Below are 57671 nucleotides of genomic sequence, written 5' to 3'. Positions count from 1 at the left end.
ACGCGACAGCCGTCGTGGTCCACTTTCTGGAAGCCGGTGCTGTACTCGACGGTGTAGCCGTCCAGTGAGGTGTGGCCCTCCATCTTCGACAGCATGAGGTCCAGCTCGACGATGTGGCGCAACAGGTGGTTACGGAAAGGGGAGAGCAGCTGCCACAGGAAACCATGGATGGTTTCGGCGAACACGTACGGGCTGCGGTCGGTACGGCTGATGATCTCGTCGCGGGCCACATTGGTGTAGGTGACGCAGGCGATGCGCTGGTGGCGCCGCGGGAGGTAGCGGGGGCGGTCAGCCAGGATGCTCTGGAGCGCCTCGATCAGTGAGCTGGTCTTGCCCGCACCGGCACCGGCCTCCACCTTGAAGTGACGGCCCGCCTGGAGAGCCGTCAGGATCGTGTGCGTGACGTCTTCCGCCTCGGTCGTCACTGGACGTCCGCCTTCGTCGCCGTCCCGTCCTGTGCCATGAGCCACTCGAGGCCGCGCCTGATGTACTTCGGGACCTGCCAGTCGTGGTCTCCGAGGACGTGGTCGAGGGCGAAGTCGACCTTGCTGCGCCTGGTCTCCACGCTGCTACGGGCCTGTTGTTCCAGCTCCTCGGCGGGAGCGGCACCCGTGGGGATACCGAACAGGGCCCGGTTGGCCAGCGCGAAGGCGTCCTCGAAAGTGCGGCCGCACGGACCGCCGGGCTCCTCCGGCACCTGGTAGGCGAGGCACATGCTGCCGCCGGCGATCGGCGGGTCCGTCTCGGCCCGCTGCAGCAGCTCGGCCACCGTGATGTCGGCCATCTCGGGGGACCACGCCCTGATGGACTGGTTGGACGTGCGTCCGGATTCGGACACCAGGCATTTGCGGATCTTGGGCTCCCTGTCGTCGACGGGATCAAGATCCGTGATGATCAGGGCTGGGATCCCGAGAACCTTCAGCAGCGGATAGAACCTGTGGGCATGCGCCCCGCCGACCTCCATCAAGGTCACGTACTGGTGCTGGGGGGACTCTCCGGGCCTCCTCGCCGCCAGCTTCTCCTCCGCAGCCGGGACGAAGATGCGCTCGCTGGCGCCCTCGACGAGGATGGCCTTGTCCGCGAAGTAAAGGTCGGCCCGGGTGAGGGTCAGGTACTTGCGGAGGAACCTCTCGTCGCCGGTCACCCGGGACAGGTCCTTGATGACAGTGCGGGCCGGCCCCGGCTCGCTTCCGCTCTCCACGGTGTCCTCCTCCTTCCGGAAGTACCGGATGTCGGAGAAGTGTCCTTGGTTGGCCACGTGTGCCGAGTGGGTGGTCACCACGAACTGAGCGTTCCACCGGGGGCTGCTGTCGATTGCGGTGCTGCTCTCCTCGACCGCTCCCTTTTGCCCGGGCATCGTCGCTCTCATCTGCGCGTCGATCCGGGGGAACAGATTGACGGAGTACGTGAGTCGCTGGATGAATGCCTCCTGCATCTGCGGATGCAGATGGGCCTCCGGTTCCTCCAGGAAGACGAGATGGATCCCCGACTCCGGAGAGGTCGCCGTGTGGTCGCGGTAGCAGGTGAAGAGCCTGAGCAGAATCATCACCAAGTTCCGCGTACCGAGGCCGTTGTACGACTCCGGGAACCGCACACCGGCCACTCCCGGATAGTGAATGCGCGCGAAGTTCCTGAGCAGCCTCTTGGAGTCCAGCCGGGCGGCCGTGACGAACTCCTGGTTGGCCAGACCCGGATAGCCGAATGCCTTCAACGTCGGCGCCACCCGTTCGCGGACCTTCTGGAGGCTGCTGTCGAGTCTGCCGGAGGTGTCCACGAGTGTCCTGTCGATGTTCGCGGCGAGCTCCTCCAGCCACGTCGCGTTCTGGCTCTTCTCCGCCGCGGTCAGCAGTTGCTCGAAGACCGCTCCGATTGGTGCGGCATGCCCGTCGCTCTCGTCGTCCAGCCCTCGCTGCGCCTCGACGAAGTCCACCCTCACCAGGGTGCGCACGTCCGCGAGGTCGACCGGTCGGACGTTCGCCTCATCGGTCGGGTCGACCGCCATCACCGACATCTCGAAGTGCTTCGGGATGCCTCTGCCCAGCTGCTCAAGCGTGGCCGTGGCATCCGGCCCCACCGGCACGCCGCCGAAGAACTCCTTCAGGGCACCGTCCCCCAACGCGAAGGCGAACCTGATCACCACCTCGGAGCAGTCGGGGTCGAGGTCCACCACGAAGGGGGCCAGGGGTCCGTACTGGCCGCAGTCCTTGTCGTAGGAGATGTGGAGGGTGAGGGTGACTGCCGGAACCGTGTCGCGCGCCTGCTCCGCCTCACCCGAGGCGAAGAGGCGATGGGCGGCGAGGAACTCCTCGTAGCAGTCGGCGGAAAAGTCTTCGATGCGCAGCGCGGCCTTCTTCCTCGCCACGAAGAATTCGAACAGTTTCGCCAGCGAGGTCTTTCCCGTGTTGTTGCGGCCGACGCACAGTGTCACCTTGTCCGTGAAGGAAAGCTCGGTTCTGCGGAGCAGCCGGAAGTTGCGGATGACCGCCTTGGTGAGCCGGGGCGGCACCGGGACTACGGTCCCGTATGGTTCGGCGGAGCCGTCTCGCGGGCCTGGGATGGCACACGGATCACTGGGCTGGGTCATCGCGGCTCCTTGCTGCGCTCGTACACACCCTGGGACGTCCGGCGGGAACACACAGCAAAGGGAGCCACAAGCCCCATGAGATGCCGTCGCCCCCTCAGGGTCTGGGGCCGCATCTTGTCACCATAATTCTCTAAATGCACAGCGGTCGCATTTGATTCAGTTTCGGTCGCCTATCGATCTGAATCAACTCCCAAATGTTCGAGATACGGCACCCATGCGGCCACCACCTCATAGGCCGACGGACCGGGTGAGGGATGGCCATGTACGAGGCGCACAGCGTGACCGGTGCTCAGCAAAGACGTTGCGCCAGGAGCGGTGAATGGGTCCGCATCAGGCCCGATGCCAGCCCATGTCCAGTCCCGTCGAGTTCTTGAGGACCTGGTTCAGCGCTTCGACCTGTCCGACGTCGTCGAAGAGGCTGCGGGGAAGGTGGTCGTGAGCGAGAGGGCCGACGCCGTGCAGGATGTCGTCGTACGCCGACGCCACGGCGGCACCTATCAGCAGGTCCGTCGCCTCATCGAGGCCCACGTGCTCCGCCGGCCATCGGTACTCGCCCTGACTCACCTTGAACACCGGGAACAGCCACTGCATGTCCCGGTCGGGCTTGATGAACCTAGTCGCTCTCTCGCCCAGGAAATTGACGCCGTAGTGCGAGATCGAACAGACGTCTCTTTCCCGCAGGGCAAGCAGACGTGAAGCGCACATGAGGGACACGGCAGGCGTACGCGCGGACAGGTGCATGGGGGTCGTGGCGGCTTCCCGGAGGGTCGAGAGGTCGGACAGACGGGAAGCCACGCTTCCCATCCGGAGCCCACTGCGCTTGGCCAGCATGTGCTGGAAGTGGACCGTCACCTCGTGGCTCGGATACTGGAACTCCAGGCCCGTCTCCCAGCCCGTCATCGCCTTGGCTGCCGTCACGAACCGGTAGGGAGGGTAGAGCTCTCTCCAGTCGACGGACGAGTCGTCGGAGTTCAAGCCCGGCACTACAGGGTTCAGCGCGAAGTCGATGAGAGCCAGGACGGTACTTCCGCCGAGGGTGCGCCCTGCGAGAGCACGTGCCAGGCGACACGGCATCCCATACTCGCCGTTCAGCACCTCGAGCAAGAACTCGCGCAGCGCCGGGTCAACTTTCCGTATGAAGGCGCCCTCGAACTGGAAGAGTTCGTCGAGCACCGCCGCGCACTCGAAGAGGACGCGAGTGGTGAGCGGGCCCTCGGAGGTGTGCATGAGCTTCAGGGGCCCGTCGATGCCGACGCGTACGTCATCGGGACACTCGACCATCTCCATGCCCGCACCCTGGCGCCACATGTCTTCGAGGGAGTGCTCCATGGCCGCCCGCATGTCCCAGGTGGCGGTGTCGAACTCCGTCAGACCCTCCGGGTCCAAGAGGAGGTAGTAGGCGAAGTAGAGGTTGAGCCAATCCAATTCGCTGTATTTCAGTTCCCCCTGGGCGTGCTTGGGGTAGCGCTCGAAGGAGAAAAAGGGGAGTCCTCTGCTCCGGTCCTCGTGGAGATGCTCCACGTCTTGCCGGGGCAGGTGAGAGATCGTGTACGCGGCCAACTGGTCCCTCGTGCGCCGCAGCAGGCTCAGAAGAATGCCGACAGTTGATCCGTGATATCGAGCCCAGTGGCTACTCTCGTGGACGTAGGTCTTGTGCCAGGAGCCGACCGCCGTCACAAGATCGCTGGTGCGCGTGCGGGTCTGATCCTGAAAGAGGATCTGGCTGCGCAGATTCAACTCGGCGCCACTCGAGTTCCGTAGACGTGGAGAGTGGACGGTCACCGGTTCACCCCTTCCGAGCCGTCCGCACCCTGGTCGTCGTCTTCCAGTCGAGGAGGCGCCTCCTCCACGGGCCCCCGGTCACGCGCCCGCTCGACCAATGCCTTCAAGGCGTCATACAGGGTGTTCGTGGCCAGGCCGGCGGCGACGGAGATGGAGATCTCCGCCCAGTGGGCGTGGCGTAAGGAGTCGCGCCTGTTCTGCTGCAGGGGCGTGAGGGCGAGGGAGCACTTTCCGGCGAGGTGCTGATCCGCCTCTACTTCCCGTGCTAGCACCTTCAAGTTCGCGGCTTCGCCCCGGTATTCAAAGATCGGCATGACGGGAGCCTACAACTGGCCTCCGGTTCCCGGACCGGGACTCGGACACCGCCGTCATCGCTGGAGGAGCGCGGTAGCGCAACGTCGGGTGAGTTTCGCCCCGGGTGGTCGTTTGACGGCGGCGACGTGGGGGGGGCGGCGCCGGCTACGCCTCCGCCTACAATCTCACATTCGCTCCCGGCCGGAGCCTGGCGGACTTCTTCGGAGAGCGGACCGTCGGCGGTTATGTCGTCGCGGAAGCCAAGGGCCGCTCAGGCCCGCTGACGAAGGAACTGCGCGAAGCCATGGAGGAACAGAAGAGGACAGTCAAGACCATCAAGGGCGAAGTGCCGAAGATCGCATACGCGAGCGCGGTGCACTTCTCCTCCCCCCATAGCCCCATGCGTCTGACGGCGATCGACCCGGACACAGCCCACCCTCGCGCCGTAGACCTTCCCGTCGACCCGGACCTACATGTGCTGGCCTACTACACGCCGTTCCTGGACGCCTTCGCCGATCAGGAACCACTCATCCTGGGCGACTACATCGTGGCTGGCTTCGCGGCGCTCGGCGTGACGCTCGGGGTCTTGGCGCCGGTGCTGCACCGTGTGGAACGGGCGGCTCGGCGCAACGAAATCGCGGGCCTTCGCGACGACATCCTGGGCCTGCTCGCCCGCCACCGGCCTCGCCAGGAGCGCACGCTCTACATCGACGGCACTCTTTTCGCGGCAGACTGGACGGTTCCTGAGGACCGGCGCCGCCCGGGCCGTCGGGACAGCGAGGTGCTCCCCGACTTCCTGCACGAGGCGTTCCGCAGCATGGACGAGGAGGACGACTGGCGAGTGGTGTCCGTGGAGGAGGGGGACCTCGACTGGCGGGATCTGTCCCCTGCCAGGGCCTACATGCCGCGAATCCTCCCCCAGGGTGATCTCCTCGAGGGCTGAGGCATGGACGGCCGCCAGGCACCCTACGGCCGCTGCAGATTCACCGCCGCGGTGTGGATGCCGCCGAGGGCCTATCGGGAGCTGTCCCAGTCCACGCGCTGTGCAGATCGGCTTGTCTTCGTCGGCCCAGCGACACGAGTTTCGCCGGGCAGCCCAACGTGGCAACTCCACCAGGTCGATGCGAATGTCGACGATGGTGGTGTGGCCTGTCCAGAGCGACGGTGGAGCCTCCCCGGTTGCACCGAGGGCGCCGAGAGCGGTGCCGATTTCCCATAGGATCCCCAACCGACGTCACCGCTCACCAGCGAGGCCAAGATCTCCCTTGCTCGTCTCGGCCGCACCCTCAGTACTCCGGTCACGCCGCCAAGGGTGCGCGATCGGCTGCGACACCGCCCGCCACCACGCTTCCACCGGCAGCTTCCCCGCTGGCTCGAACGGCTCACCCGGCCACGAGCGCACCACCGCCTGGCCGGCCTCCTCGGCCGCATCCTTCATCCACTCCCCCGGCTCCGCTCACGCATGCAGCGCCAGGTTGAACGTCCCCCAGTGGATCGGCAACAGCACCTCACCGGACCAACATCCTGCTTCGAGAATTGAGACAGTGAGGGCCATCGAGGTCCCTACCGTGAAAGTCCCTTACCGGATGAATCGCACCCCATACGGAAAAACTCAACCTGCCGCTACTTGGCGAAAGCCCCCACTGCAGAACCAGTCGTTGGCAGCGAGCGCTTCATATAGGGCCACCATCCAGGAATTCTTGTGCAGGCGTGCACGTGAGCGTGCGAGTCCCTCCAAGTGCGCACGGACGTCTGATGCTCCGCCGGCCTGAAAGGCTTCTTCGATCGACAGCTCGATGCCGGGCAGGTCGTCGGCGGCCTGGTCCTCATACAGCGGGGCCAGCTTGAAGGTCTCGAAGTGGTATCTGACGCGCTCTACAAGCTTCGCATTCCACGACGACGGCGGATCCACGTAGAACTCGATCCGCCAGCTATCCGGGCTATCCAGGGGCCTCGCCTGGAAGGACCGGCCATCGGCCGAGCAGGTTATGAGCCGCGCCCCCAGCCATCGGTCGTCGTCGACGTCATCGAAATAGGGGTGGAGGGTCTGCTCCGCGTAGCAGGTCGGGGCACGGTCCTTTTTCTCGAAGTTGCAGTCCGAGCAGATGGGTAGCAGGTTGATCGGTACGGCGGCAAGGTAGGGGTAGATCGACTTGGGCATGTGATGATCGACTTGGCGCACTGCACCGACACCGCACATGGGGCACTTGGTCTTTCGATTGCGGGCCTCTTCGTACACGGGACGGCCGGGATGATGCGGCCCCATCCGCCGTTCGTACATGGCGATCAGCGCGTCCCTATCGCGCTTCTTATGCGGGAGGGGAGCGAACTCGGCAGGCTGCAGATGATGAAGCGTGGAAGTGCGGCACGCCTGTTCATACGCACCGGCAGCGATCAATACTCTTAGCTCATAACTGCTGAGCAGAGTCCGCATCGTCAGGCTGATCTTCGTCCTGATGCACATGCGGAACGCTTCTTGCGTTCCGATCTGGGGAGGATCAAGTCGGCGCATCAGCGCCCGCCTTCGCGGCGGCGGGTCGCGGAGCGGGCCAGTGCTCGCCCTTCGGCACCAAGTTGGTCATCGAATTCGTCGAGAATCTCGTCGAACGACATGCCGTCATCGGCGAGCGACTGGATCAGCCGGTTGAACCCTGTGCGGCGCACCTCCAATCCGAAGATCTCCCGGGTGATCACTCCGACGTTCTCGCCGAACGTTTCGATCTCGGGGTGATCGACACGTATATCATCGCCCGCTCTGCGTAGGGCCCAAACGGCCTCACGGGGCGTCTCCTGGAGCACTACGGGCGAGTGCGTGGCAATGATCGCGATGCCGTTGCGGTCTCTCAGCAGCTCGGACAGGGTTCGGACGAACGTAGACAGCAACGGAGGGTGGAGATGGCCCTCCGGTTCGTCGATCAGGACGAGAGTGCGTTCCGTGGTGTGCTGTACCAGACGGGCCAGGGTCAGCAGGACGATCTTGTGTCCCGAGCTGAGTCCGTCGAAGATCTGCTCGGGGTCCGGCCGGTCCTGGTCGCGCGCGAGCCGCGTGATCTCCAGGTCCTCGAAGAGGGGGTCCGTCTCTTCGAGCGTGGCCAGGACATCGCTCCAACGACGAGCCTTCGCGGGGTGATCCTCCGAGCATCTTTCTACACATTCAGCAAACTCGGCGCCCAGAGCCGTGTAGCTCTTCACTCCCGCACCATCGGCCGTTTTCAGGCCAACGTACTGGTAGTCGACGCGGTCACCGACCCGACTGACCGCTTTGCTGACCTGATGCGGACCCCGAGGGTCGAAAGCACTGAACGACACGTACACGACATTGGTACAGGGATGCTGGCGGTGGTCGAGCCTGTCCTCCAGCGAGCTATGGCGCAACCTGCTGCGTGCGGCGAGTGTGGTCTGGGCGATGTTGTGCAGCAGGCGTGTCTTGCCTACGCCGTTGCTTCCGATGACCGCATGGATGTTACTAGGAGGGTTCTTGTCTGGGTCTACCTTCAGTTCGATGGTGAGTGTCGGGGTGCTCTCGGACAGCGCCTCCTGCCGGTAGCGGACGTGGAAGCGTGAGAGCGTGGGCCCGCCCTGGACGATCCTGCGGTACTGCGTACGGACCGTATCGGCATCGGTGCCACGCAGCAGCGAGTCCCTCATGACTGGTTCGTTGCGTGCTTGTTCGAAGAGCTCGGCGTCGTAGGCGACATCGCGCAGACCGGAGAAAATGGCCAGGCGCGTTTCGTCATCGAACTCGTCACGGAGCGTTGCGTAGTAGCTCTCATCCGTCCCCAGGGAGAAGAATCCTGGCTCGAGGGTCTCGAAGCGCCTGGGCAGGGAAGTCCGGCCAGCCTCCATGCCGAACGAGCCGATCTTCACTGCGCCTACGTTGACGGCGCGGCTCCCGTTGTGGCACCGCAAATGGAAGACCGTCTTGAACCCGTAGTCATCCCAGCTATCGTCTCCGAGCCACGCTACGCCTGGACGAGTACGCGCTGATTCCCGCGCGTTGGGCACCGTAGTGAAGTACACCGCGTCACATTACCGAACATGCTCCTGCCGAACGGGCAACTGCCGCCGATCGCACGGAAACGCTGATCAGCGGACTGGGCAGACCGAGCTGCGCAGTGGCACCGCTCCTTGGCCTGTCGAGTCTCACGGATGCAGGCGTCGAGGATGTCGATAGCAGTATCGACTTCATCGTCACCGTGGCTTCGCCATGACCTGCAGACGGAAAGCGGACCGCGTCGGAGGCGACCGCAGGCTGCTACACGAGATGCGCGACGAGACCGGCACGGGCGATAAGACCGGAGTCCGTACGGCCGGTAGCGGTGTCGTCGATGAGGACCAGTACGACAGAGCAGACCACGGCTCAGCGCAGAGGTCCCCTCAGGGTGGTTCCTGGCGGGGCTTCGCCTTATCACCCGCTCTCACTCAGGTATCACGAACTGGGCAGACCCTCCCGGACTGGGAGGCCCTGACCTCCGGTTTCGTGCCCGCACTGGAGTGGCTGAACGCCCGTGGACGGTCTCTACAACCTGTGCCATGTGGTGCCGTGTTACAGCCTGAACCGGAGAACAGCCCCGACAGGCTTCGCCTCGGCCTCAGGCCGCGCCCCGCAGTCCAGCGTCCAACACGCGCGCGGCCTTCGTGATGCTCCCCGGCATCAGGTGCCGGTAGGTGCGGTACGTCTCCTCGATCGACTTGTGCCCCATCCACTCGGCCACGTCGGTGATCGGGATGCCACTGCCCAGCGCGTTGGAGGCGAAGTAGTGCCGGAAGCCGTACATCCCCATCCCGTCCATGACGGGCAGCTTCTCGAAGAGCGTGCGGACGCGCCGGCGTTCCATCGGCTCGGTGTAGTACCCGCTCGGCCCGCGCAGCAGATACCCCTCCTTCGTCGTGCCGTGTTTCTCCTCATAGCGTTCGATCGCCTCCCGGACCGAGCGGGGCAGCGGCACCTCGCGGAACTCCCCCACCTTGCGGTGTTTCAGCTTCGCCGGCCGGTGCGTGTTGGAGTGGATCTGCTCGTGCACCCGGTACACGTCAGCCGCCACGACGTTGTTGACGTGCACTGCCCGGGCTTCGCCGTTTCGTAGTCCGCATCCCGCCATCATCACAATCTCCAGAGCAAGGTCGTCCCCCGCGACAGCCAGAGCCTGCTTCAGATAGGCCAAGTCCGGAATGACCACCCTCTGGCGGACGTACTCCGGCTCCTGCACCCCCTTGACCGGGTCATCCGCCATCGCCCCCTTGTCGTAGGCGTCCCGCAGAATCGCCTTGAGCGTGCGCAGGATGTTGACCTGATTACCCCGGCCGACACCGTCGGCCTCCACCTCGTCCAGGAAACGCTCCACCACGATCGGCGTGACGGATATCAGCTTCCGCGATCCCAGGCGCGGAACGATGTGGACATTGATAGAGCTGCTGACGTGCTCGCCCGTGGAGTATTCGGTCATCCGGCGCTGACGGGGCAGCCACTGCTTCGCGTATTCCGCGACCGTCTTCTGCCCCAGCTCCCGGCGCGCTTCCGCGACAGACGGCGCCGTGCGCTTCTTCTCCGCGTAGATCTGCGTCAAGCGCTCGATCGCATCGTCCTGCGTGTCGAAACCGCCCTCCTCGACCTGCTTCCCCAGACCGTTGCGGAAACGGATCGTGTACGGGTGCGGGCACCGCGTCGGCCTGGCACAGCCGCAGTCCTTGAAGAACGACCCCATACCGCGAGCCAGCTGACGAGCTACGAAGCACACCCTCCGAACGGGAGCCAGGCATCTGCGCCCAGGCCCCCGCCGCGGCGGTCACCAGGTCAGCAAGCCAGGACGCTTGCGCGCCCAATGCTGACCATTTGCTGACCTGAGCGGCCCTACTACGCCTCTGACGTGCGCAAACGCCCAGATGCTAGATCTTGGACTTGAACATCGTACGCAACATGGAGAAACTCCCGTTTTGTCAGCTCCCTGCTTGCTCATTGCAAGTCAAGGGCGGTTTCCGGAGAGTACAACGATCCGCATGTCCGGTCAGCTGTCGCCCGGTGTTTCAGTACTCACACCGACCCGTGGCTGACCTTCCCCAGGATTGACCAGGTCCACCTCCTGCCGGAGCCCTCCGTCAGTTCTCGGCGACGACGACCACCGCGTCCTGGACCGACCAGCGGCGCCGCTCGGCTTTGGGCGGGTTGATCCGCACGCCGTAGCCGGGACTCGTCGACGAGTCGTCGTGGCTTCGGTAACCGATGGCGCATTCGCCGCGCTGACGTGCCGCGGCCACGACCGTGGCGAAGGAGGTCTCGCTCCCTGGCAGCACGTAGTCGGTGGCGGGCCGCAGGTGCACCCCGGTGCCGTCGGCGGAGAACAGTTCCTCGAACACCGCTGCCAAGTGCCGGTTCTGGGAGATCTGTGCCATGAGCAGGCCGATGAGCTTGCCACTGATGATCACGTCGGCTCCGGGGCTGATGGGGGCCAGCGCCCGGTTGCGGTCGTCGATCAGTTCGGTGACGACCGGCAGTTCGCGCCCGGTGGCTTCCTCCAGTTGGCGCAGGAGCAGCAGGGTGACGAGCGTGCGGTTGTCGGGGTCGTCCTGCGGCTGTCCGGGAGCGGGGTCCTGGCCGAGCACGATCACACTGTCGTAGGAGTGCACGTCCAGACGCTGCAGGGTCTCGGGACGGGTGATGTCGCCGTGGTGCAGCGTCAAGGTCAGGTCGGTGCCGCTGTGCGTGTCCGCCTCGCTCACCTGCCGGGCTGTCACTTCACGACCGTCCGCCACCACGTCGACGGCTGACCCGGGCAGGGCGCGGCGGCGCAACTGGTCGACTATGAGCGGCGCCCGGCGATTCCAGCCCAGCAGGAGAACCCGCTCCGGTCGCGGCGCGGGCGCCGAAGGGCCGGATGCCATCGCCGCCTTCTCGACCAACTCCGCGCAGTCGTCCGGCCAGGCCGTGTCGTCGTCACGGGAGATGACGATGAGCGAGTCGTCGGGGGCTATCGGCGTCTGCGGTGGCGGGTTGAGCAGGGGGGTGCCTTCTCGCATCATCCCGACGACGCTCGACGTCGGGTAGGACAGCAGCGTGTCGCCGAACGGCCGGCCTGCCAGGGCCGGCTCGGTGATCAGGTAGAACTCGTCGCCGGCGAAGTCCAGCAGTTCCTGGTGGACGAGGGAGAGCCCGGGCCGGCGGGCGGCTTGGACGATCAGCCGGGCCGTGACGGTGTCGCTCTCCAGGACGATGCCGTCCGGTCCGGCGGCGAGACAGGCGGCCAGGCGGTAGCGGTCGTCCCGGACGGCGGCCACGACGGGCGGATGGGTCCCCTCCCCGGCCAGGGCTGCCCGGAGCGCCAGCAGCGTCTTGACCACCTCGGCATCGGCGTCCGGCTCGTCCTGGGGCAGGACCAGCACGACACCGGCCGTGGCCGGGCTGGTCAGGGTGAGCACGGCCGGGTCGGTGGTGGGACCGCTGCGGCAGATCAGCCGCGTACCGCCGACGGGACCGACCTTCGTGCTCAGGGCCTCCTCCATGGCGGTCTTGTCCCGGTCGGCCAGGACGGCCACCGCCGCGCGCCGCTGGTTGGCGTTGGCGGCCACCAGCTCGCTCACCACGGTGAAGACCTGCTCCGACCACCCCAGGACCACCGCGTGCCCTTGTTCGAGCACGGTGGAACGGCCCCGTCGCAACTCGGTGAGCCGCTCCGTGAGCGCCGTCGTGATCAGGCCGACGAGCGTCGAGACGTACAGCAGGGCGACCAGTGCGAGCAGCACCGACATCGTCACTCGCAACGGCGCCCCCGTGGCACCGCCCAGCCGCAGTGTCTCCCCGGTGAGGCGCCATACCTCCGCCAGCCGGTCCGCCAGGGGCGCCGGCGCGTCGGGATCGGTCCACACCAGCACCGCACTGGCCGGGACGACGATGGTCAGACACAGCAGCGCCATCCAGCCGACGAGAGCGGGAGCACCGCGGGCCAGCGTGCTGTCGAACCAGTAACGGGCTCTGTCACCGAACGGAGTGCGCCGCTGCGCCACCCTTCCCCCTCCACCGACCCGCACTCTCGTGGGGCCTGCGCGGCACGTCGCCTTCCTGACGCGACCGCAGGCCCGCCGAAGAGCACGGATGCGAATACGCATGTGGCAGTGTGGGGGGCCGATCGTGGCGGCAGACGGGGTTTGCTCCGCATTCATCCCTTCGGGGTTCCCGAGCCGTTCACGCCAACGGACCTGCTCGACGTCAGGGTTTGTCCCCGTCTTCGCTCCTTCGAGTCAACGCCGGGACGGAGGGCGGGCGCCCGGTCACGGCCGCCGGTACAAAGGCCGCCATGACTGAAGATCACGCGGTGGTGCACTCAGGCAGCGGCTTCTCCCGGCGTGGCTTCGCGGCGGTGGCCGGCACGGCCACGTTGGCGACGGCCCTGACCGGCGGTGTCTCCGCGGCCCTGCCCGCGCCGACCGCCCCGAGCGCCGGCCGAGGCGCCGACTTCGACCGGTGCCTGGCCGTCGCTCGCGCACTGCTCGTACTGGACTCCGACAACCGCCCCCTCGTCCCGCGCTACCAGCGCATCCTCGAGCAAGGCCTGCCGGCTCAGCGGCGGACACGTACGAAGGACGTTCTGGTCATCGGAGCCGGTCCGGCCGGGCTGGTGAGTGCCTGGCTGCTGAAGAAGGCAGGACACCGTGTGACCGTGCTGGAGGCCAACGGCAACCGCGCAGGCGGACGCATCAAGACCTTCCGCACCGGCGGCCACGAACAAGCGAAGCAGCCCTTCGCCGATCCGCGGCAGTACGCCGAAGCGGGCGCGATGCGCATCCCCGGCAGCCATCCGCTGGTGATGGAACTGATCGACCAGTTCGGCCTGAAGAAGCGGCGTTTCCACTATGTGGACGTCGACAACGAGGGACGTCCCGCCAACCGCACCTGGATCCACGTGAACGGGATCCGCATGCGGCGCGCCGACTACGCCCGCGCGCCCCGGCGCATCAACCGGTCCTTCGGCGTCCCCCGGGCCCACTGGGACACCCCTGCCGCCGCCATCCTGCGCTCCGTCCTGGACCCGGTGCGCGACGAGTTCAGTTATGTCAACGGCGACGGCAAGCGGGTCGGCAAGCCGCTCCCCGAGCGGGTGCGGGGCTGGGCCCGCGTCGTGCAGCGGTTCGGTGACTGGTCGATGTTCCGCTTCCTGACCGAGCACGCCGGCCTCGACGAGCGGACCATCGATCTGATCGGCACCCTGGAGAACCTCACCTCACGCCTCCCGCTGTCCTTCATCCACAGCTTCACCGGCTCCTCCCTCATCAGCCCGGACACGCCGTTCTACGAGCTGGAGGGCGGCACGGCCGTGCTGCCGGACGCCCTCCTGGAACGCGTGCGGGGGGACGTGCGGTTCGACCGCCGTGTCACGCGCATCGAGTACCACCACCCCGACCGCCCTTCGCCGGACACCGAGCACGTCCGGAGCAAGGGCCCGCACGTATGGGTGGACACCGTGTCCGAGGGGCGCGACGGTCCCGTCGTACGCGAGCAGTTCACCGCGGACGTCGCCGTGGTCACGGTTCCGTTCTCCGGACTGCGCCACGTACAGATCGCCCCGCCCATGTCGTACGGCAAGCGCCGCGCGGTCTGCGAACTGCACTACGACAGCGCGACCAAGGTGCTGCTGGAGTTCAGCCGGCGCTGGTGGGAGTTCGACGAGGCCGACTGGAAGCGCGAGCTGAACGCCGTCGACCCCGGCCTGTACGACGCCTACCGCACCGGCCGCGCCGCCACGGACGGCAGCCTGCTCGCCGCCCATCCCTCCGTGCCCGCCGGGCACGTCACAGCGGGTCAGCGCACCCACTACGCCGCCAACCGCGCGATCGCGCGCGACCAGCCGGAGGCGGTCGACGTCGTGGGGGGCGGCTCGGTGTCGGACAACGCCAACCGGTTCATGTTCCACCCCTCCCATCCGGTGCCGGGCAGCGCAGGGGGTGTGGTCCTGGCCTCCTACAGCTGGGCGGACGACGCGCTGCGCTGGGACTCCCTGGACGACGAGGCACGCTACCCGCACGCTCTGTGCGGCCTCCAGCAGGTGTACGGCCAGCGCATCGAGGTCTTCTACACCGGCGCGGGCCGCACGCAGAGCTGGCTTCGCGACCCCTACGCCTACGGGGAGGCGTCCGTGCTCCTGCCCGGGCAGCACACGGAGTTGCTGCCCGCCATCCCCGTGCGCGAAGGGCCGTTGCACTTCGCCGGGGACCACACGTCCGTCAAGCCGGCGTGGATCGAGGGAGCCGTGGAGTCCGCCGTGCGTGCCGCCTTGGAGATCCACACCGTGTGAGCCGCGCGGTCCGCTGAGCCACGACGCACACGCAGGCCCCGGCGCACCCGCGCCGGGGCCATCGGTTCTCGCGGGGCGACTTCGTTGCCGTCCGGCGTCTGCACACCCCAGCCGTCAACAGGAACTGCCACAGGACGACGAACTGCCGCAGGACGAGGAGCTGCTGCAGGACGACGAACTGCCGCCGGAGCAGGAGGAGGAACCGCTGCAGGAAGAACCGGACGGCGAGCCGTCGCAGGCGTCACCCGCGGCGTACCAGGACGCATCGCCGGCCGCCATGCCAACGCCTCCCGCAGCTGATGCCGCACCCGTACCGCTGCGCGTCGGCCACGCCCCGTACCCCTGCCCACTCCCCAGGCCGTACCCGGACGCCTGCCGGCCCAGATCGTCCCAGGCACGCCGCCAAGCCCGACGCACGAGCCAGGCACACAGCACAGCCATCACCAGCACGGCAACAACCACCACGACCAAAGCAGTCACGATCACTTCCCCCGTCCACCGGGCCAGGCGCACCGGCTGTCCGGACCATGCCCCCTGCCGTGGCGACCTCAATCTCCTCTTGAGCAAGCCAAGAGGTTCTCTCATCAGAGCCAGGTACGAGCACTACCGCCTGCAGTGCCGGGCACGACCCGGATTCATAGGTGGATCACCAGGGCATCTCTCCGTGACGGTCACGGAAGGTTCCGGTCGGTCCGTCCGCCCCGATGGTGGCGAGTTCGACGATCGCGTCGGTTCCCTCGGTCACTGTCTGCGGGCCGCTGTGCCCGTTGAAGTCGGTCGCGGTGTAACCAGGGTCGGCCGCGTTCACCTTCACGTCCGGCCAGGACTTTGCGTACTGCGTGGTCAGCATGGTCACGGCAGCCTTCGACGCCGTGTAGAGCGGCGCGACGGCCCGGCCCTCGGCGCGCCCGGCGTCGTGGGTGGCCGCGAAGGACCCCATGCCGCTGGACACGTTGACGATGACGGGGCTCGCGGACTTGCGCAGCAGGGGCAGGAACGCGTGCGTCACCCGGACGATCCCCACGACATTGACCTCGAACACCTCGCTGGCGTCGGCGGCCGTGATCTGGTCGGCGGCGTTGTGCGACCCGAAAATGCCCGCGTTGTTGATCAGGACGTCGATGGTCCCCTCGCGAGCCTCGACATCGGCGGCGGCCGCAGCCACCGACGCGTCATCCGTCACATCGATCTGGACGAAACGGGCACCGAGGGCGTCGGCGGCCGCCTGGCCGCGCTCCGGATCACGAGCGCCGATGAGCACGGTGTGGCCGGCCTCGATCAAGCGGCGGGCGGTCTCGTACCCGAGGGACTTGTTGGCTCCTGTGATGAATGTTGTCGTCATGCGTTCACCCTCGGCCCGTGGCGAGAGGAGAACCAGAGCCCTCTGCGACGGTAGGACCGTCAGTACCAGGCCCAACGGCTGTCCGGCGGACACAATGGTCGAGTGGACGAGACTCTGGGCACGGCATTGCGCCGCTGGCGCGACCGGCTTTCCCCCCTCGACGTCGGGCGGACCTCGCGTACCGGACGACGTGCGGTGGGGTTGCGACGCGAGGAACTGGCCGAGCTCGCAGGGCTCTCGGTCGACTATGTGGTGCGGCTGGAGCAGGGCCGCGCCACGAGCCCTTCGGCGCAGGTCGTCGCGAGCCTGGCCAGGGCACTGCAGCTGCAACCCGTGGAGCGTGATTACGCCTACCGGCTGGCCGGCCTCCTCCCTCCGCAAGAGGGGACGGTCTCCACGCATGTGCCGGCGGGGGTCCAGCGGATGCTGGCTCGCCTCGGGGAGTTCCCCGTGGGTGTGTTCAGTGCCGACTGGACCTTGTTGTCCTGGACTCCCGCATGGGCGGTGCTGCTGGGCGACCCCAGTGCACGGACACGCGTCGAGCGGAACCTGGTGCGGGCGGTCTTCGCCGCGGGGCCCTCAGGGCTCGCGGCCTGGCCCGTGATCCAGGACGGCGAGGCCCTTGGCCCGGCCCTCGTCGCCGATCTGCGCACGGCTCTCGTCAACTACCCCCGTGACCGTGGGCTGATCGACCTTGTCGAGGAACTGCGGTCCACCAGTGCGGAGTTCACCCGGTTGTGGGACCAGGGTGCGGTCGGGCCCCACGTCTCGGCCCGCAAGACCATCGTGCACCCCCAGGTCGGCGAGGTGACGTGCGACTGCGATGTGCTCACGGTCCCGGGCTGCGACGTCCGCCTCGTCGTCTACACGGTGGCGGCGGGTTCCGCCGATGCGGAAAAGCTGGAGTTCCTGCGGGTCACGAACGGCGTCCGCACCGACGGCCCCTCGCCTCCGGGGCCCGGCCTGTTCTCCACGCCGTAACAGCAGGGACCGGACCGTCCTGCCTCGCGGGAAGGCGGCCACTCGCGGTGCGGTGTACGTGCAGGGGTCGCGCTCGGCGGTGAGCTGGTGGAGCAGGATGACGTCGGCCTGCTTGCCGGGGCGCAGCGAGCCGATACGGTCGGCCAGTCCCAGCGCGTCGGCACCGTCCAGGGTGGCCATCCGCAGGACGTCCTTGTGGGAGGCGGGCGTCGTCGGCAGCCTGGAGGTATCGCGCAAGGCGATCGAAGCTGGAGTTGCCGGCGGTGATCGGTACGCAGAGCCTGGCTGCCGAGTAGGACCTGGAAGAAGTACGTCACCGAGACCTGGCCGCAGCGGATGTCGCCTCCGTCAGGGCGCGGGTGTATTCGAGATCCCAGACCAGGCTGAAGGCCGCCAGCGACGGTCGATCGGCGTGTACGGCGTGGAGGAGGCAGCCCGCTGCGATCGCGCCGGTGACGGCGCACCGGTGGGCCGCCGGCGGCCGGCAGACGCGGCGGGCGAGGCGCAGCAGCCGGTGCCGGTGACGCAGGTCCTCGCGCACCGACGGCAGTCGCCCCGAATCGGGCACGAGTTGGTCGATGAGCACGTCGAACTGTGCGCTGAGGGCTGGGATGCGGGTCCAGGTCCGCAGGGTGCGGTCGCTGTCGTGCCAGACGACGGCGACGGGATCGAACGCGAACCGGCAGCCCAGTCGGGCGAGCCGGAAGCCGAGTTCGACGTCCTCCTGTCTGGCAAGACGCTCGTCGAATCCGCCGACGGCACGGAAGTCGGCGCGACGGACCGCGAGGTTGCCGGTGTAGCAGTGGGTCCACGTCGGGGCGGTCTGGCATCGGCCCAGCCGGGCGTATTCCCGCCCCAGGCGGTCGGCGTCCCAGTGCGTCCAGGGCGGCAGGCGCCGCCCTGGCGGGGAGAGGATCGGGCCGAGGGACACCACGGGTCCGGCGGCACTGCTCAGTGCGGCGTGGTGCCGGGCGACCAGCTCGGGTCGGGAGATGCAGTCGTCGTCGATGAACAGCACGTACGGTGCGTCCGACAGGGCCACACCCCGGTTGCGGCTCGCGGCGGGCCCCACCGATCGCGCATTGCGGACTACGCGGATCGGGCGGGTGGGGTGGGACGCCTCGACGCGCCCCGCCACCGGGTCCCGGCCGCCGTCGTCGACCACGATCACACCGAAGTGCTCGAAACTCTGGCGCCAGAGCGCGCCGAGACAGGCCGCCAGCTTCTGGGCCGGGCGGTCACGGGTCGCGATGACGACGTCCAGCTCGGTGTCCCGTCCTGATCCCTGCATGTCCGCCATCACGTCGCCTTCCCGGTGTGTGTCGTGCTCACGGTGATGCTGTGAGGCCCGCGCCGGGCCCGCTCGGGCGCGCCGCCGCGGGGCGGCGGCAGCGGTCTCGCCCGGGCTGCAGCGTCACCACCGCAGAAGCACACGGCGACCAGCAAGCCCATCACCGCGGTGATGCCCAGAGCGTCGAAGGCCGGAAAGGTCACGCCGGTGAGGAGAAGGGCGAGCAGGGCCGCTCGGCTGCCGGTCCGGAGGGTGTGCCGCCGCCAGTCCTCCCCGGGTGGGCCGCGGCGCACGACCGCCGCTGCGATCACGAGCACGAGGAAGGCCGCCGCCGGTATCCCGATCTTCCATGCCAGCCAGAGGTAGCCGTTGTGGGCGAAGGGGGTCGTCAGGGTGTCGAACGTGTTGTCCTTGCTCCAGGTGATCGTGGCGCCGAAGCCCGATCCGGTCAGGGGCCGGCTTCTGATCTCGTCCAGGACGACCTGCGACTCGATCACCCGGTACTCGTAGGACTTGTCGACCTCGAGTCGAGTGACCGAGACCAGGCGTTCCACGGCCGTACGGATCTCGCCGGGTGCGAGCGCGGCGAGGCACACGAGCAGTGACACAGCACCGAGCGGCGCCCACTTCGCCGCGATCCGGCGCGCGTGGGCCCCCGACATCATCACCACGACGGCGCAGGCCACCACCGTGGCCACCCAGAACGTCCGCTCGTACGTGAGCCAGAGGCAGACCGCGTTCAGGCACACGATCGCCGCCAGCAGCCATCGGAGCGGGACCGACCGCACGCGACCGGACACGAGCGCGGCCCACGCCAGCGTCACGGCGACCGGGTACGCGTACAGCCCGCCCTGCAGCGAGCCGCGCTCCGACGAGGTGAGGTCCACGCCCTTGCGCACGCCGACATCGGCCGAGCTCGTGTAGTCGATGGAGAACCCCCACTGGATCAGCCCCCAGGCCCCCAGAGCCAGCCCGAGGGCGATCAGCGCCCCGTCGAGACGTCGGCGGGCAGCCCTGTCACGGACCACCGGCCACGCCAGCACGAACGCGCCCACCCCGAGCATCACACGGCGGGCTTCGTGGCCCGCCTCGCTCACGGCGGCTCCGTGCGTGATTCCCCACGCCAGGGCCCCGGTGACCACCAGGGCGACGCCCGCGGCGGCGAGAAGCGGTATGCCGGTCTCCAGCCTGCGCGTGAGGATCAGCCATCCGACCCGGCACAGTCCGAGGACGAGGAGGACGTCGACGAGCAGCAGCCCCGGTCGGCCGGATCCGCCGACGGCGGAGAACTGGTCCTGCACCTCGAAGGGCACCAACACCGTGACGGCGAGCAGCACGGACAGGGCGGCGACCGGTGCCCCGAGCGCCAGCGGGATCACCACGATCGCGGCGACGGCCATGAGCGGCGCACCGGGCAGGAGGGCCCCGAACGCAAGAGCTGCCAGCACGGCGACACACGTCGTGCCCAGGGCGCGACGGCCCGCTCCGGACGCGAGCGGCGGCGATGGCGCCCGCTTCCGTCCGGCCACTGCCCAGGTCACCGGGACCGCCTCCCGACGAAGGTCCGGAGCAGCAACAACCCGGACGCCGCCAGCCCGGCAGCGCCCGCGGCGCAGACGGCGACGCTGTCGGACGTCCCCGCGGCCCTCAGGGAGACGAGCAGGGCGAAGGTCACCGCCACCTGCCAGGCCACCGCGGCCACGATCGGGCGCACAGCATGCCAGAGGTCCCCGGGTGTGGTTCCGGCGAGCCGTGCACCGACGGTGGCGTACACCGCCACGTACGGCAGGAAGACCACGACGTGCGCCAGTGCGGCCCCACGGATCCCGTCGATCGACACGAGGACCCACAGGGCGACGGCGGTGGCGACACAACGGGCGGCCATGACTTTCGCGCGGAAGTCGATGTGTCCGGTCCCGGAGAGCGCCTCACCTATGCAGTTGTCGATGGCGTAGCCGATGCCGGCCACCCACAGCACCTGGAAGGCGGTCACCATGCCCGCCCATTCGGGTCCCAGGACGGCCGGAAGCACCACCGGTGCGAGCAGGATGCCGGCCGGCAGCAGCGGCAGCAGGAGTGCCGACATCAGGCGCACGGACTGCACCGTCCGCTCCCCGCTGGTCTCAGGGCTGGACGCGGCGGCGGCGAAGAGCACCTTTCCGACCTGCTCGGAGAATTGGGTCGAGGGAGCCATGGCGATGGTGAAGGCCAGGGCGTAGAGACCGACGAGACTCGCGTCGCTGGAGAGGCCGACCACCAGGTAGTCGATGTTGGCGGCCAGCATCATGGTGACGCCGAACAGGAAGAACCACCGGTTGGCGGTGCGCGCGTGGTCGGCGGCGCCGGAGGCGTCCGGCGCGCCCGACGGATGGCGGAGACCGGGCAGGCACAGCGCGGTGGTGAGCACCGCCAGCAGACCGAACAGCACCACTTGGCGCGCCACCAGCGACCACACGCCGGCACCGGCCAGGACAGCGGCCACGGCCACCGCCGCGGACACGAAGTTGGCGACGGCCGTGGCCCAGGCGAGCCGGCGGAACCGCATCGACTTGTGCAGCAGCGCCGTGGGGACGACGGCGATCGCGTGCAGCGGCAGGCAGACCGCGAGCAGCGCGACGGCGGGTGCGTCTCCGCCTCCCGCGAAGGTGCCCACCAGGGGCCCCGCGGACGCCGCCATCGCTGCGGCGAGTACTGCGGCGATGAGGAAGCAGCGCCAGAAGGCGCCGGTGAGGTAGGCCCGGGTGAGGCGCGGGTGCACCATGATGCCGCCGTAGGTGCCGCGTTCCACCAGCAGGGTCGCGATGTAGACGACGGCTGTTCCGACCGCCACGGTCCCGAAGCTGGCCGGTGGCAGGCGTCGTGCGAGGAAGATGAGGGATCCGTAGGCGAAGGCCTGGGCGACCAGATGGCTTCCGGTCATCCACGAAGCGGAGGCGATCAGACTGCGCCCGGTCAGCTCGCGCGGCCTGGGGACGCCCTTGGCGCTGACGCTCACGGCAGTGCCCGGCTGCCGGTCGGCGTCGCGGAGTACCCGTCGTGCCGCCACCGCAGGCGCAGGGCGTCGACGGCCAGGCGAGCGGCGGAAGGAACCCCCTGGAGCAGGTAGCGGCGCCAGAGCCAGGGCTGTCTCGTGAGCCGCCAGGCCCACTCCAGGCAGAGCCGCCGCACGAGGTCCGGGGGACGGGTGCGATCGCCGTTGATGAAATCGAAACTCGAGCCCACGCCCACGAACCAGGTGCCCGGCAGGGCGGGGCGCAGTTCGGTCATGACCGACACCTGGCTCGCGAAGGGCAGACCGAGGAACACGATGTCCGGGGACGAGGCGACCAGTGTGCGCGAGAGGGCCGCCAGCTCTCCGGCCATGGTGTCGGGCCGGACGTAGCACGGGCGGGTTTCGGCCCGCAGCCCCGGGTTCACCTGCGTGAGACGGTCGGCGGCCCGCCGTGCCTCGCCGGGACGACCCCCTGCGAGCAGGACCGAGCGCCCGTGCGCACCTGCTCCCGCGGCCAGGGCCCGGAGCATGTCGGTGCCCGTGATCTGCTGGGGCGCCGGGGTTCGCTGGATGCGCAGCGCGACCACCAGCGGCATGCCGTCGGTGACGACGAGTTCGGTGTGTTCGAACACCCGCCGCAGGTCCGGCGAGCGCCGGTACTGCCGCAGGATGTCGATGTTCGGCGTCAGCACTGTCCCGCCCCGGCCCTCCGCCAGGCTGTCGAGCACCTGGCCGACCGCCTCGTCCAGCGTCACCGCATGGATGGGCATGCCCATGAGACGCCGGGTCCGCCGGGGCGGAGGCGACCCGTGAGCGGGGAACGACATCGGACTCACTTCCCGATGGTTTCCGGTGCGGACCCATCCGGTTCCCGTCCGGCGGGCGCGACATCGTCGTTCTGGGCGCGGCGCCTGACTCGCTCGATCCCGACGGCCCCGAGAACGCCGAGGAACATCCCGCCGACCGCCGCCATGCCGATCATCACGGCTGCGGGCATCTCCTTGACGCGGACCGCCGGACCGATCGAGTCGATACTCAGGGTGGGGTCCGCGCCGCTCTCACGGACGAAGGTCAGAAGTTGCAGCCTCCGGGACTCTTCCCCGGCGTTCGGATCGGCCGCGGTGTTCCTGGTCGCGAAGGCGATGCGGCGATCCAGTTGCGCGGAGATCGTCTGCCACCGATCGTTCAGAGCGGTCTGTGCGAACGTCCTCGCCAGGCGGACCGCCTGGTCCGGGTCGGCCGCTCGGGCGGTGATCTCGATCATGTTCGTTTCGCCGACCGTGACATCGACGGCGGAGCGGACGGATCCGGGAGTCCAGTTGCCGCCGAGGGACTGGGCGGTCTCGAGCGCGACACGGTGGGAGTCCAGCAGTCGCGCCAGCGTGGAGGAGGTGCGGTTGGCGTCGCCCGCATCGCGAACGAGGCTGGTTCCGAGGAATGTCTCGTCCGATTGCGCGAGCGGCGTGACCGGCATTCTCGCGGTCGAACTGTAGGAAGGGGCCCGTGGACCCAAGGCCACCACGCTCGCCACGACTGCGGCGAGCGTGGTGAGGACCACGAGGGGCCACCAGCGCACGACGTCGCGGATACCGACAGCGCCCGAACGGGCGCCGCCGTCGTGTGGCGCTTCGGGCCGCTTGCCGTCCGATGCCGCGGACGTCCCCAGGGGACGCCGATGCAGGTCCGTGGTCATGCCGGCTGCCCGTAGGCGAGAAGGTGCATGGTGACCGCCAGGTCCTCGTCGGGGGACGGGTCGGGTGCCTCGGCGCAGGCCAGTTGCGCGTCGACGGCACGGTTGAGATCGTGCGGATCACCCGCCCGGAAGGTCCGCGAGGCAAGTTCCCGCAGGCCACCCACGTCCGCAGCGACGGCCGGGGTGCGCAGCTGACGGGCAACCGCGAGCACCCCGCTCTGACTCGCCTTGTCGTAGGGCAGGACGACGAGATCCGCCGCCGAGATCGCCGCCGCGAACTCTTCGAGTGGGAGGAACCCCACGCGTGCGACGACGTCGACGCCGTGGGCATGTGCGAGTTCTGCGCAGTGAGCCCACCCGCCACGGTCTTCGCCCACGACGGCCAGACGCCGGTTCGGGGGCCACCGGCGAGCACTCTCGACAAGCACGTCGAGCCGCTTCTCGGGTCGGATGCATCCGGCGAAGAGGACGACGGACACGTCCGGGCCGGCCCGCCACTCGTCGCGCCACGCGAGCCGCTCGTCGTCCGTGGCCTCGGGCACGAGCTGGACGAGCGGAGAACAGCGCCCCGCCAGACCGCGGCGGCGGAGAACCTCGACGTCCGCATGGGAGTAGACGATGATCTCGTGCGGGACTCGAAGGGCGAGCCGCAGCAACGCGCCGTCCACACGCCCCCGTCGCGAGAACGTGTCGTGCGGTGAGTAGACCACCAGGCGATCCCTGAACCGCCCGACGCTCAGTGCGAGAAGTGTCAGCGCCCCAGCCGCGGCGATCCCCTGCACATGGAGGACCGCGCCGGGCGGTACCGCGGCGTGAAGGTGCGGCAGCGTATGGCGGACGAACCTGCGGGCGATGGCGCCGGGGCGGTGAGCGCCGCCGCGACGATCACGTGGCCACCAGGAGCACGGGCACAGGTCGACGCCGTCGATGCGCACCTTCTCGTGCTCGTGCCCGGTGTGGAGCACCACGTGCCGGCCGGACTCGCCGAGGAGCTGACCGAGGCGGCAGGCATGCTGGAAGACTCCGGCGTATCCCGACGGTTCGAACAAGTGGATCTCGCGGCGGGCGGACCGGGAGATGCCCGCGCGGTCAGGGACGTGCTCCGGCATCCGGGACGGACCCTCTGGGCTGGTTCGGACGGGTTCGGGGCACATGCAAGCAGTCTGCGGTGGCGCCGAGGCGGGTTCATCGGTAACCGGACCCAACTTTTCGCTGCGGGCTACCCAGATACGCCGAGCGACGAGCCCCTACTCGGGGTGCCGGCCTCCGCCTGCCTGAAGCGGGCGCGTGAAGGCGTGCAGGCCCGAAGATCCTTAGACTGAAGGTGTTCGGACACACGACGCTTCCATGCTGGGGACAGCCGTGACCGATCTTCTCGAACGCGGCGCCGTACTGCGGGATCTCGCAGACTGCCTGGATCAGGCCGGGCTCGGCCACGGACAGCTGGTTCTGTTGCGCGGTGAGGCCGGTATCGGCAAGACCGCGGTGGTGCGACGCTTCGCGGAGGAGACGGGCGGTGCGGGGCGCGCCCGGGTTCTGCTCGGGGCCTGCGATCCGCTCTCCGCGCCTCGTCCTCTGGGCCCCTTGATGGACGTCGCCACGCTGCTCGGCCCGCCGGTGACCCAGGCCCTGGAGGCGGGCCTGCGCCGGCGTACCGACCCGGGCGGCATCTTCAGCGGAGTGCTCACCGCGCTCGGCGGCCAGGCGGGAGGGCAGCCGACGCTGCTGGTGATCGAGGACCTGAACTGGGCGGATCAGGCCACTTTGGACCTGGTGCGCTTCCTGGCCCGGCGGATCGACCGGATCCCCCTCCTGCTCCTGGCCACCTATCGCGACGATGAGATCGGCTCCACACACCCACTGGCGGCGGTACTGGGCGACCTCGCCGCCCTGGCCGCGGTCCACCGGTGCACCCTGGAGCCGCTGAGCCGCCGGGCGGTCGCCGAGCTGACGGCCGCGGCCGGGCACCCGGTGGACGCCCACGAGTTGTTCAGCAACACGCATGGAAACCCGTTCTACGTCACGGAAGTCCTGGCGGCCCGCGCTCCCGGCGTTCCCGCCACCGTGCGTGAAGCAGTACTGGGCCGCATCGCCAGGCTCCCGGACCGGGCCCGGGAAGCGGCGGAGACGGTGGCCGTCATCGGACCCCGCGCCACCGAACCGTTGATCGCCGCCGTGTCACGGGACGCCGCCACGGGGCTGGAGGACTGCCTGGCATCGGGTGTGCTGCGCCCGGACGGCCCGGTGCTGTGCTTCCGCAACGAGCTGGCGCGCCGTGCCGTCTGGGAGTCGCTCCCGGTCTACCGGCGCGCCAGGTTGCACGGCCGCGTCCTGGCGGCCCTGCGCTCCAAACCGGTCGACCCGGCCGATCTCGCGCAGCTCGCCTTCCACGCCGAGCAGGCCGGGGACGAAGGGGCCGTGGCCGAGTACGCCCCGCGGGCCGCCTCCTACGCCGCGGCGCTCGGCTCGCACCGGGAGGCCGCCGAGCTGTACGGCCGCGCCGTGCGCAACCCGGCCGTCGCGCCGCCCGCACAGCGTGTCGAACTGCTCGAAGCCCAGGCGTACGAGAACTACGTGACCGGGAACGTCACGGAGGCGATCGACGCCTGGGACGAAGCGGTCCTGCTGCGCCACGAGCAGGGCGACCGGCGACGCGAGGCACAGGACCTGCGCCGGCTCTCCCGGATGCACTGGCTGGCGGTCCACCCGGCAGACGCCTGGCGAGCGGGCCTGGACGCCGTTCGCGTACTGGAAGGCGAGGACGCGCCCCGGGAACTCGCCTGGTCCTACTCCCACCTCGCCCAACTGGCCTGCCTCGGCTACGACCCCGCGACGACGGCCGATTACGCGGGCAAGGCCGCCGGACTGGGGCTCGGTCTGGGCGAGCCCGCGCTGCAGACCCACGCGCGTGTCTGTGAGGCCCTGGTGGACGTGGCCTGCCGCGGGCAGGGCTGGGAGAGTTTCGAGGACGCCTGGTACGCGGCCATGGCCGAGGAGGGCATGGCGGAAGACGCCTGCAAGGTCGGAGCGGTGGCCTGCTGGACCGCGGCGCTCCATCACGATCTGCCGCGCCTCGATCGACTGACAGAGCGCACCTGCGCGTACTGCCGCGAACACGAACTTCCCATGTTCCTCGTGCTGGCCCTCGGAACGGCCGGCCTCGGCATGCTGCACCGGGGCCAGTGGGCACGGGCCGCCCAGAAGGCGGGCGACGTCCTCGACCGGAACCCCCAGCCGGTGCACCGGCTGCTGCCCTTGGTGACGTCGGCGCTGGTCAGAGCCCGCCGGGGCGAGCCGGGGGTGTGGCCACTGCTGGACGAGGCACTCTCGTACGGCGAAGACGCGGATCTGTTCCTGGCGGGCCCGGTATGGGCCGCCCGCGCCGAAGCGGCCTGGCTCGAAGGGGACGACGGCCTCGCCGTCGCGGAGGCGGAACACGGTCTGAAGGCGGTCACCATCGACAGCGACCCCTGGCTCGTCGGCGGACTGCTGCGCTGGTCCCGGCTGACGGGCGGCGAGCCCCCGCAGACGCGGGCGGCAGAGCCGTACGCCCTGGAACTGGCCGGGCAGTGGCGCGAGGCCGTGCGCGTGTGGGAGGAGCTCGGCTGTCCGTACGACGCGGCGCTGGCCCGCCTCGGCGGTGATGTACCCGCCCTGCGGCAGGCCCTGGAGACCTTCCGCTCCCTGGGGGCCCGCCCCGCTGCGGAGCGCACCTGGGAACGCCTGCGGGCGGCCGGGGTGCGGCGCACCTCGTACGGCAGGCGCGCCTCGACGTGCGCCAACCCCTACGGCCTGACCAAGCGGGAGCGGGAGGTCCAGCACCTGCTGCGCGAGGGACTCAGCAACAGGGAGATCGCCGCCCGGCTCTACATCACCCCCAAGACCGCGGCACACCACGTCGCCGCCGTGCTCGCGAAACTCGGCGTCCACACGCGCGAGGAGGCCGCCGTCCCGCTCGACCAGGACCAGTCCCGACTCCCCTGAGGTGAACACCCGAAGTGCGATGACGGCCACGCCCGGTATCTGGGCATCCCGCCGCGAAAAGCTGGGTCCGGTTACCGATGAACCTGCCCCGGACACCGCCTCAGACTGGACGCATCTCCTGCCGGCGCCGGACGTAGGAGGCGTGGCACATGGCGAGGCGCATCCGCGTGGTCACGTTCGTGGGCACACGGCCCGAGGTCATCAAGATGTATTCGCCCATCCGCGCACTACGCGACCTGGATTCGACCTTCGAGACGATCGTGTGCTCCAGCGGCCAGCACGCGGAGCTGTTGTCCGACGCCCTCACGACATTCGGGATGCGCGCCGACTACCAGTTGGCGGTGATGCGGAAGAACCAACGGCCTGCCGAGGTGGCGTGGAAAGTGGCTCAGTGGGCCGCCGGCATCTGCGACCGGCTGCGCCCGGACGTCGTCATGGTCCAGGGCGACACCACGACCACGATGGCCGCCGGCGTCGCGGCCTTTCACTCCGCCACGCGAGTGGCTCACGTCGAGGCCGGCCTGCGGACCTATGACAACCGTGCCCCTTGGCCTGAGGAGGGCCACCGGCGGATCGTCGGCGCGATCGCGGATCTGCACTTCGCCCCCAGCGAGACGGCCGCGGCCAACCTCGTACGCGAGGGGGTGGCGCCGGACCGGATATTCCTCACCGGGAACACCGGCATCGACGCGCTCTACTGGGCCCGCTCACAGCCGCGTCAAACGGCCGCGCCCGTCGAAGGGCAACGTCGCATCGTGATCACCACACACCGGCGCGAGAGCATTCCCGACGGGATCAGATCCATATTCGGCGCCGTCCGGCAGCTGGCGAGTCTCTACCCCGACGTGCAGTTCCAGTTGGTGCGTCACCCCTCTCCGCCGGTCATCCAGATGATCCAGCAGACGCTGAACGGAACCCGCCCCCCGAACGTCGAGGTGCTGGCGCCATGCAGCTACATCCCGTTCACGCACATGCTCGCCGACTCGTACTTGATAGTGACGGATTCGGGCGGCATCCAGGAGGAAGCGCCGGCCTTGGGCAAACCGCTTCTCGTGGTCAACCGTCGCACGGAACGCGAGGAGCCCCTCAGGGCCGGGACGTCCAACCTCGTCGGCACCGATCAGCACGACATCGTCGCGGCGGTGGCCGCCCTGCTCGAGGACCCCGCCCACTATGCACGCATGGCCACTCGCCATGACCCCTATGGGGACGGCCTCGCCGGCGAGCGGATCGTGAAGATCCTCGGCGAGGAGATGGCGCCGTCGGTACGCACGGAGTGCCGGCGATGACGGCGGCGTCCCCGGTCACCGGTACCGCTTTGTCCGCGGAGACAGCGGAGGCCGCCCGGCGCATCGAGCGATGGTTGCTGCGGAGCGGGGTGCAGATCGAGGAGGGCGCCCAGCGCGGAGCGGTCGCCGGATGGCTGGACCGGGCGGGGCGGCCGGAGTTCGTCTACCTCGAGATCACCGGCTACTACCTGACCACGATGGCCTGGCTGGCGTCGGGCGCGGCGAGCTCTCCGGACCGTGCCGCGGATGCGCACGAGCACGGTCGGCGGGCGTTGGACTGGGTCAACCGCACCTTGTCGGAACAGGGAGTTCCGCCGACACGGCTGTATCTGTCGGCCGGTCGCTCCGACTGGCGCAACGCCGGCGTGTTCACGTTCGACCTGGCGATGGCGGCGCGGGGAGTCGCGTGTTTCGGGGGCGTCGCACGGCAGGGCGCGTGGGAGGGGCCGGCCGCCGGCCTCTGCGCCACCGTCGACGGCATGTGTTCGAGAACGTCCGTCCTGCGGTCCCATGACGCGGTCGACGGCGCGCCGCTTCCCGACCGTTGGTCGACACGACCGGGGCCGCACCACCTGAAAGCGGCTGCGGCCCTGCTCCGGATGCCTGACGGCGTGCTGGGGATGCCTCTCGGAGAGGTCTGCCACCGGACCTGCGGGCACTGGGAGGCGATGTTGCGGGAATCCTGGCCGTGCCGCGAACTGCACCCGCTGCTCTACGGGATCGAGGGCCTGCTCCTCTCGGCGTCCGCCGCGGAAGACGGGGCGCTGGAGGTCGTCGAGCAGCTCTACGTCCGGCTCATGGGGCTGCAGGCCGTTGACGGAACCCTTGCCGAGACCACGGGAGGGGGGCTCGTGCGTTCCGACGTTCTCGCCCAGGCCCTGCGTATCGGTCTTCTGTTGCGCGGCCGTGGATACCTGCGAGGAGACCACTGGGCGGGACGTCTGGAGGGGCTGACGCGGGCGCTGCTCGGCTTCGTGCGACCGGACGGAGGGGTTCTCTTCTCAGGCGATCAGGACATCACCAACGCCTGGTGTGCGATGTTCGCCCATCAGGCGCTGCTCCTGCACTCCCCCGACGCCGGCCGGGCCCCCTCGAACCTGAACGCGGTCGGCTCAGAGCTGTTGGTGTGAGTTCAGTAGGCGCCTCGGCGCCCGAGCACGGCCGGTACCGTCCTGACCAGGAGCGTGATGTCCAGCAGGAGTCCCCAGTCGGCGATGTAGTCCAGATCCATGCGTACTTGTTCGGCGAACTCGACATCGGATCGCCCGCTGACTTGCCAGACGCAGGTGATACCGGGCTTCACGAGCAGTCGCTGCCATTCCCGGGGACCATAGTGCGCGCACTCCTCCGGAAGAGGAGGTCGCGGGCCGACGAGGCTCATCTCGCCGTGTATGACGTTCAGCAGCTGTGGCAGCTCGTCGATGCTCCATGTGCGAAGAACGCGTCCCACCGGTGTGACCCGCGGATCGTGACTGATCTTGAAGAGGGGGCCGGCGCATTCGTTCAGGTCCAGATACGCCGACCGCTGACGCTCCGCACCCCGGTACATGGAACGGAACTTGAACATCCGGAACGGCTGTCCGTCCCGGCCGACCCGCTCCTGCGGGTACAGGACCGGCCCCGCGGACGTCAGTTTGATCGCGCATGCCGCCGCCAGAGAGACCGGCGACAGCAGGATCAGCGCGAGCAGGGCCAGAACCATGTCGAGGGCACGTTTCACGAGCAGTTGGCGGCTGCTTGCCGCGAGAAGACCGCCCTCGAGACGTGCCGGGGTGCCGGCGTCCGCGATATGGCCGGTTTCGGGGGGCATGCCAGCAGTCTGCGGTGGCGCCGAGGCAGGTTCATCGGCAACCGGACCCGATTTTTCGCGGCGGGATACCCAGATACGCCGGGCGACGGCATCCCCACTCAGCCCGCTATCCAATTAGGTTAGGCTAAGCTAAACAAAGCTCGGGACCCGTGCGGTGTGCGATCAGGGGGAGGGAACCGCCGTGGGCTTGCCGCCGGAGGAGCTCAGAGGCAGCACGGTCGTCGTCAAGTACGGCGGCCACGCCATGGTGGACCCCGGCCTCCAGCAGGCGTTCGCGCACGACGTCGTGGAGCTGTGGCGCGCGGGCCTGCGCCCGGTCGTCGTGCACGGCGGCGGTCCGCAGATCAGCGCGATGCTCGACCGCCTCGGCCTGGAGACCCGTTTCGAGGCGGGCCTCAGGGTCACCACCCCGGAGACCATGGACGTGGTGCGCATGGTGCTGACGGGCCGGGTCCAGCGGGAACTGGTCGGCCACATCAACGCCCATGGTCCCCTCGCCGTGGGGATGACCGGCGAGGACGCGCACACCATGACGGCCGTACGGCGGCCGGCCTGGGTGGACGGCCGGGCGGTGGACATCGGCCTGGTCGGCGATGTCGTCGAGGTGAACCCGCGCGCGGTGCGCACACTCCTGCAGGAGGGGCACATCCCCGTGGTCTCCCCCGTGGCCCGTGGTGAGGACGCGCAGGTCTACAACGTGAACGCCGATCTGGCGGCGTCGGCACTGGCCGTCGCCCTCGACGCCGCCCGCCTGGTGGTGCTCACCGACGTGGCGGGACTGTACGCGGACTGGCCGCACAGCACGGAGGTGATCGAGCGGCTGACCGCCGGTGAACTGGCCGCGCTGCTGCCGGGGCTGGCGGCCGGGATGCTGCCGAAGATGGAGGGCTGTCTGCGGGCCGTCCGCGGCGGCGTACGCAGGGCGCACGTGCTCGACGGCCGCGTACCGCACGCCCTGCTGCGGGGCGTACTGGGCCGGAACAGCCCCGGCACCACGGTGTGTGCGGAGGACGGCCCCGTCACGAGCTCCGCGTGAGGACTCGCCCTCACAGGGTCCGCGCGAGGACGCGCGCGTTGCGGCGCGGGTCCAGGGACGTCGCCCAGGCCGGAGGCGCGAGGCGCACACCGGCCGGGGCGAATCCGTGCCGCAGGAAGAGGCCGCCGCTGCCCACCGTCGCGGTGAACAAGGAGCCCACCGACTGGGCGCGCGCCCTGGCCAGCGCGGCACGCAGCAGCCGGCCTCCCAGTCCGCCGCCCTGCCGGTGCCGGGCCACGCAGAAGTTGTAGAGAACGCCCGCGGCACCCTGGCCTCCCTCCGCGTCGGCCGCGTGGACGCGCAGGGCCAGGCAGCCCTCCAGGACGCCGTCGGGTCCCTCGGCCACGAGGAAGTCGGCCGCGTGGGCGGCATACAGCGAGACGGGTCGCCGGCGTAACGCCCCCGAATCCGCGAAAGGTTGGGACAGGGCGGCGAGGGCGGCGGCGTCGTCCGGGCGGGCGGGTCGTACGACGCAGACCGCGGTGAGAGGAGCACGCGGCAACGGCGGTGCCGTGCGCGGCGCAGCCGTGTTCAAGGCTTCTCCGCCCCGCTTCCGGATCCGTCGTCGCGTCGGTCGCGACCGTCGACGTACGTCGCCACCACCTCGATGTCGCCTATGCGGGAGGTGTCGACGCGCCACGGGTCGTCGCCGAGGACCACCAGGTCGGCGCGCTTGCCCGGGGAGAGGCTGCCGGCGCTGTCCTCCCAGTGGCAGGCATAGGCACCGGCGACGGTGTAGGCGCGCAGCGCCTCGTCCACGGTGATGCCCTCGTCCGAGCCGATCACCCGGCCGGACTCGGAGGCGCGCTCGACCATGAACTGGACGGCTCGCAGCGGGGATCCGTCGGTGACCGGCCGGTCGGAGCTGCCGACGAGGGTGATGCCGTGGTCCAGGAATCCCTTGCCCCGGTACAGCCACGGCGCCCGCTCCTCGCCCATGATCGCCGCGTAGTCGTCGCCGAAGTACCGCAGGAAGTTGGGCTGGACGACCGCGCTCACGCCGAGCCGCGCCATACGCGAGAGCTGGTCGGGGCGGATGAGGCCCGCGTGTTCGACGCGGTGCCTCACGCCGTGGCGCGGCCGCAGGCGCTGGGCCCGCTCCAGGGCGTCGAGGGCGACGTCGGCCGCGCGGTCGCCGATGGCGTGCACGGCGAGCTGCCAGCCGGCGAGGTGGCCGGCCACGATCGTCTCGGTGAGCGTCTCCGGGTCGTCCTGCAACTGGCCCGTGTGGTCCAGCCCTTCGTACGGGCTGCTCAGCGCGGCGGTACGGGCCATCATGCCGCCGTCGGTGTAGACCTTCAGGGCCCCGACGGAGAGCCAGTCGTCACCGAAGCCCGTGCGCAGGCCGAGGTCGAGGGCCCTGGGGATGCCGTCGGCCTGGTGCGCGGCGACGGGCCGCAGCCGGTCCGCGGCGACCATGAGCTGCACCCGTAGCGGCAACAGCCCCTTGTCGCGGGCGAGTTGGTAAGCGCCGAGTTCGACCGGGCTGTGCCCGAAGAGGGCGCCTCCGATGCCCGCCTCGGCGCAGGCGGTGACGCCTTCGGCGACGCAGGTCCGGGCGGCGCGTCCGACCGCCTCGGCGAGTTCTTCCTGGGAGTACGGAAGACGCAGCGCGCGGGCGGCGCCCATCGCACCCTCGGCGAGGAAGCCGTTCTCGTGGGGGACGTCGGCGGGCAGCAGGTCCAGGACGGCGGTGTTGACGACGCAGCCGTGTCCGGAGTCGTGGAGCACGAACACCTTGTGCCCGTGGCTCACCCGGTCCAGTTCGGCGGCGGTCAGATGACGGCCCAGGGCCCGCTGGTCGTAGCCGGCGATGCTCACCCAGGTGCCGGGCGAGCCCTTCCGGAGGGCAGCCTCCTCCACGACGGCGAGCACGTCGTCGATCCGCGTGCGGCCCGCGATGCTCGGCGTGTTCTGCTTGAAGCCGGTCCAGGCCAGGTGCACATGGGCGTCGATGAACCCGGGCAGCACGGTGGCGCCCTGAAGGTCGATCACCTCACGAGCGGGCAGCGAGGTCACGGCCTCGTCCAGGCCGACGATCCGGCCCCGCCAGATGCCCAGGTCATGGGCGACGGGGTGGGCCGGGTCCATGGTGACGAAGCGGGCGTTCGTCAGTCTGGTGCAGAGCATCGGGCGTCAGGCGTCCATGGACTCGGCGAGGGAACGGGGGCGCAGATCGGTCCAGTTGGCCTCGACGTACTCCAGGCAGGCCTCCCGGGTGTTCTCCTCGAAGGCGATCGTCCAGCCCCCGGGCACGTCCGCGAAGGACGGCCAGAGCGAGTGCTGGCCCTCGTCGTTCACGAGGACGAGGAAACGGCCGTCGGCGTCGTCGAAGGGGTTGGTGCTCATGTGCCGGTGCCTCCAGTGGAAATTAGGTTAGGCTCGCCTAATCGCAAGTGAGCTTAACCTTCTCGCTTTCCGCTCCACAAGGAGACGTGCAATGAGGCTGGTGGGGGAAGACACGTTCGCCGCGTTCGGACTGCACGGCATACCCGGCACCGACGCGTTCTGGGCGGCCGCGCGGACACCTGCGTCGATACCCGCCGGCGACGGCTGGACGACCCTCTTCCTGTGGCGTGGGTCCAGCCCGGCGAGCATCGACTTCGAGAGCTGGTCCGAGCCGGTGGCCCTGGACCGGTTCGGCGACACGGACTGCTGGTACGCCGAGGTGCGCATGCCCGCGCGGCTGCGGGTGACGTACCGGTTCCGCGTGGGCGAGGAGGCGTACGCCGATCCGCTCAACCCGGTCGGGGCCGGCGGGGACCGGTCCGTCGCCGCGACGCCGGACGCGCCGCCTCAGCCGCACTGGCCCGCTGTCGGAGCCGACGGCGTGCTGCCTCTCCCCCGTACCCGGATCCGCTGGGCCAGTGAACGGCTGGGCGGGCGGCGGACCGTGCGGGTGCATCCTGCGGGTGGTGGCGGGCCGGTCGTCCTGCTGCTCGACGGGGACGACTGGCTGTATCTGCACCCGGCCATGAGCGCGTTCGACTCGGCAGTCGCCAGTGGGGAGATGCCGCCAGTCACCCTGGTCTTTCTTCCGGCCAAGGACAGGCAGGCCGAGTTCGCGTGCCGGGCCGAGCTGTGGGAGGCGGTCCGGGACGAACTGCTGCCGCTGGTGGCGGAGTCGGGGGTGACCGCCGACCTTGACCGGCTGGTGGTCGCCGGGCAGAGCCTCGGAGGGCTGAGCGCGGTGTACGCGGCGCTGGAGTTTCCGGAGCTGGTGTCTCGTGTGGCCTGTCAGTCGGGGTCTTTCTGGTGGACGCCGGGTGCCATGCGGCTGGCGGATCCGTTGGGTGGTCCGGTCGGCGGCGACGTGGCCGACCAGCTACGGAAGCGTCCCGACCTGACGGGGCTGCGGGTCGCGTTCGATGTGGGGGAACACGAGACGCGGATGCTGCCGCATTGTGAGGAGGTGGAGGTCTTGGCCGAGCGGGCCGGGGCGACCGTGCGGGTTTCGCGGTCGGCCTCCGGCCATGATCGGGCTGGGTGGAGACATGCACTGGTCAGGGATGTCGCCTGGGCGTTGGGGGCACCGTAGTCGTCTGCGGGCCCATGGGGGTTGATCGCGCCCGCGCGGCGGAGCCGCAAATCAAAACAGCCCCGCGCCCCTTGAGGGGCGCTTCACCGCGCCACCGCCGAGCAGTAGTTCTCGTCCGTCGCCAGCAGGTTCCGGTGCGTGTCCTCGGCCGTGACGACCCCGTCGGCCAGGACGAGGACCCGGTCGGCGGCGTCCAGGAGGGCCGGGCTGCTGGTGAGGACGATGGTGGTGCGGCCCCGGCGCAGCTTCGCGACGTTGCGGGCGATGAGCTGTTCCGTGACCGCGTCGACGGCCGTCGTCGGATCGTGCAGGACCAGGACGTCGCTGTCGGCGGCCAGGGCGCGGGCCAGGGAGAGCCGTTGGCGCTGTCCCCCGGAGAGGTTCGCGCCGCGGTCGCGGACGCCGTAGTCGAGGCCTTCGCGGTGCAGGGCGACGACGTCGGTCAGCATGGACGCCTCGACGGCCTCGGGGACCATGCGGCTGGTGCCCGACGGGTCGATGTTCGAGCGGAGCGTCCCCGCGAAGATCTCCCCGTCGTACGGGTTCACCAGGACGTGCTCGCGGACCGCCTCGACCGACAGGTCCGCGAGGTCCCGCCCGCCGACCCGCACCGTTCCCTCGTACGCGCCGGGCGGGACGTTCACGGCCAGGATCGACGCGAGGTCGGCGGCCGCGCGCGGCTGGTAGGCGGCGATCGCCACGAACTCCCCGGCGGACACCTGGAACTTCAGCTTGCGCAGGGTTCCGTACCGGACGCAGTCGATCTCCACGTCCGCGCTCTCGGCCGGGCGTCCGGACCCCGGCGTCATCACCGGTGGCGCGGTCAGCACCAGTGCCATGCGCTCGGCCGAGGCGCGCGCCATCATGACGTACTTCGGCATCTCCGAGAACAGCTTCAGCGGTTCCATGATGAACTGCGCCAGGCCCACGGCCATGACCAGTTCGCCGATGCTGATCCGGCCGTCGAACGCCAGCCAGCCCGCCGTCAGCGTCACGGCGCCGGCGAGGATCGCGTTGAGGGCCAGCGCGGTGCCCGCGTACGCGCCGTTCACCTTGGCGACGGTGATCGCCTGGACCTTCGCCTCCGTGCTGACCTTCCGATAGGACCGGAACGCCGCGTGGTTGCCGCCGAAGCCGTGCAGCGGACGCAGGCCGGTGATCAGGTCGGCGACCTTCGCGCCCGCCCGCGCCACCCGGGCCTGCTGTTCCTGGGTGCTGGTGCCGATCCGCTTGGACAGCACGCTCAGGCAGGACAGGATCGCGACGGTCCCCACGATCACCAGCAGGCCGAGCCGGATGTCGGCCATACCCAGGGCGACCGCCGCGACCACCACCGCTACCAGCGAGCTGATCAGCAGCGGCACCACCTCGATGATGTCGGCGGTCTGGTCTGCGTCCTCGGTGGCGATGGTCAGCACCTCGCCGGACTTGAGGTCGACGTCCCGGGCCACCGGCTGGAGCCCGCAGGCCGCGACCTTCACGCGCCAGCGGTGCGCCTCCGTCGTGTTGGCCTTCTGGAGGATGCGCATCCCGAACCGCCACGACAGCGACACGGTCGTGATGATCACGGCCAGTACGGCGATCGAGAGGCCGAGCGCGCCGAGGCTGCGGTCCCGCATCGTGTGCTCGACGATCAGGCCGAGCGCGATGGGGAAGGCCGTCTCGCCCGCCTGGTACAGGCCCATGAGGAGGGTGCCGCCCGCCATGGCGCCGACGTTGCGGCGCAGTGCGGTGCGGAGGATGTCGGACCCCGAGCGGGGCCGCTGCGTGTCAGGAGTTGTCATCGAGGTGGCGGGCAATCGCTTCCGGGGTGCGCAGGGTGAACAGGTCTCGGATCGTGATCACTGGACCGTACTCGCGGCGGAGCAGGCCGATCAGCCGCACCGCCAGCATGGAGTGTCCTCCGAGGGACACGAAGTCGCTCACCGCGCTCACCTCGTCGTCGTCCAGGTCCAGTGCCTCGGCGAAGTACTCGCACACCACGGTCTCGGTCTCGGTCTCGGGTCCCCGCTCCCCCACCGTGGTCAGCGCGCCCAGCGGCTTGGCCTCCGGCAGGGCCTTGGTGTCAGCCTTCCCGTTCACCGTCAGCGGGATGCTGTCCACCTGGGCGTAGTGGGTGGGACGCAGGAAGTCCGGCATTCCGGCGCCGACTTCGGCGGCCACCGTGGCCAACTCCGCGCCATCCAGGACCAGATAGGCCGCCAGCCGGTACGCGCCGTCGACCTGCGGGTCGGGCTGCGCGACTGCAGCCACGAACCGCACCGCCGGGTGCGCCGCGAACACCGCCTCCACCTCGCCGAGTTCGACGCGGTGTCCGCGGATCTTGACCTGCTGGTCGGTGCGGCCCAGGTACATCAGGTTGCCGTCCGGCCGGCGGACCACCAGGTCCCCGGTGCGGTACATGCGCTCGCCCGGTTCCCCGAACGGGCAGGCGACGAAGCGGTGCGCGGTCTGGGCGGGCTGCCCGAGGTAGCCGCGCGCGATGCCGACGCCCGACACGTACAGCTCACCGGGGACGCCGTCCGGCAGGGGCCGCAGCCACGGGTCGAGGACGTAGACGTCGGTGTTGTCGATCGCCACGCCCACCACGGGGTCCGCGCATTCGAAGGTGCCGACGCCGAGGGTGTTGATGGTGTACTCGGTGGGTCCGTAGAGGTTGTAGCCGACCGTTCCGTCGGTCTCGGCGAGCCGCTGCCACAGCGTCGGGGTGACGGCCTCGCCGCCGAGCAGCACCAGCGGCGGCCGGCGCTCCGGGTCGTCGAGCAGGCCCTCGGCCACCAGCTGCTGTGCGTAGGTCGGCGTCACGTTGACGACGTCGATCCCGTGCTCCAGGCAGTACTCGACCAGCCGGGGCGCGTCGCGGCGCAACTCCTCGTCGCAGACGTGCACTTCATGCCCGTCGGCGAGCCACAGCAGCTCCTCCCACGACATGTCGAACGCGAACGACACGGTGTGCGCGATGCGGAAGATCCGGTGGCCGTGCTCCGCCAGCACCGGCTCGAAGATCCGGCGCTGATGGTTGATCAGCATGTTGGTGAGTCCGGCGTATTCGGTCACCACGCCCTTGGGCTTGCCGGTCGAGCCGGAGGTGTAGATCGTGTACGCGGGGTGCCGCAGGCGGTCCGGGTCGTCCGGCGCGAACGTCCGATACGGCTCGGCCTCGGGAAGCGGGCGGTCCAGCTCGATCAGGTCGCCGTCCAGCGAGGTCAGCCGGGGCGACACGGCGCTCACGGTGAGGATCACCTCCGGGCGGGCGTCCTCGACGATCGCGGCGATCCGCTCGTCGGGGTGGTCCAGCTCCAGCGGCACGTACGCGGCGCCGACGCGCAGCACGGCGAACAGCGCCACGATCGAGTCGAGGGAGCGCGGGACCGCGAGACCGACGTTCGTCTCGGGGCCGATGCCGCGAGAGGCGAGCACACCCGCCACCGCGCGGCTGCGGTCCCGGAGTTCGGCGAACGTCATGGCCGAACCGTGGGCGACGAGTGCGATCCGCTCCGGTGCGCGGTCCGCCGCCCGGTCGAACCGGTCGACGACGGTGTCCGTGCCGACGTCCGTGCGCTCGCCCCGAGCGGGCTCCGGTCCCAGGCCCCGCAGCGCGCCCACCGGGCCGGTCGAGCGGGCCAGGTCCTCCAGTACGCGCAGGTAGTCGTCGAGGAGACGACGGGCGTTCCCGGTGTCCTCGTCGCGGTACTCCAGCTTGACGGTGAGCCGCTCGCCGGGCGTGACGACCCAGGTGAACGGATAGTGCGTGGAGTCGTCGGCCTGCACCGAGGTGATGCCGTGCCGGGCGTTCATCTCGGCGAACGCGTCCATGTCCAGGAAGTTCTGGAGCACGAACAGGTTGTCGAACAGGGTGTCGTGGCCGCTGGCCCGCTGGATCTCGCCGAGCCCCAGGTGCTCGTGCTCCATCGCCTCGACCCTGGCCCTCTGCACGGACGAGAGGTAGTCGCCGACGGTGTCGTGCGGCTGTGGCCGCGTCCACATCGGCACGGTGTTGAGCAGCACGCCGACGATGTCGGACAGTCCCTCGCCCTCCCGGCCGGAGACGGTCACGCCGAACACGGCGTCGCTGCGGCCGGTGTGGGCGCCGAGGAGAAGGCCGAAGGCGCCGGTCAGCACCGAGTTCAGCGTGACGCCGTGCGTCCTCGCCGCTTCCCGCAGCAGGCCGGACTGCTCGGCGGACAGCGTGTGCACGAGCGCGCGCGGCAGGTCGTCCGAGAAGGACGGCGCCGGTCCGGCGAGCAGTGTGGGGCCGGGGAGGCCGGCCAGGTGCTCCGCCCAGAAGCGTTCCGATACGGCGGGGTCCTTGGCGTCGAGCGCCCGGGCGTAGTCCTCGAAGCTCGGCGTGGCCGGGGCCGCGTCCAGGGGCTCGCCCGCGATGACGGCCCGGTACGCGTCGAACAGGTCCCGCAGCATGATCTCGCGGGACCAGCCGTCCCACAGCAGCAGGTGGTAGCTGAGCAGCAGGCCGTCGCGGGCGTCGGGCAGACGCACCACGGTCAGCCGGATCAGCGGCGGCTCACCCGGGTCGAACCCGGTGTCGCGGTCCCGGGCCCGCAGGGCGTCGACCTCGGCTTCCGTCGACAGCCCGACTGTGCGGACGTCGACCCGCCGGCCGGCCTTGAGGACCTGGACGGGGTTGCCGTCGGCGTCGGTCGTGAAGCCGGCGCCCACGACCGGGTGCCGGGCGATCACGTACGCCATCGCCTCCGCCAGCGCGCCCGTGTCCAGGCGCCGGTCGAACGTGAACCAGCTCTGCGCCACGTAGTGCCCGGCCGAGCCCGCCATCTGGGCCTGGAAGAACAGGCCCCGCTGGAGCGGGGTGACCGGTGCGGTGCGCTCGGCTGTCGTGGCGGCGTCCGCGATGCGCTGGAGGGCGCGGTGCCAGTACTCGGTGATCTCGTCGGGGACGCCCTCTGCGAGGGTGAACTCCGCGTGCAGGCTGCCGGTGGTCTCGTCGAGCCAGGCGTTGACCTCGACGGCGTACGGGCTGCCCTGGTCGCCGCCGGTGAGGTGCACCGCCCGCGACTCGCTGCCCCGGCCGAGGTAGTTGAACAGGACCTGCGGGCGGGCGGTGAGCAGCGGGGCCGTCTGCGGGTTGAGATACCTGAGCTGTCCGTAAGCGACGTGGGCGCGCTCGTCCGGCTGGCGCTCGGCGACCTCGCGCGCGGCCGCGACGGGGTCGGTGTGCGCGGTGAGCCGTACGGGTGCGATGGAGGTGAACCAGCCGACGGTACGGGCGTAGTCGTGGTGTTCGAGCACCGGGACCCGACCGTGCCGCTCCAGGTCGATCGCGAGGTCGGTGGGTGACGGCTGGATGTGCGTCAGCGCGGTGCGCAGGGCTCCGCACAGCAGCTCGGTGAGGCCGGCGCCGAGTGCGGCGGGGGCGGTACGGGTGACGCGGTCGGTCAGCTCGGGCGGGAGGACGACCGTGGTCTCGCGCAGACCCTCGACCGCGGGCAGCAGCGCGGGGGCCTGGAGGGTGGTGACCCAGTGTCCGAGGTCGTCGACGGCCTGGGCCGACTGGAGCGTCAGTGCTTCGGCGTACTCGGCGTAGGACGTGGTCGGCGGGGCCAGGGGCGCACCGCGCAGGGCCGTGGCCAGGTCGTCCAGCAGGATCAGCCAGGACACCGAGTCGACGGCGAGGTGGTGCACGGTGACCACGAGGGTGCGGCTCGCCTCCAGCCACGAGAAGGCGATGACCTCCCCGGCCTCGGGGTCGAGCCGTCCGGCGGCCTCGTTCGCGGCCGTCGTGGCGTCGGTGGTGTCCGTGCGTACGACGGTGACTTCGCGGGTGGGTTCGGTGCGGAGAGTCCACACTCCGTGTTGGATGCGGAGTCGCAGGCGCAGGGTGGGGTGTGCGGCGACTACGGCATCGGCGGCTCGTTCGACGTCTGTGAAGGAGCAGCTCTCGGGGACCGCCAGTGTCCTGGCCTGGGCGAACCGGGCGAGGGAGCCGCCCAGTCCGCGCTGGCGCAGGATGATCGGCGTCGGGGGGAACGGGCCGTCCTCACGGTGGATCGGGGCGGTGGTCTGTGCTGTGCGCGTCGGCAGGTGCTCGGCGAGGGCGCGGGGGGTCTTGTGCAGGAACACGTCCCGGGGGGCTATGGGCAGGCCGAGTGTCCTGGCCCTGTTCACGACCGTGATGGCGATGATGCTGTCGCCTCCGGCGTGGAAGAAGTCGGTGTCGGCGGTCACCTCCGAGCCGGGCAGCGTCTCTGTGAAGATCTTGGTGAGTGCGGCGACCGCGGTGCTTTCGTCTGCGGGTACGTCGTGGCTTGTCGCGCCCCGCGGCGGAGCCGCACATTGATACAGCCCCGCGCCCCTGAAAAGGGTCCGCTTCTCCAAGCCCCTTCGGTCCAACTTGCCGTTGACCGTCAGCGGCAGGGCGTCGATCGTGAGCACCTGCTCCGGGACCATGTGAACGGGCAGCTTCCCGGCCAGTCGCTCGGCGAAGTCCGCCGGCGCCCGGCCCACCACGTGCGCCACCAGGTGGTCACCGCTGTCGGCCACCGTCACGGCCACGTCGACCACGCCGTCGAGTTCCCGGACCGCTGTCTCGACCTCGCCCAGCTCGATGCGGAAGCCCTTGAGCTGGACCTGGTCGTCGGCGCGGCCGACGAACTCCAGCTCGCCGTCGAGGGTGCGGCGGGCCAGGTCGCCCGTGTGGTACATGCGGGAGCCGTCCCCCGCGAAGGGGTTCGCCACGAACCGGCCCGCGGTGAGCCCGGGCCTGCCCAGGTAGCCGAGCGAGACCTGGTCGCCGGCGACGTAGATGGCGCCCACCCGGCCCGGCGGTACCGGGCGGAGCCGGTCGTCGAGGAGGTGCGTGACGAGGCCGGGTATGGGGCCGCCGATCGGGCTGACGTCGTCGCCGGGGCCGAAGTCCTCCTCGGTCAGCACGCGGTGGGTGACATGGACGGTGGTCTCGGTGATGCCGTACATGTTGACCAGCTCGGGCGAGCGGGTGCCGTGCCGTTCGACCCAGCCGCGCAGCCGCCCGGGGTCCAGCGCCTCGCCGCCGAAGATGACGCGGCGCAGGGCGGGCAGGGGTTCGCCGGCATGCCGGTCTGCCTCGATGAACTGGTAGAAGGCGGACGGCGTCTGGTTGAGCACGGTCACCCCGCGCTCGCGCACCAGTCGGTGGAAGTCGACCGGGGAGCGGGTCAGCCCGTACTCCGGCACCAGCAGCTCACCGCCGTACGCCAGCGCTCCCCACAGCTCCCAGACCGCGAAGTCGAAGGAGAAGGAGTGGAACTGGACCCAGACGTCGTGCGGGCCGAAGTCCATGTCGGGCTGGGTGTTGGCGAGCAGCGTCACCACGCTGGAGTGCGGGACGACGACGCCCTTGGGCCGGCCTGTCGATCCGGAGGTGTAGATCACGTAGGCCGGGTCGTGCCAGCCTGGCTCCCGGCGGGGATGCGCGGGGGTGTCCTGCGGAAGTTCGTCGCCCTGGACGAGTACGCGCGCCTGTACGCCCGTACGGGCCAGGAGTTCGGTGAAGCGGTCGCGCTGCTCCCGGTCCACCAGGACGACCTGCGGCGCGGCGTCGGCGAGGATGTACTCCAGCCGTTCGTCCGGGTAGGCCAGGTCCAGTGGTACGTACGCGCCGCCCGCGCCGACGATCGCGACCAGGGCGACGACCTGCTCGACGGACCGTGGGACGGCGACCGCGACCCGTCGGCCGGGGCCGACTCCGGCGGCACGCAGAGCGGCGGCCAACTCGTCCTTGGCGTGGGCCAGTTCGCCGTACGTCAGGGACCGGGTACGGCCGTCGAGACCGCACTGGGTGACGGCGGTGGCGGCCGGGTCGCGCCGCGCGGCGGCGTCGAACAGGCCGCCCAGGGTGGTCGGGGTGATGTGCGCGGGGCGCCGGTCGCCCTCGGAGGCCACATCGTCGACCAGGGTGTCCGGCCGGGTGAGCAGGGCGGTGAGGGTCGAGGCGAAGGTGCGCAGGATCGCCTGGGCGGTGGTCTCCCGCAGCAGTTCGCCGTCGTAGATCAGGTTGAAGCGGGGGCGGCCGTCGAGTGCGCGTTCCACGACCAGGGTCAGCGGGTAGTGGGGTGCGCCCTCGTTGACGAGATCGGTGACGGCGAGGGTGTCGCCGGGCCGGCGCAGTGCGTCCACGTCGGTCGCTACGTCGAACACCACCAGGGTGTCGAACAGCGAGCCGGCCTCGGCCTGGCGGCCGATCCTGGCCAGGGAGACGTGCTGGTGCGGCAGGACGGCGGCCTGGTGTTCCCGCACCGAGGCGAGGAGGTCGCGTGCGGTGGTGGTGGCGGTCCAACGGGCGCGGACCGGGATGGTGTTGATGAACAGGCCCACCATGTCCTCGATGCCGGGCACGTCCGCGTCACGGCCGGACACCGTGGAGCCGAACACCACGTCCTGTCCGTGCAGGATGCCGCCCAGCGTCACCGCCCAGGCGCTGTGCACGGCCACGCTCAGCGGCACGCCGGCCGACCGTGCGGCCGCGTCGACGTCATGGTCCGGGTGCACGGCGGTGTCGGCGAACCGGTCGGACGGGGTGTGCCCCTCGGCGACCAGCGACGGGCCGGGAAGGCCGGCGAGCTGCTCGCGCCACACCCGGTCGCTCTCGTCGGCGTCGCGTCCGGCGAGCCAGGCCACGTAGTCGGAGAAGCCGCCGATTGGGTAGACGGTCCCCGGCGCGTGGTACTCGGCGAGCAGGGCGCGGAGCATCGGCGGCACCGACCAGCCGTCGGCGATGATGTGGTGCACGGTCTGCACGAGGACGGTCCGGCCGGGACCCGAGCGGATGAGGGTGTACCGCATCAGCGGGCCGGTGGCGAGGTCGAATCCGGCGCGGCGGTCCCGCTCGGCCAGGTCGCGCAGCTCGGTGTCGGTGATGCCGGGGCGGTCCAGGGTGGTGAAGGGCGCCTCGACGCCGCTCTCCAGTACGGAGACCACGCGGCCGTCGGCGAGGGCCACGAACCGCGCGGCCAGGTTCGGGTACAGCGTGAGCAGCCGGGTGGCCGCAGCCGCGAGCCGGTCGGCGTCCACCTCGCCGTCCAGGGTGAGCAGTTGCTGTTCGACGTAGGCTCCGGCCGAGTCGTCGTCGAAGACGGAGTGGAAGTACAGGCCCTCCTGCAACGGTGTCAGCGGCAGGATGTCCCGCAGTGCCGGGCCGTCCAGGGCGTCGACGTCGGCCTGGGTCAGCGGCACCAGGAGGAAGTCGCTGGGCGAGTGGCCGCCCGGCGGGTCGAGTGCGGCCAGTCCGGCCAGGGCGTCCCGGAAGTAGCCGCCGATGGTCTCGATGTCCTCGTCGGTGAACATGCCGTCGGGCCAGGAGATGGTGGTGACCAGGTCGTACTCGCCGGTCGGGGCCGGCTCGGCGATCGCGTTGAACTCCAGGGCGCGCGGCAGTCGCATCCGCGGGTCGCGCTTCTCCCCCAACTGGCCGGTGGTCCGGGCGAGTTGCCAGTCGCCGGGGTCGCCCGCGGCGAAGCGGCCCAGGTAGTTGAAGAGCACCTGCGGTGCGGGCGCGTCGAACTCGGTGTCGGTCAGGTACCGCAGGGCACCGTAGGAGACGCCGTTGTCCGGCACTCGGGCGAGGTCTTCCTTGACCGCTTTGAGGGCGGCCGTCAGGTATTCGGGTGCGGTCGGGTCGGTCGCCGTGCCGGGGTCGACGGTCACCGGGAAGAGGGTGGTGAACCAGCCCACTGTGCGGGACAGTTCGGGTTCGAAGCTGGCGGAGCCCGCCACGAACCGTCCTTCGCGGCCGTGGCCCTCCAGTTCGATGTGCGCGAAGGTCTGGTCCTGTCCCAGGTCGCGGCGCCACCGGGCGAGCGCGACGGCGAGCCCGGTCAGCAGGACGTCGTTGACCCCCGCGTGGAACTTCGCGGGGATGTCGCCCAGCAGCGCGGCCGTGATCTCCGGGCCGGCCGGGACGGTCCGCAGTCGCTCCGTGGCGACGGTGTCGGCGTCGGACAGCGCGCGCCTGCCCACCGGCTGGTCCTCCGCCGGCAGGGGACGCCGGTAGTAGGAGCTGTCAGCGTCGAACGCCGCGCGCTCCAGCAGTTGCGTCCAGCGCCGGAAGGACGTGCCCACCGGGGGCAGGTCGATCGGGGTACCTGAGGTGAACTGCCGCCAAGCCGTGGCCAGGTCGTCCATGAGGATCCGCCAGGACACGCCGTCGATCACCACGTGGTGGGCGACCAGGACCAGCTGCCGCGCCGCGCGGCGCCAGACGGCGCGCAGCATCACACCGCTGCCGGGGTCCAGGGCGTCGGTGGCGAGTGCGACGCACGCGTCGAGTGGCCGGTCGCTCTCCTGCCACCCGGCGACGGCGCGGTCCGGCTCCGGGATGTCGAAGCTCCAGCGGTCGGCGCGCACCAGCCTTGCGCGCAGCATGTCGTGCCGGCGGACCACGGCGGTGAGGATCTCGTCGAGAGCGTCTGCGGTCAGGTCCGGCGGGGTGTTCAGCACGACCGACTGCACGAAGCCGTCGATGGCGTCGGTGGTCTCGCCGAGCCACTGCACGATGGGCGAGCCCACGACGGGCCCGGTCGCGACATCACGGTGGTCGACCGTGGAGACGTCCTCCCGGCTCGCGACCGAGGCCAGGGCCCCCACGGTGCTGTGGGTGAAGATCTGCCGTGCCGTGACGTAGAGGCCCGCGTCGCGCAGTGCGGTCAGCAGCGAGATCGCCAGGATGCTGTCGCCGCCGAGCTGGAAGAAGTCCTGGTCGACGCCGACCTCTTCGAGCCGCAGCACCGCCGCGACCGCCGCGCAGACCGCGCGCTCGTTGTCGGTGGTGGGCCGTACGAGCGTCCCCGTGCCGATCGTGGGCTCCGGCAGGGCGTTGCGGTCGAGCTTGCCGTTGGCGGTGAGCGGGAACTGGGTGAGCACGACGATGTGGGCGGGCACCATGTACTCGACCATGTGCTCGGCGGCCCACGCCTTGACCTCGTCCGCCCGCAGGTCCTCGCTGCCGGCGGCCGGGATGACGTAGCCCACCAGGTAGGTGCCGCCCGCGGTGTTCTTCCGCGCGACGACGCAGGTGTGCCGTACGCCGGGGTGCTCGGCGAGGCCGACCTCGACGTCCTCGATCTCCAGCCGCATGCCGCGGATCTTGATCTGGTTGTCGGCGCGGCCGAGGAAGTCCAGCGATCCGTCCGGGGCGAACCGGGCGAGGTCACCGGTGCGGTAGAGCCGGGAGCCGTCGTTCGCGAAGGGGTTGGCGACGAACCGGGAGGCCGTCAGACCGGGCGCGCCCACGTAGCCGCGTCCCAGGAGGAACCCGCCCACGTACAGTTCGCCGCCGACGCCGACGGGGACCGGGCGCAACTCCTCGTCGAGGACGTACAGCTGGGTGTTGGGGTTGGCCTTGCCGATGGAGGTCGACAGGCGTTCCGCCGCTCCCCGGTAGATGACGTGGGAGACGCCGATGGTCGTCTCTGCCGGGCCGTAGCCGTGGTACATGGGGATGTCGAGCTTGGTGCGGAACCGCTCGTACAGCTCCGGGGTCAGCACCTCGCCGCCGCACCACACGTGCCGCAGGCTGTCCAGGCGGCCGGAGTCGCCGGCGATCTCCAGCAGGACGTCCAGCATGGACGACACCAGGTACGTGAAGGTGACGCGCTGTTCGGCGATGACGCTCAGCAGGTGGTGCGGGTCGCGTTCGCCGCCGGGGCGCAGCACCACCAGTCGGGCGCCGGACACCAGCGGCAGGAATATCTCGTTGATGGAGATGTCGAAGGACAGCGGCGCCTTGAACAGCGAGGCGTCGTCGTGGCCGAAGCCCAGGATCTCGTTCACCTGCCACAGCAGGCGCTCGCTGATCGCCTCGTGCCGGATCATGGCGCCCTTGGGCCGTCCGGTCGAGCCGGACGTGAAGATCACGTACGCGAGGGCGTCGCCCCGGACGGTGATGCCGGTCCCCTCGGTGGGGTGGGAACCGTAGCGCCAGTCGTCGAGGTCGACGGCCACGGCCGGTGGTTCGGCCGGGTCGTGCTCGCCCGAGTCATTGAGCTGCAGGACGACCCGGGCGTCCTCGATGACGACGGCCCGGCGCGCGGCGGGCCACTGCGGATCGAGCGGCACGAACGCGCATCCTGCCTGGAGCACGGCGAGCAGCCCGATGACCATCTCGGCGGAACGGCCCAGTGAGATGCCGACGACCTGTTCGTGACCGAGGCCGCGTTCGATCAGCTGGTGGGCCAACTGGCTGGATCGCTCGGCTGCCTGACGGTAGGTCAGCGAGCGGTGCTCGTCGACGATGGCGACGGCGTCCGGCCTGGTCCGTGCCTGCTCGCGGAACATCTCCACGATGGTCGGCCGGATGCGGTCGGCCCCGGTGTCGTTCCAGCGGGCCAGGAGTTCGAGTCTCGCCGCCGCACTGGACGGGCCGATGGTGCCGAGGGGCCGGTCCGGGAAGTCGGCCAGGTCGTCCAGCGCGAGCTGCGCGTCGGCCGGCGCGACGGTGGCGGGCACGGTGATGCTCCGGCCGTCCGCGCCGACCTCGAAGTCACCGGACCCGGCCCCGCCGTTGTCGACCCATCCGAGGACGTCGGCGAAGAGGGTGCCGGGGGTGAGGTCGATGCCGTCGGGGCTCCGGCCCGTCGTCCAGTACGACAGCCCGATGGCGCAGGCTTCGGTGATGGTCCTGTCGGAGTGGTCGCCGGTCCGCCGGCGTACGTCGGCCAGGCGTGCGGGAGAAAGCCGTACGAGACGAGCGCTCGGTTCCATCATCGAAGACTCAGCACCCTTTCGAGAAACCATAAATTGAGCCCAGCCCGACTTGGGCTGCCTAACTGCCCTCGCGCCATGCCTGCCACAGTCGCGCGTACCGGCCGCCCAGGGCCACCAACTCGTCGTGTGTGCCCTGCTCGACGACGCGGCCCGCGTCCAGCACGGCGATGCGGTCCGCCGCCATCGCCTGGGTCAGCCGGTGCGCCACGAACAGGGTGGTCCGGCCCGCGCAGGCGGCCAGGACAGCGCGTTCCAGCTCGGCGGCGCCCTCGCTGCCGGCCTCCGCGGTGGACTCGTCGAGCACCACCACGGGCGAGCGGGCCAGCACCAGCCGCGCCAGGGCGATCTGGGCGACCTTGGTGACGTCCAGGCGCTCACCGCCCTCGCCGACCGCTGTGTTCAGCCCGTCGGGCAGCGCCCGGACCCAGGTGTCGGCGCCGACCGTGCGCAGCGCGTCCGTCAGTTCGGCGTCGGTCGCCCCGGGCGCGGACAGCCGCAGGTCGTCGGCGAGCGGGCCGGAGAACACGTGCGTCTCCTGCGTCAGGATGCTCACCAGGGCCCGCGCCCCGGCCTCGTCCAGACCCGCCAGGTCGGTCGCGCCGATGTGCACCGATCCGGACTCGGGCGTCCCGATGCCGGCGATCAGCGCGGCCAGGGTCGTCTTGCCCGCACCCGTCGCACCCACCAGCGCGAGCGAGCCCCCTGCCGGGATCGTCAGATCGACGTCCCTCAGCACCGGTTCGTCGGCGCCGGGGTAACGGAACGTCAGCCCCCGCACCGTCACCGGCAGCGGTTCGGCGTCCGCCGGCACGACGGCCGGGTCGCCGACCAGCCGGCCCTCCGCGGCCTCCCCCAGCACGCCGACCAGCCGGGTCAGGCTCGCGCCCGACTTCTGTGCCTCGTCGAAGGTGAACATGATGAGGCCCAGCGGACCGAACAGCCGGTGGAACAGCAGCGGGGCCGCAGAGACCTCGCCCAGTGTGGCGGCGTCGGCCTCCAGCAGGGCGTACCCCACCACGATGATCAGGACCAGCCCGATGAACTCGGCGCGGTTCTCCCGGCCGACGAACCGGCCGAAGAACCGGAACACCTCGATACCGAGATCGCGCACCCGCCAGGACTCGCTGGTGACCTTCTCACGGAAGGCGCCCTCCAGTCGGTACGCCCGGACCGTGTCGATCCCGTTCAGACCGCTGATCAACGCCTGCGCGCGGTCGGCCTGGGCCACCCGCTGCTTGCGGTAGAGCGGGGCGGAGCGGGGGAGGTACCAGCGCAGCGCCAGCGCGTACGCGGGCAGGGCGCCGGCACCCGCCAGTCCGAGCCGCCAGTCCAGCCCGAACATGCCGAACGTGGCGATGGTGACCAGGACTCCGGCCGAGAACACCGTGGGGATGGCCGTACGGATGCCCTTGGAGATGACGGCCACGTCGTCACCGACCCGGGAGAGCACGTCTCCGCGGCCGACCTGTTCGATGCGGGCGCTCGGCATCCCCAGCACCGCCCGGACGGCCCCTTCCCGCAGCCGGGCGAGCAGGTCGGCGCCCAACCGGCCGATCAGATAGGTCGACACCGCGGTGGCCGCCGCGCCGAGCAGAGCGGCGGCCCCGATCAACACCCCGATGGTGACCAGGACCGAGCGGGACTCCCCCTCGACCACGCCGTCGACCACCCGGCCGAGCAGCAGGACCGGGAGCACCTGGAGCGCCGCGCCGGCCACCGTGGTGAGCACGGTGGCCGCCGACAGCCAGGGCACCTCGCGGCAGTGTGCCGCGACCCATCGGGAGGCCTCGCGTCCGGTCGCCGTGTGCAGGGCAGCCGGAGCGGGACGGGTGACGGTCGCGCTCACACCGCGACCCGGGCGGACAGGGGACAGGACAGGATGACCGGCATCGCTACTCGGCCACCGACTTCACGAGCTCGTCGACGGCGTACGGCATGGACAGCAGCGTGCCCTGGGAGATGGCCGCGCCGACCGCCGGACCTTCACTGTCCAGCAGGTAGGACACGTTGCCCTTCTTCACGGCGTCCAGGTTGGCGAACAGCTTGAACTTCTTCAGGGCCGCCGTGTCGGCCTTGTCGTTGATCACGAAGATGCGGTCGACGTCGACCAGGTCGACGCGCTCGGGCGAGAGCTTGGTGTAGAAGCTGCCGTCCGCGACCTTGTCGATCTCGGTCTGGTACTTGAACCCGATGCCCGTCACGAGCCGGCCGCGCACGTCGGTGGAGGTGAACGGCGCCACCGAGTTCTCGTACCAGGACAGTACGACGGCCTTCTGCTTCGCGAGTTCGGGGTGCGCCTTCTTGGCCGCGTCGAGCTTGGTCTGGATGTCCTGCACCATCTTCTCGCCCGCCTCGGCCTTGCCGAGTGCCTTGGCGATGTGCAGGGCGTTGTCCTGCCAGGGGGCGCTGAACGGCTCCTTCTCGGCCTTGGTGCGGGCCACCGTCGGCGCGATCTTGGAGAGCTTGTCGTAGCCGGCCTGGTCGATCTCGGAGTACACCGCGATGATCAGGTCGGGGCGCAGGGCGGCGATCTTCTCGTAGTTGGGGCCGGAGTCACCGTTCTTCATGATGACCTCGGGCTTGGTGTCGCCCCACTTGTCCTTCACCCAGGGCCACTGGGTGTTGATGTCGGGGCTCTTGCCCGCCGGGTTCGGGTACTGGTCGGTCATGCCGACCGGCTTGATGCCGAACGCCAGGACGCTCTGGTCGTCGGTGTAGCCGACGGTGACGACCCGCTTCGGGGCCTCGGTGACCTTCGTGGTGCCGAACGCGTGCTCCACGGTGACCGGGAAGGCGCCGGCCGCGGCGGTCGAGGTGGTGTCGCTGCCCTTGTCGCCCGAGTCCGATTCGGAACCGCATCCCGCGAGGAGCCCGACGCCGAGCGTCGCGGCGGAGAGCAGTGCCGCGACCCGCCGCCATGGCGTCCTGCGCGTCGTTCTGTGGAGGAGCATCCGTCAATCCCCTTGCTGTTTCGCACTGTCCAGTACGCCCCCGGGTAAGGGCAGGCAAACCGTACCGCAAGACGGTAAGGTAAGCCTAGCCTTACTTTCGTAACTTTGTGGGGAACTAGTCGAGTTGGACGTGCGTGCGACCGATCGGGACGATGAGCGGCCGGTCGCCCACCGGGTCGTCGATGACCTTGGCGTGCAGTCCGAACGCCTCGTGCAGCAGCTCGGCCGTCAGCACGTCACGGGGATGCCCCTGCGCCAGGATCGACCCGGCCCGCATCACGACGAGGTTGTCGCTGTAGCGCGCGGCCAGATTGAGGTCGTGCAGCACCATCACCACGGTGCATCCCGACTCGTGCAGATCGTCGACCAGATCGAGCACGTCCATCGCGTGCGCCAGGTCGAGATAGGTGGTCGGCTCGTCCAGCAGCAGCAGATCGGTGCCCTGAGCCAGGGTCATCGAGATCCAGACGCGCTGCCGCTGTCCGCCGGACAGCGCGTCGACCGGGCGGTCGGCCAGGTCGGACACGCCGGTCATGGCCAGCGCGCGTTCGACCACGTCGGCGTCGTCGGACGACCACTGCCGCAGCCAGCTCTGGTGCGGATGGCGGCCCCTGGCGACCAGGTCGGCCACCGTCAGCCCTTCGGGTGCGACCGGCGCCTGCGGCAGCAGCCCGAGTTTCCTCGCCACGTCCCGGGTCCTGAGACGGGCGATGTCGTCGCCGTCCAGCACGACCGTCCCCTTGGACGGTTTGAGCAGCCGGGACAGGGTCCGCAACAGCGTTGATTTACCGCAGCCGTTGGGGCCGATGATGGTGGTGATCACCCCGGGGGGTATCGCCACGTCGAGATCGTCGATGACGGTCCGGGCGCCGTACCCGACCGTGACGCCCCTGGCTGCCAGCCGGGAGGCCTGATCGGACTCGGACTCGACCCCGGTGACGGACTGAGTGACCACAAGGCCCCCTTACTTAGGCTCGCCTGACTTTGTACCAGCTATCTGCGGTTCGCCCGTACCAGCAGATAGACGAGGAAGGGGCCGCCGATCGCCGCGGTGACCACGCCGACCGGGAGACTGACGGGCAGTACCGCGCGTGCGACCAGGTCCGAGCCGGTCAGCAGCAGCGCACCGACCAGCGCGGAGGCCACCATGGGCGGCGTCGGGCACCGCGCCAGACGCATCGCCACCTGCGGGGCCACCAGCGCCACGAACGGGACCGGGCCCGCCGCGCTCACCGCCACGCCGGCCAGCAGCACCGCGCACAGCAGGAGGACCGCCCGCACGGCCGAGTAGCGGACCCCCAGGCCCGCGGCGACGTCGTCACCGAGGTGCATGGGCTTGAACTGGAACGCGGCGCCCGCCACGACGACCAGCAGGACGAGCGTGCCCCAGACGGCCACCTGGACCTCGTCCCACGACCGGTCGTCCAGCGAGCCGACCAGCCAGGCCTGGGCCTGGGCCACGTCCCTGATGTCGGCCGTGACCAGCAGCCAGGTCGTGAGGGCTTCCATCACGGCACTCACCGAGATGCCGATGAGGATGAGCCGGAGGCCGTCGATGCCGCGCCGCCAGGCGAGGAAGTACACCAGCAGGCCCGTGCCGAGACCGCCCAGGAGCGCCGCCGCCGACAGGCCCACGGAGCTGACGATCGCAGCGGCCGTCCCGCCCGACACCGTCACCAGGAACACCGCGACGGCGCTGGCGCCGTTCGTGATCCCCAGGACGTCCGGACTGGCCAGCGGATTGCGGGCGATGGACTGCGTGAGCGCCCCGGACACCCCGAGCGCGATGCCCACGACGACCCCGGCCAGGGCCCGCGGCATCCGCAGATCCATGATCACGAACTCGTCGACCTGTTCACCCCGGCCGACGATCGTGGCGATCACCCGGGGCAGCCCGATGGGGAAGTCCCCGACGCCGATGGACAGGCAGAACACCAGGAACGTCGCCGCCGCGAGCAGCAGCGTGACGCACACGATCCACGGCCGCCAGACGAACGACACCTGGCCGAGCCGCACGCCCGGCGCCACCGACGGCTTCACGTCTGTCCTGTTCATGCGTTCTTGAACTTTCCGCGCCACACCATCGCCGCGAAGAACGGGGCGCCCAGCAGGGCGACGACGACACCCGCGTCCAGCTCGCTCGGCCGCACCACCAGGCGGCCCACGATGTCGCAGACCAGGAGGACGATGGCGCCGAGCAGACCCGCGTACGGCACCAGCCAGCGGTAGTCGGGCCCGGTCAGGTACCGGGCCACGTGGGCCACCATGAGCCCGAGGAACGCGATGGGCCCGCACGCGGTCGTCGCGGCGCCCGCCAGCAGGGTGATGGCGGTGATGCCGATGGTGCGGCTCAGCGCGATGTTCACCCCGAGCCCGCGCGCCACGTCGTCACCCAGGTTGAGCAGGTTGAGGGCCGGCAGCGTGATCAGCGCCAGCACCAGTCCGGCCGCGATGAACCCGGTCACCGGCCAGATGACACCGAATCCCACGCCGGCCACCGAGCCCGCGTTCCAGAACCGCAGCGCGTTCAGCGACTTCTGGTCCGACAGCGCGATCGCCGTGGTCATCGCCGCGAGGAACACCGTGACTCCCTGCCCGGCCAGGGCCAGCGTCAACGGGTTCCCGGCACCGCGGCCGATGCTCGCAAGACCGAACACCACGACACCGGCGACCGCCGCCCCCAGGAAGGCGAACCAGATGTACTGGAACGGGTCGGAGAGCCCGAACACGGCGATCACCGTCACCACGGCGAACGAGGCACCGGAGTTCACGCCCAGCAGGCCGGTGTCGGCGATGGGGTTGCGCGTGTATCCCTGGATCAGCGCCCCGCCGACCCCGAGGGCGACGCCCGCCACGATCGCGAGCACCGTCCGGGGCACCCGCACGGTCTCCACGATGAGCCTGATCTCGGTGAGCCGCTGGTCGGACTCCGGTGCCGCGAACAGTCCGTGCCACACTTCGCCGGGGCTCAATGCCCGCGCCCCGACGGCCAACGACACCGCTCCCGCGGCCACCAGGATCAGCACCAGCGCACCCAAGCCCGCAACTCGCCGCCGACGGGCCTGAGTTGTGACCTTGGACGCGGGGCGCTCCGCTGCGATCGTGCCCATGTCGACGTACGTTATCCCTTTGTTCAGTGCACTAGCGGGTGGCGCTGCCGGTGCCGTCGGCGACCGTCCGCGCCTCGTCGGAAGCGGACTTGCGGCCCCGGTCGAGGAGCGAGTCGAGGATCTCGCCGACCCTGATGGCGGTGTTGGACAGCAGGGACGAGGTGATGCCGTGCGTGTGCTCGGTGCCGCCTTGGAGGTAGATGCCGCAGTGCAGGTCGGGCTCCGTCGCGATGCGGTAGTCGCGCTCGACGCGGACGCGGCCCTCGTCGTCACGCAGACAGCGGTCGGCCACCTCGCCGAGCAGACCGACGGGGTCGGCGGGGCTGTAGCCGGTGGCGAAGACCACGACGTCGGCGTCCAGGAGAGTCTCCTCGCCGCTGACGAGGGACGTGACGGCGGCCCTGACCTTGTCCGGCGTCTCAGTGACACCGGTGAGCCGGGAGACGTTGAGGAAGCGCAGGCGCTCGGTGCCGAGGACCTTCTCCTGGTACATCTGCCGGTACAGGTCGTCGATCAGGTCGATGTCCACCACGGAGTAGTTGGTGTTGCCGTGGTAGTCCATCAGCCGGCGTTTGACGTCCTTCGGCGCCGCGAAGAACTCGTCGACGGCCTCGGGGTCGAAGATCCGGTTGGCGAAGGCGCTGTCGTCGGCGGGGCTGTAGCCGTAGCGGGAGAAGACCGCGCAGACCTCCGCCTCGGGGAAGCGCCGGTGCAGGTAGGCGACGTTCTCGGCGGCGCTCTGCCCGGCGCCGACGACGACGAACCGGGAGGGCAAGGTGCCCTCCAACGCGTCGACCCTGCCCAGTAGTTCGGAGTTGTGCCAGACGCGGTCGCCGCGCTCCACGCCCTCCGGCATGAGGGGGCGCAGCCCGGTGCCGAGGACGAGGTTGCGGGCCCGGTGGACTTCGAGGCCCTCCCCCGACCGGACCGTCACGTCCAGGTACTCCACGACGCCGTCGCGCACGACGGGCATGACGCCGACGACCTCGTGGCCGTAGGAGACCATGTCGTCGACCTGGCCCGCGGCCCATTCGAAGTAGTCGTGGAACTCCACCCGCAGCGGGAAGAGGTTCTTGTGGTTGATGAAGTCGATCAGCCGTCCCTTGCTCTTGAGGTAGCACAGGAAGCTGTACTCGCTGGCCGGGTTCCGGAGCGTCACCAGGTCCTTGAGGAAGGACACCTGCATGGTCGCGTCGTCGATGAGCATGCCTCGGTGCCAGCCGAAGCGCGGCTGCTGCTCGAAGAAGTGAGCGGAGACCGCCTCTCCCCCGGCGGCGCTCGCGTTGTGCTCGCTGAGCGCGATCGCCATGGCCACGTTGGACGGACCGAAGCCGATCCCTATGAGGTCGTGGATCAACGGGGCGTCGCCAGGACGAGCCTGTGCCATGTCACTCCCATCGTGCGGTGCGGCGGCCCTTCTGGGCAGGCAGCCGTCGGTCGAGCATCGGGAAGTACGGAAGTCGGGCACGCCGCAGAGGCACCGCCCAAAACTTAGGTAAGGCTAAGCTCATCCCGCAGAGCTGTCCATAGACAAAACAGACACGCGAGAGCCGGTCGATCGTCAACCCGTATGCAAACTGGGCCCGTTGACCACTTAGGTAAGCCTTGCTTTACTGACCATGGCCATTCCCTGCTTCGAGGAGGAACCCCATGCGGGTCGTCATGTTCGGTTACCAGACCTGGGGCCACCGCACCCTCCAAGCCCTCCTGGACTCCGAGCACGACGTGGTCCTGGTCGTGACGCACCCCAAGAGCGAGCACGCCTACGAGAAGATCTGGAGCGACTCGGTCGCCGACCTCGCCGAGGAGAACGGCGTACCGGTCGTGATCCGCAACCGGCCTGACGACGACGAGCTGTTCGAGCGCCTCAAGGAGGCCGACCCGGACATCATCGTGGCCAACAACTGGCGTACGTGGATTCCGCCGCGCATCTTCGACCTGCCGCGCCACGGCACGCTGAACGTGCACGACTCGCTCCTGCCGAAGTACGCCGGCTTCTCGCCGCTGATCTGGGCACTGATCAACGGCGAGCCCGAAGTGGGCGTCACCGCGCACATGATGAACGACGAGCTCGACGCCGGCGACATCGTGCGGCAGGAGGCGGTGGCGGTCGGGCCGACGGACACGGCGACCGACCTGTTCCACAAGACGGTCGACCTCATCGCCCCGGTCACCATCGGCGCGCTCGGCCTCATCGCCTCCGGGCAGACGGAGTTCACCAAGCAGGACCGCTCCCAGGCCAGCTTCTTCCACAAGCGGTCCATCGAGGACAGCCGCATCGACTGGACCTGGCCGGCCGAGGACCTGGAGCGGCTGGTCCGCGCCCAGTCCGAGCCGTACCCCAGCGCCTTCACCTTCCACAAGGGCAGGCGACTTGAGGTCCTGGCCGCCGTCGTCTCCGAGGGGCGGTACGGCGGCACGCCCGGCCGCATCTTCTACCGCGAGGGCGAGGGCGTGGTGATCGTCGCCGGAGCCGACGCGCGCACCGGCCGCAACCACGGCCTGGCCATCACGCGCGTCCGGACCGAGGACGGCCGGGAGCTGCCCGCGGCCGAGTACTTCACCGCGATGGGCGGCTACTTGACCAACCAGCCCTGACGCCGCTGTGAAACTTCTGTGCAACGCGTGGGGCTTCAAGTTTCAAGATTCCTCTTGCCGGCGGCGGCTGCGACAGTGAGGCCCATGGGGGCAGTACATGACGTCGAGTCGAACCACCGGGACGACAGTTGGCCTACCACGACACGTACCACAGGACCGCCGGCACGCTCCTGAGCCCCTTCCTCGGCTGGATCCTGGCGCTCACCGGGGCCGTGGTGCTCCCCTTGACCGCCGCCACGGCCACCGGCCCGGACTCGGAGCAGTGGCGTGACCAGAGTCCGGGCCTGTACACGGTGCGGATCGCGCAGGACACGGCGGAGAAGCCGGGCCCCTCGACACCGGGGGGCCGAGGCGGCTCCGCCGCGACGGTCTCCGCCCCGGCCCCCGCACCCTCCCCCTTGCCGGCCCCGGACTCTCCGCAGGGCAACGGCCCGCCGTAGCCAGGGGGTCACGCCCGCCAGGCGTACCGTCGTTCGGGCCGGCCGGCGACGCCGTAGCGCAGGGACACCTCCGCGCTGCCGGTGCCGTGGAAGTACTCCAGGTAGCGGCGGGCGCTCACCCGGGACACGCCGGTCAGCGCGGCGCACTCGCTGGCGGACAGGGTGCCGGCCGCCTCGCGCAGGGCCCGCTCGACGAGTTCGGCGGTCTCCACGCTCATGCCCTTGGGCAGCGCGGGCGCCGGTGCGGGAACGCCCGCTCCGGCCAGCACCCGGTCGACGTCGGCCTGGCCCCGTACCACCGTCGTGAGCAGCCTGCCCCGCTGGGCCGCGTAACGCTCCAGGCGGGGGCGCAGATCCTCGAAGTCGAAGGGTTTCAGCAGGTAGTCGACGACCCCCTGCCGGACGGCGCCGCGGACCGTTTCGGCCTCCTGCGCGGCGCTGATGACCATGACGTCGCAGTCGTGGCCGGCGGTGCGCAGCCGGGGGATGACGTCGAGGCCGAAGAGGTCGGGGAGATACAGGTCGAGCAGGACGAGGTCGGGCCGCAGCTCGTCCACGGCCTCGATCGCCTGTCCGCCGGTGTGGGCCACGCCGACGACCCGGAACGGCTCGACGCGCTCGACGAACGCGCGGTGGACCCGGGCCACCATGAAGTCGTCGTCGACCACGAGGACGTCGATCGTGCCCGCCTTGTCGCGCGTTCCGGTCCTGTCGTCCGTTCCCGTCATGTCGCGCGTTCCGGTCATGGGGCCGCTCCTTCCGCCACCGCTTCGGTGAGGTGGCTGACGGTCATGCGTGCGGTGAACACGGCCCCGTCGGGGGTGTTGGCCACCGAGATCTCTCCCCCGTGCCGTTCGCAGACCAGCTTGGTCAGGGCCAGTCCGATGCCGCGCTCGCCCTCCCGCGCGGCCTTGGTGGTGAAGCCGTGGGAGAACACCTCGCGGGCCAGTTCGGGGGCC

General features: G+C 70.0%; 39 protein-coding genes and 2 pseudogenes (2 of these 41 only partly in view). 10 read left to right on the top strand and 31 right to left on the bottom strand.

The features are described 5' to 3' along the window. The 4 genes from ACH4G3_RS06225 to ACH4G3_RS06210 all read right to left on the bottom strand — a co-directional run. Positions 1 to 425 carry the 5' portion of a UvrD-helicase domain-containing protein gene (locus ACH4G3_RS06225; protein ID WP_397623329.1) on the bottom strand. It extends 1390 nt beyond the left edge of the window, so 425 of the gene's 1815 nt are visible here — the first part of the coding sequence; it begins with the start codon at positions 423 to 425; its stop codon lies off the left edge, out of view. Beyond that, entirely contained in the window at positions 422 to 2584 is a 2163-nt protein-coding gene (locus ACH4G3_RS06220) for an ATP-dependent nuclease (protein ID WP_397623328.1), read from the bottom strand. Before ACH4G3_RS06220 ends, ACH4G3_RS06225 begins: the two co-directional genes overlap by 4 nt. 330 nt (positions 2585 to 2914) lie before the next feature. Continuing rightward, positions 2915 to 4366, bottom strand: coding sequence for a hypothetical protein (locus ACH4G3_RS06215; protein ID WP_397623327.1), 1452 nt, complete (start codon positions 4364 to 4366; stop codon positions 2915 to 2917). Then, positions 4363 to 4680 carry a hypothetical protein gene (locus ACH4G3_RS06210; RefSeq protein ID WP_397623326.1) on the bottom strand — a complete coding sequence of 106 codons (318 nt, stop codon included), beginning with the start codon at positions 4678 to 4680 and terminating at the stop codon, positions 4363 to 4365. The genes ACH4G3_RS06215 and ACH4G3_RS06210 overlap by 4 nt, the downstream gene beginning before the upstream one ends. Positions 4681 to 4964: 284 nt before the next feature. Between ACH4G3_RS06210 and ACH4G3_RS06205 the strand changes: the two genes are divergently transcribed. Then, positions 4965 to 5603 carry a hypothetical protein gene (locus tag ACH4G3_RS06205; RefSeq protein WP_397623325.1) on the top strand — a complete coding sequence of 213 codons (639 nt, stop codon included), beginning with the start codon at positions 4965 to 4967 and terminating at the stop codon, positions 5601 to 5603. Positions 5604 to 5894: 291 nt separating this feature from the next. Here the strand turns inward: ACH4G3_RS06205 and ACH4G3_RS06200 are convergent. From ACH4G3_RS06200 to ACH4G3_RS06180, 5 genes and pseudogenes are all read right to left on the bottom strand, one after another. After that, positions 5895 to 6167, bottom strand: a pseudogene (locus tag ACH4G3_RS06200) (MBL fold metallo-hydrolase); the annotation flags it as partial. 105 nt (positions 6168 to 6272) lie between these two features. Continuing rightward, on the bottom strand, positions 6273 to 7172 hold the full coding sequence (locus ACH4G3_RS06195; protein ID WP_397623324.1) for a hypothetical protein: 900 nt from the start codon (positions 7170 to 7172) through the stop codon (positions 6273 to 6275). Next, entirely contained in the window at positions 7172 to 8527 is a 1356-nt protein-coding gene (locus tag ACH4G3_RS06190; RefSeq protein ID WP_397623323.1) for an AAA family ATPase, read from the bottom strand. Before ACH4G3_RS06190 ends, ACH4G3_RS06195 begins: the two co-directional genes overlap by 1 nt. Positions 8528 to 9252: 725 nt before the next feature. Beyond that, positions 9253 to 10365 carry a tyrosine-type recombinase/integrase gene (locus tag ACH4G3_RS06185; RefSeq protein WP_397623322.1) on the bottom strand — a complete coding sequence of 371 codons (1113 nt, stop codon included), beginning with the start codon at positions 10363 to 10365 and terminating at the stop codon, positions 9253 to 9255. Between the two features lie 391 nt (positions 10366 to 10756). Further along, positions 10757 to 12658, bottom strand: a complete 1902-nt coding sequence (locus ACH4G3_RS06180; protein ID WP_397623321.1) for a CASTOR/POLLUX-related putative ion channel — start codon at positions 12656 to 12658, stop codon at positions 10757 to 10759. 290 nt (positions 12659 to 12948) lie between these two features. On the opposite strand from ACH4G3_RS06180, the gene ACH4G3_RS06175 reads away from it, so the two are divergent. Continuing rightward, positions 12949 to 14943, top strand: a complete 1995-nt coding sequence (locus ACH4G3_RS06175) for an FAD-dependent oxidoreductase (protein WP_397623320.1) — start codon at positions 12949 to 12951, stop codon at positions 14941 to 14943. A gap of 646 nt (positions 14944 to 15589) precedes the next feature. Here the strand turns inward: ACH4G3_RS06175 and ACH4G3_RS06170 are convergent. Beyond that, entirely contained in the window at positions 15590 to 16285 is a 696-nt protein-coding gene (locus ACH4G3_RS06170; RefSeq protein ID WP_397623319.1) for an SDR family NAD(P)-dependent oxidoreductase, read from the bottom strand. A gap of 102 nt (positions 16286 to 16387) precedes the next feature. Between ACH4G3_RS06170 and ACH4G3_RS06165 the strand changes: the two genes are divergently transcribed. After that, positions 16388 to 17266, top strand: coding sequence for a helix-turn-helix transcriptional regulator (locus ACH4G3_RS06165; RefSeq protein ID WP_397623318.1), 879 nt, complete (start codon positions 16388 to 16390; stop codon positions 17264 to 17266). 102 nt (positions 17267 to 17368) lie between these two features. On the opposite strand, the pseudogene ACH4G3_RS06160 reads toward ACH4G3_RS06165, so the two are convergent. The 7 genes and pseudogenes from ACH4G3_RS06160 to ACH4G3_RS06130 form a co-directional block, all read right to left on the bottom strand. Next, positions 17369 to 17446 (bottom strand): annotated as a pseudogene (locus tag ACH4G3_RS06160) (amidohydrolase family protein); the annotation flags it as partial. Positions 17447 to 17579: 133 nt separating this feature from the next. Beyond that, positions 17580 to 18566 (bottom strand): glycosyltransferase family 2 protein, encoded by a 987-nt coding sequence (locus ACH4G3_RS06155; RefSeq protein WP_397623317.1) that lies wholly within the window; start codon positions 18564 to 18566, stop codon positions 17580 to 17582. Beyond that, positions 18566 to 20005, bottom strand: a complete 1440-nt coding sequence (locus tag ACH4G3_RS06150; RefSeq protein WP_397623316.1) for an O-antigen ligase family protein — start codon at positions 20003 to 20005, stop codon at positions 18566 to 18568. Before ACH4G3_RS06150 ends, ACH4G3_RS06155 begins: the two co-directional genes overlap by 1 nt. A gap of 89 nt (positions 20006 to 20094) precedes the next feature. Continuing rightward, positions 20095 to 21552, bottom strand: a complete 1458-nt coding sequence (locus ACH4G3_RS06145; RefSeq protein WP_397623315.1) for an oligosaccharide flippase family protein — start codon at positions 21550 to 21552, stop codon at positions 20095 to 20097. After that, a complete protein-coding gene (locus ACH4G3_RS06140; RefSeq protein ID WP_397623314.1) occupies positions 21549 to 22319 on the bottom strand; it encodes a WecB/TagA/CpsF family glycosyltransferase in 771 nt (256 codons plus the stop codon). The genes ACH4G3_RS06145 and ACH4G3_RS06140 overlap by 4 nt, the downstream gene beginning before the upstream one ends. A gap of 62 nt (positions 22320 to 22381) precedes the next feature. After that, positions 22382 to 23242 (bottom strand): YveK family protein, encoded by an 861-nt coding sequence (locus ACH4G3_RS06135; protein ID WP_397623313.1) that lies wholly within the window; start codon positions 23240 to 23242, stop codon positions 22382 to 22384. Next, the gene (locus ACH4G3_RS06130; RefSeq protein ID WP_397623312.1) at positions 23239 to 24351 is read right to left on the bottom strand and encodes a glycosyltransferase; all 1113 of its coding nucleotides are present in this window, start codon (positions 24349 to 24351) and stop codon (positions 23239 to 23241) included. The genes ACH4G3_RS06135 and ACH4G3_RS06130 overlap by 4 nt, the downstream gene beginning before the upstream one ends. A gap of 238 nt (positions 24352 to 24589) precedes the next feature. On the opposite strand from ACH4G3_RS06130, the gene ACH4G3_RS06125 reads away from it, so the two are divergent. The 3 genes from ACH4G3_RS06125 to ACH4G3_RS06115 all read left to right on the top strand — a co-directional run bounded on the left by ACH4G3_RS06125 (position 24590) and on the right by ACH4G3_RS06115 (position 29645). Continuing rightward, positions 24590 to 27226: an ATP-binding protein gene (locus ACH4G3_RS06125; RefSeq protein ID WP_397623311.1), complete on the top strand. Its 2637-nt coding sequence runs from the start codon at positions 24590 to 24592 to the stop codon at positions 27224 to 27226. A gap of 149 nt (positions 27227 to 27375) precedes the next feature. Next, positions 27376 to 28515 (top strand): non-hydrolyzing UDP-N-acetylglucosamine 2-epimerase, encoded by a 1140-nt coding sequence (wecB, locus tag ACH4G3_RS06120; protein ID WP_397623310.1) that lies wholly within the window; start codon positions 27376 to 27378, stop codon positions 28513 to 28515. A gap of 89 nt (positions 28516 to 28604) precedes the next feature. Beyond that, the gene (locus ACH4G3_RS06115; RefSeq protein ID WP_397623309.1) at positions 28605 to 29645 is read left to right on the top strand and encodes a hypothetical protein; all 1041 of its coding nucleotides are present in this window, start codon (positions 28605 to 28607) and stop codon (positions 29643 to 29645) included. A gap of 2 nt (positions 29646 to 29647) precedes the next feature. Here the strand turns inward: ACH4G3_RS06115 and ACH4G3_RS06110 are convergent, their stop codons facing one another. Further along, positions 29648 to 30439, bottom strand: coding sequence for a sugar transferase (locus ACH4G3_RS06110; protein WP_397623308.1), 792 nt, complete (start codon positions 30437 to 30439; stop codon positions 29648 to 29650). A 67-nt stretch (positions 30440 to 30506) separates the two neighbouring features. Between ACH4G3_RS06110 and argB the strand changes: the two genes are divergently transcribed. Next, positions 30507 to 31361 carry an acetylglutamate kinase gene (gene argB, locus ACH4G3_RS06105; RefSeq protein ID WP_397623307.1) on the top strand — a complete coding sequence of 285 codons (855 nt, stop codon included), beginning with the start codon at positions 30507 to 30509 and terminating at the stop codon, positions 31359 to 31361. A gap of 10 nt (positions 31362 to 31371) precedes the next feature. On the opposite strand, the gene ACH4G3_RS06100 is transcribed toward argB, so the two are convergent. Genes ACH4G3_RS06100 through ACH4G3_RS06090 form a run of 3 tightly spaced genes read right to left on the bottom strand, consistent with a single transcriptional unit; the run spans position 31372 to position 33710 of the window. Continuing rightward, positions 31372 to 31896: a GNAT family N-acetyltransferase gene (locus ACH4G3_RS06100; protein WP_397623306.1), complete on the bottom strand. Its 525-nt coding sequence runs from the start codon at positions 31894 to 31896 to the stop codon at positions 31372 to 31374. Beyond that, entirely contained in the window at positions 31893 to 33491 is a 1599-nt protein-coding gene (locus ACH4G3_RS06095; RefSeq protein ID WP_397623305.1) for an amidohydrolase, read from the bottom strand. Before ACH4G3_RS06095 ends, ACH4G3_RS06100 begins: the two co-directional genes overlap by 4 nt. Before the next feature lie 6 nt (positions 33492 to 33497). Further along, positions 33498 to 33710 (bottom strand): MbtH family protein, encoded by a 213-nt coding sequence (locus ACH4G3_RS06090; protein WP_086599049.1) that lies wholly within the window; start codon positions 33708 to 33710, stop codon positions 33498 to 33500. Positions 33711 to 33801: 91 nt separating this feature from the next. Here ACH4G3_RS06090 and ACH4G3_RS06085 point away from each other — a divergent pair, with 91 nt between their 5' ends. Next, positions 33802 to 34899, top strand: coding sequence for an alpha/beta hydrolase-fold protein (locus ACH4G3_RS06085; RefSeq protein ID WP_397623304.1), 1098 nt, complete (start codon positions 33802 to 33804; stop codon positions 34897 to 34899). Between the two features lie 83 nt (positions 34900 to 34982). Here the strand turns inward: ACH4G3_RS06085 and ACH4G3_RS06080 are convergent, their stop codons facing one another. The 8 genes from ACH4G3_RS06080 to ACH4G3_RS06045 form a co-directional block, all read right to left on the bottom strand. After that, positions 34983 to 36683 carry an ABC transporter ATP-binding protein gene (locus ACH4G3_RS06080; protein ID WP_397623303.1) on the bottom strand — a complete coding sequence of 567 codons (1701 nt, stop codon included), beginning with the start codon at positions 36681 to 36683 and terminating at the stop codon, positions 34983 to 34985. Further along, the gene (locus ACH4G3_RS06075; protein ID WP_397623302.1) at positions 36670 to 47613 is read right to left on the bottom strand and encodes a non-ribosomal peptide synthetase; all 10944 of its coding nucleotides are present in this window, start codon (positions 47611 to 47613) and stop codon (positions 36670 to 36672) included. Before ACH4G3_RS06075 ends, ACH4G3_RS06080 begins: the two co-directional genes overlap by 14 nt. Before the next feature lie 58 nt (positions 47614 to 47671). Continuing rightward, positions 47672 to 49459, bottom strand: a complete 1788-nt coding sequence (locus ACH4G3_RS06070; protein ID WP_397623301.1) for an ABC transporter ATP-binding protein — start codon at positions 49457 to 49459, stop codon at positions 47672 to 47674. Between the two features lie 46 nt (positions 49460 to 49505). Next, a complete protein-coding gene (locus ACH4G3_RS06065) occupies positions 49506 to 50564 on the bottom strand; it encodes an iron-siderophore ABC transporter substrate-binding protein (RefSeq protein WP_397623300.1) in 1059 nt (352 codons plus the stop codon). Between the two features lie 115 nt (positions 50565 to 50679). Continuing rightward, positions 50680 to 51519: an ABC transporter ATP-binding protein gene (locus ACH4G3_RS06060; protein ID WP_020271590.1), complete on the bottom strand. Its 840-nt coding sequence runs from the start codon at positions 51517 to 51519 to the stop codon at positions 50680 to 50682. 38 nt (positions 51520 to 51557) lie between these two features. Further along, the gene (locus tag ACH4G3_RS06055) at positions 51558 to 52619 is read right to left on the bottom strand and encodes a FecCD family ABC transporter permease (protein WP_397623299.1); all 1062 of its coding nucleotides are present in this window, start codon (positions 52617 to 52619) and stop codon (positions 51558 to 51560) included. Further along, positions 52616 to 53674, bottom strand: a complete 1059-nt coding sequence (locus tag ACH4G3_RS06050; RefSeq protein ID WP_397623298.1) for a FecCD family ABC transporter permease — start codon at positions 53672 to 53674, stop codon at positions 52616 to 52618. Before ACH4G3_RS06050 ends, ACH4G3_RS06055 begins: the two co-directional genes overlap by 4 nt. 31 nt (positions 53675 to 53705) lie before the next feature. Continuing rightward, on the bottom strand, positions 53706 to 55061 hold the full coding sequence (locus tag ACH4G3_RS06045) for a lysine N(6)-hydroxylase/L-ornithine N(5)-oxygenase family protein (protein ID WP_397623297.1): 1356 nt from the start codon (positions 55059 to 55061) through the stop codon (positions 53706 to 53708). 263 nt (positions 55062 to 55324) lie between these two features. Here ACH4G3_RS06045 and ACH4G3_RS06040 point away from each other — a divergent pair, with 263 nt between their 5' ends. Both ACH4G3_RS06040 and ACH4G3_RS06035 read left to right on the top strand, forming a co-directional pair. Beyond that, entirely contained in the window at positions 55325 to 56272 is a 948-nt protein-coding gene (locus tag ACH4G3_RS06040; RefSeq protein ID WP_397623296.1) for a methionyl-tRNA formyltransferase, read from the top strand. A 128-nt stretch (positions 56273 to 56400) separates the two neighbouring features. Further along, on the top strand, positions 56401 to 56712 hold the full coding sequence (locus tag ACH4G3_RS06035; RefSeq protein WP_397623295.1) for a hypothetical protein: 312 nt from the start codon (positions 56401 to 56403) through the stop codon (positions 56710 to 56712). Between the two features lie 8 nt (positions 56713 to 56720). Here ACH4G3_RS06035 and ACH4G3_RS06030 read toward each other — a convergent pair whose 3' ends face one another. Both ACH4G3_RS06030 and ACH4G3_RS06025 read right to left on the bottom strand, forming a co-directional pair. Continuing rightward, positions 56721 to 57458, bottom strand: a complete 738-nt coding sequence (locus ACH4G3_RS06030; protein WP_397623294.1) for a response regulator — start codon at positions 57456 to 57458, stop codon at positions 56721 to 56723. Beyond that, positions 57455 to 57671: the end of a sensor histidine kinase gene (locus tag ACH4G3_RS06025; protein ID WP_397623395.1), read on the bottom strand. The gene runs 1412 nt beyond the window's last position; only the last 217 of its 1629 coding nucleotides appear in the window; its start codon lies off the right edge, out of view; it ends in the stop codon at positions 57455 to 57457. Before ACH4G3_RS06025 ends, ACH4G3_RS06030 begins: the two co-directional genes overlap by 4 nt.

This window comes from Streptomyces afghaniensis (assembly GCF_044327915.1).
GTDB lineage: Bacteria > Actinomycetota > Actinomycetes > Streptomycetales > Streptomycetaceae > Streptomyces > Streptomyces afghaniensis.
The sequence above is the reverse complement of the archived record's forward strand: the minus strand, read 5'-3'. Positions and strand labels throughout refer to the sequence as shown.

What these genes read in the sequence shown, in the direction of transcription:
- ACH4G3_RS06220 (WP_397623328.1), bottom strand. Translation starts at nt 2,584, where the DNA reads ATGACCCAGCCCAGTGATCCGTGTGCCATCCCAGGCCCGCGAGACGGC.
- ACH4G3_RS06210 (WP_397623326.1), bottom strand. Translation starts at nt 4,680, where the DNA reads ATGCCGATCTTTGAATACCGGGGCGAAGCCGCGAACTTGAAGGTGCTA.
- ACH4G3_RS06205 (WP_397623325.1), top strand. Translation starts at nt 4,965, where the DNA reads ATGGAGGAACAGAAGAGGACAGTCAAGACCATCAAGGGCGAAGTGCCG.
- ACH4G3_RS06195 (WP_397623324.1), bottom strand. Translation starts at nt 7,172, where the DNA reads ATGCGCCGACTTGATCCTCCCCAGATCGGAACGCAAGAAGCGTTCCGC.
- ACH4G3_RS06185 (WP_397623322.1), bottom strand. Translation starts at nt 10,365, where the DNA reads ATGGGGTCGTTCTTCAAGGACTGCGGCTGTGCCAGGCCGACGCGGTGC.
- ACH4G3_RS06175 (WP_397623320.1), top strand. Translation starts at nt 12,949, where the DNA reads ATGACTGAAGATCACGCGGTGGTGCACTCAGGCAGCGGCTTCTCCCGG.
- ACH4G3_RS06170 (WP_397623319.1), bottom strand. Translation starts at nt 16,285, where the DNA reads ATGACGACAACATTCATCACAGGAGCCAACAAGTCCCTCGGGTACGAG.
- ACH4G3_RS06155 (WP_397623317.1), bottom strand. Translation starts at nt 18,566, where the DNA reads ATGGCGGACATGCAGGGATCAGGACGGGACACCGAGCTGGACGTCGTC.
- ACH4G3_RS06140 (WP_397623314.1), bottom strand. Translation starts at nt 22,319, where the DNA reads ATGCCCATCCATGCGGTGACGCTGGACGAGGCGGTCGGCCAGGTGCTC.
- ACH4G3_RS06135 (WP_397623313.1), bottom strand. Translation starts at nt 23,242, where the DNA reads ATGACCACGGACCTGCATCGGCGTCCCCTGGGGACGTCCGCGGCATCG.
- ACH4G3_RS06130 (WP_397623312.1), bottom strand. Translation starts at nt 24,351, where the DNA reads ATGCCGGAGCACGTCCCTGACCGCGCGGGCATCTCCCGGTCCGCCCGC.
- ACH4G3_RS06125 (WP_397623311.1), top strand. Translation starts at nt 24,590, where the DNA reads ATGCTGGGGACAGCCGTGACCGATCTTCTCGAACGCGGCGCCGTACTG.
- wecB (WP_397623310.1), top strand. Translation starts at nt 27,376, where the DNA reads ATGGCGAGGCGCATCCGCGTGGTCACGTTCGTGGGCACACGGCCCGAG.
- ACH4G3_RS06095 (WP_397623305.1), bottom strand. Translation starts at nt 33,491, where the DNA reads ATGCTCTGCACCAGACTGACGAACGCCCGCTTCGTCACCATGGACCCG.
- ACH4G3_RS06090 (WP_086599049.1), bottom strand. Translation starts at nt 33,710, where the DNA reads ATGAGCACCAACCCCTTCGACGACGCCGACGGCCGTTTCCTCGTCCTC.
- ACH4G3_RS06085 (WP_397623304.1), top strand. Translation starts at nt 33,802, where the DNA reads ATGAGGCTGGTGGGGGAAGACACGTTCGCCGCGTTCGGACTGCACGGC.
- ACH4G3_RS06080 (WP_397623303.1), bottom strand. Translation starts at nt 36,683, where the DNA reads ATGACAACTCCTGACACGCAGCGGCCCCGCTCGGGGTCCGACATCCTC.
- ACH4G3_RS06075 (WP_397623302.1), bottom strand. Translation starts at nt 47,613, where the DNA reads ATGATGGAACCGAGCGCTCGTCTCGTACGGCTTTCTCCCGCACGCCTG.
- ACH4G3_RS06065 (WP_397623300.1), bottom strand. Translation starts at nt 50,564, where the DNA reads ATGCTCCTCCACAGAACGACGCGCAGGACGCCATGGCGGCGGGTCGCG.
- ACH4G3_RS06055 (WP_397623299.1), bottom strand. Translation starts at nt 52,619, where the DNA reads ATGAACAGGACAGACGTGAAGCCGTCGGTGGCGCCGGGCGTGCGGCTC.
- ACH4G3_RS06050 (WP_397623298.1), bottom strand. Translation starts at nt 53,674, where the DNA reads ATGGGCACGATCGCAGCGGAGCGCCCCGCGTCCAAGGTCACAACTCAG.
- ACH4G3_RS06045 (WP_397623297.1), bottom strand. Translation starts at nt 55,061, where the DNA reads ATGGCACAGGCTCGTCCTGGCGACGCCCCGTTGATCCACGACCTCATA.
- ACH4G3_RS06040 (WP_397623296.1), top strand. Translation starts at nt 55,325, where the DNA reads ATGCGGGTCGTCATGTTCGGTTACCAGACCTGGGGCCACCGCACCCTC.
- ACH4G3_RS06030 (WP_397623294.1), bottom strand. Translation starts at nt 57,458, where the DNA reads ATGACCGGAACGCGCGACATGACGGGAACGGACGACAGGACCGGAACG.